The 55,889-nt window shown below is 64.3% G+C and carries 52 protein-coding genes and 1 tRNA gene (1 of these 53 running past the window's edge); 28 read left to right on the plus strand and 25 right to left on the minus strand.

Annotated elements, in window-relative coordinates:
- Window positions 1-211: 211 nt before the first annotated feature.
- Window positions 212-1,807: an ABC transporter substrate-binding protein gene (locus ABIC03_RS21735; protein WP_354060916.1), complete on the minus strand. Its 1,596-nt coding sequence runs from the start codon at window positions 1,805-1,807 to the stop codon at window positions 212-214.
- Between the two features lie 210 nt (window positions 1,808-2,017).
- Here ABIC03_RS21735 and ABIC03_RS21740 point away from each other — a divergent pair, with 210 nt between their 5' ends.
- The 13 genes from ABIC03_RS21740 to ABIC03_RS21800 all read left to right on the plus strand — a co-directional run bounded on the left by ABIC03_RS21740 (window position 2,018) and on the right by ABIC03_RS21800 (window position 16,689).
- Window positions 2,018-3,676, plus strand: a complete 1,659-nt coding sequence (locus ABIC03_RS21740) for an ABC transporter substrate-binding protein (protein WP_354060918.1) — start codon at window positions 2,018-2,020, stop codon at window positions 3,674-3,676.
- A 194-nt stretch (window positions 3,677-3,870) separates the two neighbouring features.
- Complete coding sequence (locus ABIC03_RS21745; protein WP_247362906.1) at window positions 3,871-4,824, plus strand: ABC transporter permease; 954 nt, start codon at window positions 3,871-3,873, stop codon at window positions 4,822-4,824.
- 2 nt (window positions 4,825-4,826) lie between these two features.
- A complete protein-coding gene (locus ABIC03_RS21750; RefSeq protein ID WP_354060920.1) occupies window positions 4,827-5,729 on the plus strand; it encodes an ABC transporter permease in 903 nt (300 codons plus the stop codon).
- Window positions 5,730-5,731: 2 nt separating this feature from the next.
- Window positions 5,732-6,793, plus strand: coding sequence for an ABC transporter ATP-binding protein (locus ABIC03_RS21755; protein ID WP_354060922.1), 1,062 nt, complete (start codon window positions 5,732-5,734; stop codon window positions 6,791-6,793).
- The gene (locus ABIC03_RS21760) at window positions 6,790-6,987 is read left to right on the plus strand and encodes a hypothetical protein (RefSeq protein ID WP_354060924.1); all 198 of its coding nucleotides are present in this window, start codon (window positions 6,790-6,792) and stop codon (window positions 6,985-6,987) included. The genes ABIC03_RS21755 and ABIC03_RS21760 overlap by 4 nt, the downstream gene beginning before the upstream one ends.
- Window positions 6,984-8,399: an amidase gene (locus ABIC03_RS21765; RefSeq protein WP_354060926.1), complete on the plus strand. Its 1,416-nt coding sequence runs from the start codon at window positions 6,984-6,986 to the stop codon at window positions 8,397-8,399. Before ABIC03_RS21760 ends, ABIC03_RS21765 begins: the two co-directional genes overlap by 4 nt.
- Entirely contained in the window at window positions 8,396-9,373 is a 978-nt protein-coding gene (locus ABIC03_RS21770) for an ABC transporter ATP-binding protein (protein WP_354060928.1), read from the plus strand. The genes ABIC03_RS21765 and ABIC03_RS21770 overlap by 4 nt, the downstream gene beginning before the upstream one ends.
- A gap of 90 nt (window positions 9,374-9,463) precedes the next feature.
- A complete protein-coding gene (locus ABIC03_RS21775) occupies window positions 9,464-9,733 on the plus strand; it encodes a GlsB/YeaQ/YmgE family stress response membrane protein (RefSeq protein ID WP_275170797.1) in 270 nt (89 codons plus the stop codon).
- Between the two features lie 260 nt (window positions 9,734-9,993).
- Window positions 9,994-11,739: a type I secretion system permease/ATPase gene (locus ABIC03_RS21780; RefSeq protein ID WP_354060930.1), complete on the plus strand. Its 1,746-nt coding sequence runs from the start codon at window positions 9,994-9,996 to the stop codon at window positions 11,737-11,739.
- Window positions 11,736-13,070, plus strand: coding sequence for an HlyD family type I secretion periplasmic adaptor subunit (locus ABIC03_RS21785; RefSeq protein WP_354060932.1), 1,335 nt, complete (start codon window positions 11,736-11,738; stop codon window positions 13,068-13,070). Before ABIC03_RS21780 ends, ABIC03_RS21785 begins: the two co-directional genes overlap by 4 nt.
- A gap of 177 nt (window positions 13,071-13,247) precedes the next feature.
- The gene (locus ABIC03_RS21790; protein ID WP_354060934.1) at window positions 13,248-14,726 is read left to right on the plus strand and encodes an AMP nucleosidase; all 1,479 of its coding nucleotides are present in this window, start codon (window positions 13,248-13,250) and stop codon (window positions 14,724-14,726) included.
- 77 nt (window positions 14,727-14,803) lie between these two features.
- Window positions 14,804-15,079 (plus strand): DUF1488 family protein, encoded by a 276-nt coding sequence (locus ABIC03_RS21795; protein ID WP_026233404.1) that lies wholly within the window; start codon window positions 14,804-14,806, stop codon window positions 15,077-15,079.
- 239 nt (window positions 15,080-15,318) lie between these two features.
- Window positions 15,319-16,689: a putative hexosyltransferase gene (locus ABIC03_RS21800; RefSeq protein WP_354060936.1), complete on the plus strand. Its 1,371-nt coding sequence runs from the start codon at window positions 15,319-15,321 to the stop codon at window positions 16,687-16,689.
- A gap of 21 nt (window positions 16,690-16,710) precedes the next feature.
- Here ABIC03_RS21800 and ABIC03_RS21805 read toward each other — a convergent pair whose 3' ends face one another.
- Together ABIC03_RS21805 and ABIC03_RS21810 are read right to left on the minus strand one after the other, a co-directional pair.
- Window positions 16,711-17,799: a Zn-dependent alcohol dehydrogenase gene (locus tag ABIC03_RS21805; protein WP_354060938.1), complete on the minus strand. Its 1,089-nt coding sequence runs from the start codon at window positions 17,797-17,799 to the stop codon at window positions 16,711-16,713.
- Window positions 17,800-17,843: 44 nt separating this feature from the next.
- The gene (locus ABIC03_RS21810) at window positions 17,844-19,628 is read right to left on the minus strand and encodes an acyl-CoA dehydrogenase family protein (protein WP_354060940.1); all 1,785 of its coding nucleotides are present in this window, start codon (window positions 19,626-19,628) and stop codon (window positions 17,844-17,846) included.
- 231 nt (window positions 19,629-19,859) lie between these two features.
- Here ABIC03_RS21810 and ABIC03_RS21815 point away from each other — a divergent pair, with 231 nt between their 5' ends.
- Together ABIC03_RS21815 and ABIC03_RS21820 are read left to right on the plus strand one after the other, a co-directional pair.
- Complete coding sequence (locus tag ABIC03_RS21815) at window positions 19,860-20,561, plus strand: SDR family NAD(P)-dependent oxidoreductase (RefSeq protein ID WP_354060942.1); 702 nt, start codon at window positions 19,860-19,862, stop codon at window positions 20,559-20,561.
- Window positions 20,562-20,673: 112 nt separating this feature from the next.
- Window positions 20,674-21,504: an enoyl-CoA hydratase gene (locus ABIC03_RS21820; RefSeq protein WP_354060944.1), complete on the plus strand. Its 831-nt coding sequence runs from the start codon at window positions 20,674-20,676 to the stop codon at window positions 21,502-21,504.
- A gap of 52 nt (window positions 21,505-21,556) precedes the next feature.
- On the opposite strand, the gene ABIC03_RS21825 is transcribed toward ABIC03_RS21820, so the two are convergent.
- Both ABIC03_RS21825 and ABIC03_RS21830 read right to left on the minus strand, forming a co-directional pair.
- Window positions 21,557-22,180 (minus strand): GNAT family N-acetyltransferase, encoded by a 624-nt coding sequence (locus ABIC03_RS21825; RefSeq protein WP_354060946.1) that lies wholly within the window; start codon window positions 22,178-22,180, stop codon window positions 21,557-21,559.
- An 80-nt stretch (window positions 22,181-22,260) separates the two neighbouring features.
- Window positions 22,261-22,464, minus strand: coding sequence for a DUF1127 domain-containing protein (locus tag ABIC03_RS21830; RefSeq protein ID WP_007599575.1), 204 nt, complete (start codon window positions 22,462-22,464; stop codon window positions 22,261-22,263).
- 110 nt (window positions 22,465-22,574) lie between these two features.
- On the opposite strand from ABIC03_RS21830, the gene ABIC03_RS21835 reads away from it, so the two are divergent.
- Window positions 22,575-23,474, plus strand: coding sequence for a transcriptional regulator GcvA (locus tag ABIC03_RS21835; RefSeq protein WP_354060948.1), 900 nt, complete (start codon window positions 22,575-22,577; stop codon window positions 23,472-23,474).
- Window positions 23,475-23,510: 36 nt separating this feature from the next.
- Here ABIC03_RS21835 and ABIC03_RS21840 read toward each other — a convergent pair whose 3' ends face one another.
- From ABIC03_RS21840 to ABIC03_RS21850, 3 genes are read right to left on the minus strand one after another with little or no spacing between them, the layout of a single operon-like run.
- On the minus strand, window positions 23,511-23,924 hold the full coding sequence (locus ABIC03_RS21840) for a Rieske (2Fe-2S) protein (protein ID WP_354060950.1): 414 nt from the start codon (window positions 23,922-23,924) through the stop codon (window positions 23,511-23,513).
- Window positions 23,924-25,033: an amidohydrolase family protein gene (locus ABIC03_RS21845; protein WP_354060952.1), complete on the minus strand. Its 1,110-nt coding sequence runs from the start codon at window positions 25,031-25,033 to the stop codon at window positions 23,924-23,926. The genes ABIC03_RS21840 and ABIC03_RS21845 overlap by 1 nt, the downstream gene beginning before the upstream one ends.
- Window positions 25,034-25,055: 22 nt before the next feature.
- A complete protein-coding gene (locus ABIC03_RS21850; protein WP_354060954.1) occupies window positions 25,056-26,114 on the minus strand; it encodes an amidohydrolase family protein in 1,059 nt (352 codons plus the stop codon).
- 165 nt (window positions 26,115-26,279) lie between these two features.
- Between ABIC03_RS21850 and ABIC03_RS21855 the strand changes: the two genes are divergently transcribed.
- Window positions 26,280-26,762, plus strand: a complete 483-nt coding sequence (locus tag ABIC03_RS21855) for a CinA family protein (protein ID WP_354060956.1) — start codon at window positions 26,280-26,282, stop codon at window positions 26,760-26,762.
- Window positions 26,763-26,819: 57 nt separating this feature from the next.
- Here the strand turns inward: ABIC03_RS21855 and ABIC03_RS21860 are convergent, their stop codons facing one another.
- The 8 genes from ABIC03_RS21860 to ABIC03_RS21895 all read right to left on the minus strand — a co-directional run bounded on the left by ABIC03_RS21860 (window position 26,820) and on the right by ABIC03_RS21895 (window position 34,589).
- Entirely contained in the window at window positions 26,820-27,173 is a 354-nt protein-coding gene (locus tag ABIC03_RS21860; protein WP_354060958.1) for a nuclear transport factor 2 family protein, read from the minus strand.
- A 10-nt stretch (window positions 27,174-27,183) separates the two neighbouring features.
- A complete protein-coding gene (locus ABIC03_RS21865; RefSeq protein WP_354060960.1) occupies window positions 27,184-28,656 on the minus strand; it encodes an amidase in 1,473 nt (490 codons plus the stop codon).
- 238 nt (window positions 28,657-28,894) lie between these two features.
- Window positions 28,895-29,866: an iron exporter MbfA gene (gene mbfA / locus ABIC03_RS21870; RefSeq protein WP_354060962.1), complete on the minus strand. Its 972-nt coding sequence runs from the start codon at window positions 29,864-29,866 to the stop codon at window positions 28,895-28,897.
- 62 nt (window positions 29,867-29,928) lie between these two features.
- The gene (locus tag ABIC03_RS21875) at window positions 29,929-31,080 is read right to left on the minus strand and encodes an alpha/beta hydrolase (protein ID WP_354060964.1); all 1,152 of its coding nucleotides are present in this window, start codon (window positions 31,078-31,080) and stop codon (window positions 29,929-29,931) included.
- A gap of 37 nt (window positions 31,081-31,117) precedes the next feature.
- Window positions 31,118-31,984, minus strand: a complete 867-nt coding sequence (locus ABIC03_RS21880; protein ID WP_354060966.1) for an MBL fold metallo-hydrolase — start codon at window positions 31,982-31,984, stop codon at window positions 31,118-31,120.
- 15 nt (window positions 31,985-31,999) lie between these two features.
- Entirely contained in the window at window positions 32,000-32,611 is a 612-nt protein-coding gene (locus ABIC03_RS21885; RefSeq protein WP_354060968.1) for a glutathione S-transferase family protein, read from the minus strand.
- Between the two features lie 157 nt (window positions 32,612-32,768).
- On the minus strand, window positions 32,769-33,611 hold the full coding sequence (locus ABIC03_RS21890) for a fumarylacetoacetate hydrolase family protein (RefSeq protein ID WP_007599594.1): 843 nt from the start codon (window positions 33,609-33,611) through the stop codon (window positions 32,769-32,771).
- A gap of 129 nt (window positions 33,612-33,740) precedes the next feature.
- On the minus strand, window positions 33,741-34,589 hold the full coding sequence (locus ABIC03_RS21895) for an MBL fold metallo-hydrolase (RefSeq protein WP_354060970.1): 849 nt from the start codon (window positions 34,587-34,589) through the stop codon (window positions 33,741-33,743).
- 123 nt (window positions 34,590-34,712) lie between these two features.
- On the opposite strand from ABIC03_RS21895, the gene ABIC03_RS21900 reads away from it, so the two are divergent.
- A complete protein-coding gene (locus ABIC03_RS21900) occupies window positions 34,713-35,189 on the plus strand; it encodes a DUF3775 domain-containing protein (protein ID WP_354060972.1) in 477 nt (158 codons plus the stop codon).
- 12 nt (window positions 35,190-35,201) lie between these two features.
- Here ABIC03_RS21900 and ABIC03_RS21905 read toward each other — a convergent pair whose 3' ends face one another.
- From ABIC03_RS21905 to ABIC03_RS21915, 3 genes are all read right to left on the minus strand, one after another.
- Window positions 35,202-36,191, minus strand: a complete 990-nt coding sequence (locus tag ABIC03_RS21905; RefSeq protein WP_354060974.1) for an NADPH:quinone reductase — start codon at window positions 36,189-36,191, stop codon at window positions 35,202-35,204.
- The gene (locus tag ABIC03_RS21910; protein WP_027570121.1) at window positions 36,188-36,970 is read right to left on the minus strand and encodes an SDR family oxidoreductase; all 783 of its coding nucleotides are present in this window, start codon (window positions 36,968-36,970) and stop codon (window positions 36,188-36,190) included. Before ABIC03_RS21910 ends, ABIC03_RS21905 begins: the two co-directional genes overlap by 4 nt.
- Window positions 36,971-37,116: 146 nt before the next feature.
- The gene (locus tag ABIC03_RS21915; RefSeq protein WP_354060976.1) at window positions 37,117-37,629 is read right to left on the minus strand and encodes a CvpA family protein; all 513 of its coding nucleotides are present in this window, start codon (window positions 37,627-37,629) and stop codon (window positions 37,117-37,119) included.
- A 104-nt stretch (window positions 37,630-37,733) separates the two neighbouring features.
- Between ABIC03_RS21915 and ABIC03_RS21920 the strand changes: the two genes are divergently transcribed.
- Complete coding sequence (locus ABIC03_RS21920) at window positions 37,734-38,495, plus strand: SDR family oxidoreductase (RefSeq protein ID WP_354060978.1); 762 nt, start codon at window positions 37,734-37,736, stop codon at window positions 38,493-38,495.
- A gap of 151 nt (window positions 38,496-38,646) precedes the next feature.
- On the opposite strand, the gene ABIC03_RS21925 is transcribed toward ABIC03_RS21920, so the two are convergent.
- Together ABIC03_RS21925 and ABIC03_RS21930 are read right to left on the minus strand one after the other, a co-directional pair.
- Window positions 38,647-40,245, minus strand: a complete 1,599-nt coding sequence (locus tag ABIC03_RS21925) for a GMC family oxidoreductase (RefSeq protein ID WP_354060980.1) — start codon at window positions 40,243-40,245, stop codon at window positions 38,647-38,649.
- A 97-nt stretch (window positions 40,246-40,342) separates the two neighbouring features.
- A complete protein-coding gene (locus ABIC03_RS21930) occupies window positions 40,343-41,800 on the minus strand; it encodes a coniferyl aldehyde dehydrogenase (RefSeq protein ID WP_354060982.1) in 1,458 nt (485 codons plus the stop codon).
- Window positions 41,801-42,112: 312 nt separating this feature from the next.
- On the opposite strand from ABIC03_RS21930, the gene ABIC03_RS21935 reads away from it, so the two are divergent.
- Window positions 42,113-42,189, plus strand: a tRNA-Met gene (locus ABIC03_RS21935).
- A 70-nt stretch (window positions 42,190-42,259) separates the two neighbouring features.
- Here the strand turns inward: ABIC03_RS21935 and ABIC03_RS21940 are convergent.
- Window positions 42,260-43,297 carry a thermonuclease family protein gene (locus ABIC03_RS21940; protein WP_275170834.1) on the minus strand — a complete coding sequence of 346 codons (1,038 nt, stop codon included), beginning with the start codon at window positions 43,295-43,297 and terminating at the stop codon, window positions 42,260-42,262.
- 160 nt (window positions 43,298-43,457) lie between these two features.
- Window positions 43,458-43,949, minus strand: coding sequence for a hypothetical protein (locus tag ABIC03_RS21945; RefSeq protein WP_354060985.1), 492 nt, complete (start codon window positions 43,947-43,949; stop codon window positions 43,458-43,460).
- Window positions 43,950-44,212: 263 nt separating this feature from the next.
- On the opposite strand from ABIC03_RS21945, the gene ABIC03_RS21950 reads away from it, so the two are divergent.
- From ABIC03_RS21950 to ABIC03_RS21965, 4 genes are all read left to right on the plus strand, one after another.
- Window positions 44,213-47,269, plus strand: coding sequence for an ATP-binding protein (locus tag ABIC03_RS21950; RefSeq protein WP_354060987.1), 3,057 nt, complete (start codon window positions 44,213-44,215; stop codon window positions 47,267-47,269).
- 307 nt (window positions 47,270-47,576) lie between these two features.
- Complete coding sequence (locus ABIC03_RS21955) at window positions 47,577-48,794, plus strand: OpgC domain-containing protein (RefSeq protein WP_354060989.1); 1,218 nt, start codon at window positions 47,577-47,579, stop codon at window positions 48,792-48,794.
- A 44-nt stretch (window positions 48,795-48,838) separates the two neighbouring features.
- On the plus strand, window positions 48,839-49,327 hold the full coding sequence (locus tag ABIC03_RS21960; RefSeq protein WP_275170838.1) for a DUF2059 domain-containing protein: 489 nt from the start codon (window positions 48,839-48,841) through the stop codon (window positions 49,325-49,327).
- 157 nt (window positions 49,328-49,484) lie between these two features.
- Entirely contained in the window at window positions 49,485-51,098 is a 1,614-nt protein-coding gene (locus ABIC03_RS21965; RefSeq protein WP_354060991.1) for an acyl-CoA synthetase, read from the plus strand.
- Window positions 51,099-51,149: 51 nt separating this feature from the next.
- On the opposite strand, the gene ABIC03_RS21970 is transcribed toward ABIC03_RS21965, so the two are convergent.
- The gene (locus tag ABIC03_RS21970) at window positions 51,150-52,352 is read right to left on the minus strand and encodes an MFS transporter (RefSeq protein ID WP_354060993.1); all 1,203 of its coding nucleotides are present in this window, start codon (window positions 52,350-52,352) and stop codon (window positions 51,150-51,152) included.
- 226 nt (window positions 52,353-52,578) lie between these two features.
- Here ABIC03_RS21970 and ABIC03_RS21975 point away from each other — a divergent pair, with 226 nt between their 5' ends.
- The 4 genes from ABIC03_RS21975 to ABIC03_RS21990 all read left to right on the plus strand — a co-directional run bounded on the left by ABIC03_RS21975 (window position 52,579) and on the right by ABIC03_RS21990 (window position 55,678).
- Window positions 52,579-52,839 (plus strand): hypothetical protein, encoded by a 261-nt coding sequence (locus ABIC03_RS21975; protein ID WP_354060995.1) that lies wholly within the window; start codon window positions 52,579-52,581, stop codon window positions 52,837-52,839.
- A 155-nt stretch (window positions 52,840-52,994) separates the two neighbouring features.
- The gene (locus tag ABIC03_RS21980; RefSeq protein ID WP_354060997.1) at window positions 52,995-53,669 is read left to right on the plus strand and encodes an FABP family protein; all 675 of its coding nucleotides are present in this window, start codon (window positions 52,995-52,997) and stop codon (window positions 53,667-53,669) included.
- A gap of 19 nt (window positions 53,670-53,688) precedes the next feature.
- Window positions 53,689-54,396, plus strand: a complete 708-nt coding sequence (locus tag ABIC03_RS21985; protein ID WP_354060999.1) for a RibD family protein — start codon at window positions 53,689-53,691, stop codon at window positions 54,394-54,396.
- A gap of 10 nt (window positions 54,397-54,406) precedes the next feature.
- Complete coding sequence (locus ABIC03_RS21990; RefSeq protein ID WP_354061001.1) at window positions 54,407-55,678, plus strand: flavin monoamine oxidase family protein; 1,272 nt, start codon at window positions 54,407-54,409, stop codon at window positions 55,676-55,678.
- Between the two features lie 56 nt (window positions 55,679-55,734).
- Here the strand turns inward: ABIC03_RS21990 and ABIC03_RS21995 are convergent, their stop codons facing one another.
- Window positions 55,735-55,889 carry the 3' portion of a hypothetical protein gene (locus tag ABIC03_RS21995; protein WP_354061003.1) on the minus strand. The gene runs 166 nt beyond the window's last position, so 155 of the gene's 321 nt are visible here — the last part of the coding sequence; its start codon lies beyond the right edge, outside the window; it ends in the stop codon at window positions 55,735-55,737.

Here is a 55,889-nt window from a genome sequence, read left to right on the forward strand (position 1 = left end):
GGCGGGGTGGTTGGGGGGTTGTTTCTTTGTGGGGGGGGTTTTTATTTTTTAAAACCCGGGGTGTGCGCCGGGCCTTTGGCCGATTGGGCACTCTGGCCGGGCACGACAGCGGTGTTCGAACTCGCAGGCCGTCGCCTCAATAAGAGGTGTCGTCCTGGCTTTCGCCAGGACGAGGGTGGTGTTTGCGGAAGTTGAGTGCCGGCCTCGGCCCTCACTCCGCCCCGATCGTCGTGAGATCCTGGAACCAGTGCTGCGCCTGCACGAACTGCTTGACCTTGGGCGACAGCGCGTGCGGGTTGGTGTCGTGCACCACCCACACCAGCGTGGCGTCGTCGACGATCAGCGCGTGCGCCTGCGCCAGCAGCTCGTCCTGCTTGGTGCTGTTGAAGGTCTGCTTGGCCTCGTCGATCAGCGCGTCAACCTTCGGGTTCTTGTAGCCGCCCCAGTTGACGCCGACCGGCGCGATCTGGCTCGAATGGAAGAAGCGGACGATGGCGTAGAGCGGGTCGGAGGTGACATAGGCGATGTTGTTGGCGGTGATGCCGGCGTTCATCTCGTCGGCCGCGCCCTTGCGCCAGTGCGTATAGAGTGTCTCGAGCTCGACGACCTTGAAATCGATGTCGATGCCGATCTCCTTGAAGCTCTGCTGCAAGAATTCGTTCATCGGCAGCGACAGCATCTGGCCGGTGCCGCCCTGTGCGATGATGAAGGTCGCCTTCAGCGGCTTCGCCTTGGAGTAACCGGCTTCCTCGACCAGCTTCTTCGCCGCGGCGACGTCGTATTTCAGCTCGAAGCTCGGCTTGCCGAACCACGGGCTCGACGGATCGACCTGGCCCTTGGCGGGTTTTGCAAGCCCATTCATCAGTCCAACGACTGCCTCACGATCGATGGCGAGGTTCAGCGCCTTGCGCAGGCGGATGTCGGTCCAGGGCGAACCCGGCAGCACGCTCAGATGATAATTCCAGACATGCGGCGTGACGTTATCGACGAGTTTCATGCCGGCGGCCTTGAGCTGCGGCACGGCATCCGGCGCCGGCGTCTCGATCAGATCGACTTGCCCGGCGAGCAGCGCATTTGTGCGCGTCAGCGCTTCCGGCATCGGCACCAGCACGAGCTTGTCGACTTTGGGAATGCGCTTCTTGTTCCAATAATCCGGATTCTTGGTGAGCTCGGCGAGTTCGCGCGGCACCAGCTTTGTCAGTTTGAACGGGCCGGTCCCTGAGGGCTGGCTGGCGAACTTGTCCCAATCCTTGCCGAGCTTTTCGTATTGCGTCGGGCTCGACACCAGGAACCACAACATCTGATAGGGAAAGAAGGAATCGACCGTCTTGGTGGTGATCTCCACCGTGGAGTCGTCGATCTTGGCGTAGCTCGCGACCGAAGGCAGGCGGGTCTTGACCTGGGCGCTCTGGCGCTTGTCGAATTGCGGCGCCTTGTCGTTGAGCACCTTGTCCAGATTCCAGATCACGGCATCGGCGTTGAACTCGCTGCCGTCGTGAAACTTCACGCCCTTGCGCAAGGTGAAGCGCCATTTGGTCTTGTTCTCGTCATCGACTTTCCACTCTGTGGCCAGTCCCGGCACCAGCTTTCCCGGGCGGTCGGCGACGTCCATCTCCCAAGCCACGAGCGGATCGTAGATGGTGTAGGCCGTGAACTGGTAGGCGCCGGCGCCGCGATCGGGCTGGCCGGTGGTCAGCGGGATGTCCGCCATCGAGATGCCGTAGCGCAGCACCGTTTCGGCGCCCGCCGGAATCGCGGACAGCGCCAGTGCAAGCACGGCGAAACAGGTCGATAGTCGGATACGCATAGGCCAAAGCTCCAGGGAAGACTTCAAGGATAATCGGAGCCAAACCTGCAATCTTGATGCCAGAATAGGCAGCGAGGCGCTTTTGCCGAGGCTCATCACAAGGACTTGTCGTCGCAGGGGCAATTTGCAGAAAAAGTTTCCCCATTGGCATAGCCATTGCATACGTTTGCATCAAAATTAGTCATCGAAGCCGGAAAAAGGATTGAGGCAATGCTGATCAATAAAAACAAGACCCGCGCGGCGCTGATCGCGTTGCTGGCGCTCGGCAGCGCGGCTGCGTGGCCGCGCGTCGCAAGTGCCGACACCGTGCTGCGCATCGCCATGACCGCTGCCGATATTCCGCGCACGCTGGGTCAGCCCGATCAGGGTTTTGAAGGCAACCGCTTCACCGGCCTCACCATGTACGACGCGCTCACCGGCTGGGATCTGTCCTCGGCCGACAAGGCGAGCGTGGTGATCCCCGGCCTTGCCACCGAGTGGAAGGTCGACGATGCCGACAAGACAAAATGGACTTTCAAGCTGCGGCCGGGTGTCACCTTCCATGACGGTTCGCCGTTCAACGCAGACGCGGTGGTGTGGAATGTCGAGAAGGTGCTGAAGCAGGACGCGCCGCAATTCGACGCCAGCCAGGTCGGCGTCACGGCCTCGCGCATGCCGACGCTGGCGTCCGCGAAGAAGATCGACGACATGACGGTCGAGCTCACCACCAAGGAGCCCGACAGCTTCCTGCCGATCAACCTCACCAACCTTTTCATGGCGAGCCCGGCGAAGTGGCAGGCCTTCTACGACAAGGCGGAGGGCGCCGACACCAAAGCCAAATCGCAGGCTGCCTGGACCGCGTTCGCCAAGGACGCTTCGGGCACCGGCCCGTGGAAGATGGCAGGCTTCACCCCGCGCGAACGGCTCGAGCTGGTCAAGAATGCGAGCTACTGGAACAAGGACCGCGTGCCCAAGGTCGACAAGATGGTGCTCTTGCCGATGCCGGAAGCAAATGCGCGCACCGCAGCGCTGCTTTCCGGGCAGGTTGATTGGGTCGAAGCCCCGGCGCCGGACGCGTTGCCCGAGCTCAAGCAGCGCGGCTTCAAGCTCTACGCCAACGAGCAGCCGCATGTCTGGCCGTGGCAGTTCTCGCGCGTCGAGGGCTCGCCCTGGAACGACATCCGCGTCCGCAAGGCCGCGAACCTCTGCGTCGATCGCGAGGGCCTCAAGGACGGCCTGCTCGCGGGGCTGATGGTGCCGGCGACCGGCACCTTCGAGCCTGGACACCCCTGGCGCGGAAAGCCGACCTTCGAGATCAAGTACGACAAGGCTGCTGCGCAGAAGCTGATGCAGGAGGCAGGCTTCGGCCCGAACAAGAAGTTGACGGTGAAAACCCAGACCTCGGCCTCCGGCTCGGGCCAGATGCAGCCGCTGCCGATGAACGAATATCTCCAGCAGGCACTCGCCGAATGCTATTTCGACGTGCAGCTCGACGTCATCGAGTGGAATACGCTGTTCACCAATTGGCGCCGCGGTGCCAAGGATCCCAGCGCCAACGGCTCGAACGCGACCAACGTCACCTACGCGGCGATGGATCCGTTCTTCGCGCTGGTGCGCTTCCTGCAATCGGGCATGGCCCCGCCGGTCTCGAACAATTGGGGTTTCATCAACAACCCCAAGTTCGACGAACTGGTGAAGAAGGCGCGGCAGACCTTCGATCCCGGTGCCCGTGACGCCGCGCTCGCCGAACTGCACGCGGCCTCCGTCGACGATGCAGCCTTCCTCTACGTCGCCCACGACGTCGGCCCCCGCGCCATCAGCCCGAAGGTGACAGGCGTCGTGCAGCCAAAGAGCTGGTTCATCGACTTCTCGCTGGTGTCGATGCAGTAGTTCGCGCCACACGCACGCTGCACCCTCTCCCCTTGTGGGAGAGGGTGGCTTCGCCTCGGCGAAGCCGGGTGAGGGGTCTCTCTCCGCGAATGCGGACCTCTCAACTGACGCAGTATCATTCGCGGAAACAACCCCTCATCCGGCGCTTCGCGCCACCTTCTCCCGCAAGGCGAGAAGGGAAGAAAAGAAACAACGTGCTCGCCTATATCGCCAGACGCATCGTCTACGTCGTCCCGATCGTCATCAGCGTCGCGCTGGTATGTTTTCTGCTCGTGCACATTACGCCGGGCGATCCGCTGGTGGCCGTGCTGCCGGCCGACGCCTCGCAGGAGCTCGCCGCGCAGCTCCGTACCGCCTACGGTTTCGACCGCCCGCTGCCGGTGCAGTTCGGGCTTTGGCTGCTCCGTGCGCTTCATGGCGATCTCGGCAATTCCATTGCGACCGGGCGCCCGGTGCTGGCCGAGGTCATGCGCGCGGTCAGCAACACCGTCACGCTGGCGATTGCGGCGGCCATCATCGGCTTCACCATGGGCGTCCTGCTCGGACTGATCGCCGGCTATTTCCGGGAGACCTGGATCGACAAGCTGGCGACGTCCTTTGCCATCGCCGGCGTTTCGGTGCCGCATTACTGGCTTGGCATGGTGCTCGTCATCATCTTCTCGGTTCAGCTGAACTGGCTGCCCGCCGTCGGCGCCGGACCCGGCGGCTCGGCCGCCTGGGCTTGGGACTGGGCGCATTTGCAGTATCTCGTGCTGCCGGCGATCACGACCTCCGTGATTCCGATGGGCATCGTCACCCGCACGGTGCGCGCGCTGACCGGCGACATTCTCAGCCAGGATTTCGTCGAGGCGCTGCGTGCAAAAGGCCTGCATGAGCGCGGCGTATTCCGTCACGTCATCAAGAACGCCGCGCCCACCGCGCTCGCGGTGATGGGACTTCAACTCGGGTACATGCTCGGCGGCTCGATCCTGATCGAGACCGTGTTCTCCTGGCCGGGCTCGGGCTTTCTGCTCAATTCCGCGATCTTCCAGCGCGACCTGCCGCTGCTCCAGGGCACGATCCTGATCCTGGCGCTGTTCTTCGTCTTCCTCAATCTGCTGGTCGACATCGCGCAAGCCGCGATCGACCCACGCATCAAGCGGGGCTAGCGATGAGCGAGCTTCCGTTGTCTGTCACCAGCGATGCGGCGCTTCAGTCCGCTCCCGCGACGAAGGCGCGCGGCTATTGGGCGACCGTCGGCCGCCGTATCCGGCGCGACAAGGTCAGCATGGTCTGCGCGCTGGTGCTGCTGCTGATCTTCCTGTCCGCGATCGTTGCGCCGTGGCTCGGTCTGGAAGATCCCTACAAGGGCTCGATGATCCGCCGCCTTCGGCACATCGGCACAACCGGCTACCCGCTCGGCACCGACGAGCTTGGCCGCGACATGCTGGCGCGACTGATCTATGGCGGCCGGCTGTCGCTCCTCATCGGCATCTTGCCTGTGATCCTCGCCTTTTGCATCGGCACCTCGCTCGGCCTCGTTGCCGGCTATGTCGGCGGCAAGCTCAACACCGCGATCATGCGTACGATCGACGTGTTCTACGCCTTTCCGTCCGTGTTGCTGGCGATCGCGATCTCCGGCGCGCTGGGCGCGGGCATCCTCAATTCCATCGTGTCGTTGACCGTCGTGTTCGTGCCGCAGATCACCCGCGTCGCCGAAAGCGTCACGACAGGCGTGCGCAACATGGACTTCGTCGACGCCGCGCGTGCCTCCGGTGCCGGTCCATTCACGATCATGCGCGTGCATATTCTGGGCAATGTGCTCGGTTCGATCTTTGTCTATGCCACCAGCCTGATCTCGGTCTCGATGATCCTTGCGGCGGGCCTGTCCTTCCTCGGCCTCGGTACCAAGCCGCCTGAGCCGGAATGGGGTTTGATGCTGAACACCTTGCGCACCGCGATCTACGTCAACCCCTGGGTCGCCGCGCTCCCCGGCGCGATGATCTTCGCGGTCTCGATCTGCTTCAACCTGCTCTCGGACGGCCTGCGCAGCGCCATGGACATCAGGAACTAGCCATGAGCGAAACCAACGTCTCCGTCGCGATGCTGGAGCCGGTCGAGGACCGCGGCGGCGTCGCGCAGCCGCTGCTTCAGGTCAACGGCCTGACCAAGCATTTCCCGGTTCGTGGCGGCCTGTTCGCCGCAAAGCGCACCGTGCGTGCGGTTGATAATGTCTCGTTCACCGTCGCCAAGGGCGAGACCGTCGGCATCGTCGGCGAGTCCGGTTGCGGCAAGTCGACCACCGCGCGGCTGCTCATGCATCTGATGCCGCGCGACACCGGCGACATCATCTATGACGGCATGAGCGTCGGCCAGTCGCTCTCCTTGCGCGAGCTGCGCCGCGGCATGCAGATGGTGTTCCAGGATTCCTACGCCTCGCTCAATCCGCGCCTGACCATCGAGGAATCGATCGCCTTCGGCCCAAAGGTGCATGGTATGGCCGACGGCGCCGCGCGCGCGCTGGCGCGCGAGCTGCTGGGCAAAGTGGGCCTGGTTCCTGCAAATTTCGCCAACCGCTACCCCCATGAGATCTCGGGGGGCCAGCGCCAGCGCGTCAACATCGCGCGTGCGCTGGCGCTGTCGCCGCGGCTGGTGATCCTCGATGAAGCGGTCTCCGCGCTCGACAAATCGGTCGAGGCGCAGGTGCTCAATTTGCTTGCCGATCTCAAGAGCGAGTTCGGGCTGACCTATCTCTTCATCAGCCATGATCTCAACGTCGTGCGCTACATCAGTGATCGCGTGCTGGTGATGTATCTCGGCGAGGTCGTCGAGCTCGGCCCGGTCGACCGGGTCTGGGACCAGCCGGCGCATCCCTATACGCGCGCACTTCTTGCTGCGATGCCGTCCTCGGATCCGGACCGCCGCACCGAGACGCCGCCGATCACGGGCGATCCGCCCAATCCGATCGATCCGCCCTCGGGCTGCCGCTTCCACACCCGTTGCCCGTTTGCGGAGCCGCTCTGCGCAAATGCGACACCAAAACTCACCGCGCTCGATAGAATGGGCCACGAGGCCGCGTGCTACATGGCGATCCCGGGTTCAGGCCATAGCCGCGCGCCGAAGGAGGAAACCGCATGACGAGACCGACGACAAAAGAGATCAAGGCGACGGCACAGGTCGCCGGTGTTCCCGTCGACGACGAGGTTGCGACGCGCATCTCCAACTCCATCGGACCGGCCTTCGAGGGCTTTGCGGCCATTGCCGGCACGTTGCCGTTCGATCTCGAGCCCGCGCTCTATCCGATCGCGCAGACTGCGAAGCTGTTGAAATGAGCACCGAGCCCGAATTGAGGACGCTTTCCGAGGTTGCGCGCGCGATCGCGATGAAGCAGGTGTCCTCGCACGAGGTGACGCGTGCGCTGCTGCATCGTATCGCGCAGTGGCAGCCGCATCTCAACGCCTTCATGTCGATTGAGGCAGAGGCGGCGCTGAAGGCCGCCGATGCTGCCGACGCAGAACTCGCCAAGGGCGAAGTCCGCGGTCCGCTGCACGGCGTGCCGCTCGCGCACAAGGACATGTACTACGACGCCGGCCACGTCGCGACCTGCGGCTCGCTGATCCGCCGCGATTTCGTTCCGACCGTCACCTCCACCGCCTTGCAGCGGCTGAAGGACGCTGGCCAGGTTCGGCTCGGCACGTTGCATCTCGCCGAATTCGCCTATGGCCCGACCGGCCATAACGCCCATTACGGCCCGGTTCGCAATCCCTGGAACGTGGCGCACATCACCGGCGGCTCGTCGTCGGGCTCGGGCTCGGCGGTCGCGGCGCGACTGACCTATGCCGCGCTCGGCTCCGACACCGGCGGCTCGATCCGCATGCCCGCGCATTTCTGCGGCGTGACGGGATTGAAGACCACCGTTGGCCGGGTCAGCCGCGCCGGCGCGATGCCGCTGTCGCAGTCGCTCGACACGGTCGGGCCGCTCGCCCGCACCGCCGAGGATTGCGCGCTGCTGCTGGCGCTGATGGCCGGCCCTGATCCCGAGGATTCGACCACGAGCCGTGAGCCGCTGTCCGACTATGTCGGCGCGACCAAGGGCTCGCTGAAGGGCCTCAAGATCGGCGTCCCCTCGTCCTTCTATGTCGACGATCTCGACGGCGAGGTCGCGCGCGTGCTGGACGAGACCATCGCGGTGCTCAAGCGTGAGGGCGCCGACATCGTCACGGTCGAGCTGCCCGACCAGCGGCAATTGTCCTCGGCAAGCCAGCTCGTGCTTGCAGCCGAAGCCGCCGCCTTCCACAAGCGCTGGATGATCGAGCGGCCGCAGGATTACGGCCCACAGGTGTTGATGCGGCTTCAGAACGGGCTCGCGGTCCCCGCCATCACCTACCTCGAGGCGATGCGCTGGCGCGGACCTGCGCTCGCCGCGCACAACGCTGCGACATCAGGTGTCGACGCGATTATCGCGCCGGCGTCCCCGGTGCCGGCGCCGACGATCGAGGAGAGCGACGTCGGCGGCGGGCCGAACGCGCCGGCGCTGTTGCAGCGGCTGACGCTGTTCACCCGCCCGGTGAATTATCTCGGCCTGCCGTCGCTCACGGTGCCCTCGGGCTTCACCAAGAGCGGACTTCCGATCGGCATGCAGTTGATCGGCCGCTCGTTCGATGAGGCGACCTTGCTCACCATCGGTGCCGCATTCCAGCGGGCCACCGACTACCACGACAGGCTGCCGAAGCTTCCGTCATGACCAAGCTCGTCGAGATCTCAGGCCTCAACATCCGCTTCACCGGCGAGCGCACGGTCTATGCCGTGAACGATCTCAGCCTCTCGCTCGGCGACGGCGAGGTGCTGGGCCTGCTCGGAGAGTCCGGCTCGGGCAAGAGCGTGACCTTGCGTGCGCTGATGCGGCTGTTGCCGAAGAAGCGCACGCAGATCACGGGCAAGGTCAACGTCATGGGCCGCGACGTGCTGGCCATGAACGACGAGCAGCTGTCGTCGTTCCGCGGCCAGACGGTGTCGATGATCTTTCAGGAGCCTGCGCTTGCGCTCGATCCGGTCTACACCATCGGGACGCAGATCGCCGAAAGCGTCGTGCGTCACGAATGCAAGTCTTACGCGGAGGGCAGAGCGCGCGCACTCGAAATGCTCGAGGTCGTGCGCATTCCTTCCGCAAAACGCCGGCTCGATGCCTATCCGCATGAGATGTCCGGCGGCATGCGTCAGCGCGCGATGATCGCGCTGGCGCTCGCGTGTCGGCCCAAGATATTGCTCGCGGACGAGCCGACCACGGCGCTCGATGCCACCGTGCAGATCCAGATCCTGCTGCTGTTGCGCGAGCTGCAGCGCGAGTTCGGCATGTCCGTCATCTTCGTCACCCACGACATCGGCGTCGCCATCGAGATCTGCGACCGGGTCGCGGTGATGTATGCCGGCCAGATCGTGGAGCAGGGCACGCTTCGCGACATCGTCCGTTCGCCGGTGCATCCCTATGCCAAGGGCCTGCTCGCCTCGACCGTCCACGGGGCCAAGCGGGGACAGCGGCTCGAGACCATCCCCGGCGCCCCGCCGTCGCTTGGCGAGAGGCCGCACAACTGCTCCTTTGCGCCCCGCTGCGCCGTAGCCCAGCCGCGCTGTCTGGAGCAACTGCCAGGGAATGTGGAGGTCGGGCCGGGCCGGGCGGCACGGTGCGTGCTGGCGGAGCCGGTCACCGCGCTGTCGTGATATTTGGACCGCAAGCGGGGAACAGCATTCACACCTCGTTCATCCCGGTTCCGCTTCCATGGAACCGTTCACGGAGAGGGGATCTCACTTATGTACATTTCCAATGAAGGCCTGCTTGTCATCCTGTTCGTCGGCCTCGTCGCTGGTTGGCTGGCCGGCAAGGTGGTGCGCGGAACCGGGTTCGGCATCATCGGCGACATCGTGGTCGGCATCGCCGGCGCGCTGGTGGCAAGCTTCCTGTTTCCGAAGCTCGGCATTCGCATCGGCACCGGGCTGATATCCGAGATCGTCTATTCCGCGATCGGCGCGGTCATTCTGCTGCTGGTGGTACGGCTGGTCCGCGGCGGCGGCCGGTTTTAATGGCGCCCGAGTTCGATTGATCGAACTTTTGACCTCTCCCCGCCCGGGGAGAGGTGACATGTCTGCAAGAAAAAGCCGCAAGATCGTGAGATTCCGGACTTGCGTGCAAGGCCGGTCGGGGGTGATGTGGGCCATGGGGGTCCCGGGTATTCGACTGCGTTGGGCGACGAGCGCAAACGCGATGTTAATCCGGGTCAATTACTCCTGAATTTGCCTTTGAAATCAGGGGCTTTGGCCCCTACCCGAAAGAGATCAGACTGATGGCAGCCGTTCCCGGCGTCCGCCGCTCAGAGCTCGGTGATGCGCTGCGCGCCTGTCGCACGGCCTTTATCGGCGTCGGCTTGATGAGCTGCATGATCAACCTGCTCTATCTGACCGGGTCGATCTTCATGCTGGAGGTCTACGACCGGGTGCTGCCGAGCCGCAGCATTCCGACCCTGGTCGGCCTGATCGTCCTCGCCAGTTTCCTCTACATGGCGCAGGGCGTGCTGGACATGATCCGCAACCGGATCTTGGGCCGGGTCGGCACCGCGCTGGACGAAGCCTTGAACAAGCGGGTGTTCGACACCATCGTGCGCCTGCCGCTGCTGGTCGGCAGCCGCAACGAGGGGCTTCAGCCGCTGCGCGATCTCGACAATGTCCGCTCCTTCCTCGGCGGCATGGGCCCGAGCGCGTTTTTCGACCTGCCCTGGCTGCCGCTGTATCTCGCCATCTGTTTCGCCTTCCACGTCATGATCGGCGTCACGGCGCTCGTCGGCGCGGTCATCCTGGTCGGGTTGACGCTGGTCACCGAGTTCATGTCCCGCCAGCCGGCGCGCGAGGCGATGGGGCTTGCCGCCCAGCGCAACGATCTCGCCCAGGCCAGCCGCCGCAACGCGGAAGTCATGGTGTCGATGGGCATGGCGGGGCGGATGAACGCGCGCTGGAGCGAGGCCAACGAAAAATATCTCGACGGCAACCAGCGTGCGAGCGACGTCGCCGGCGGTCTCGGCGCAGTCGCAAAAGTGCTGCGCATGATGCTGCAATCGGCCGTGCTCGCGGTTGGTGCCTATCTCGTCATCCACCAGGAGGCGACCGCCGGCATCATCATCGCCGGCTCGATCCTCTCGGCCCGTGCGCTCGCGCCGGTCGACCTCGCGATCGCGCACTGGAAATCCTTTGTCGCGGCACGCCAGAGCTGGCACCGCCTGACCCGCCTTCTGGAGCAGATGCCGGCGCAGACGATGCCGACCCAGTTGCAGGCGCCCACCAGCCGCCTCTCGGTCGAAGGCATCGCCATGGTGCCCCCGGGCGACCAGCGCCTCATCGTGCAGGACGTCACCTTTGCGCTCGAAGCCGGCAACGGCCTTGGCGTGATCGGACCGAGCGGCTCCGGCAAGTCGTCGCTGATTCGTGCGCTGGTCGGCGTCTGGCAACCGGTCCGCGGCAAGGTGCGGCTCGACGGCGCGGCGCTCGACCAATGGTCGTCGGACATGCTCGGGCGCCACATCGGCTATCTGCCGCAGGACGTCGAATTGTTCGGCGGCACCATCGCGCAGAACATCAGCCGTTTCGACCCGGAGGCCACCTCTGACGGCATCATCGCGGCCGCCAAGGAAGCCGGCGTGCACGAGATGATCATCAAGATGCGCGAGGGCTACAACACGCAGGTCGGCGAGCAGGGCACGGCGCTCTCCGCGGGCCAGGCGCAGCGGGTGGCGCTGGCGCGCGCGCTCTATGGCAACCCGTTCCTGATCGTGCTCGACGAGCCCAATTCCAATCTCGATACCGAAGGCGACGAAGCGCTGACCCGCGCCATCCGCGCGTCGCGCGAGCGCGGCGCCATCGTCATCGTGGTGGCGCACCGCCCGATCGGAGTCGAAGCGGTCGACCAGATCCTGGTGCTGCGCGACGGTCGCATGCAGGCCTTCGGGCCCAAGGAACAGGTGCTCGCCCAGGTGCTCCAGCCGCGCGTGACGCCGCCAGCCCCGATCAAGATCGTCAGCGAAGGCGGAGCCAAGGCATGAGCACGATGGCGCTCGGCGGCGCGAAGCCTGCCGCGAAGCGGACCGTACGGCAGTCGATCCGGTTCCACCTGATGCTCGGGCTTGGGATCGTGCTGGTCCTCCTGATCGGCCTCGGCGGCTGGGGGTCGACAGTGCAGATCTCCGGCGCGCTGATCGCGCCGGGCCAGATCGTGGTCGAGTCCAACGTCAAGAAAGTGCAGCATCCGACCGGCGGCGTCGTTGGCGAGCTGCGCGCGCGCGATGGCGACGTGGTCAAGGCCGGCGACATCGTGGTGCGGCTCGATGACACTGTCACCAAGGCCAACCTCGCCATCGTCACCAAGAATCTCGACGCCGCGCAGGCGCGCACGGCGCGGCTTCAGGCCGAGCAGCGTGGTCTCGACAAGGTCGAATTCCCACAATCGCTTCTCGATCGCGGCAACGAAAACGACATCAAGACTTTGCTCGATGCCGAAACCAAGCTGTTTGACGTGCGCGTCAACGGCCGCGCTGGCCAGAAGGCGCAGCTTCGCGAGCGCATCCAGCAACTCAACGAGGAGATCCAGGGCCTCTCCGCGCAGGAGAGAGCCAAAGACAGGGAAATCTCGCTGGTGCAGCAGGAACTCGTCGGTGTCCGGGATCTCTATGACAAGCACCTGGTGCAGATCTCCCGCCTGACCACGCTCGAACGCGATACTGCCCGCCTCAACGGCGAGCGCGCGCAATACATCGCCTCGCGCGCGCAGGCCAAGGGCAAGATCACCGAGACTGAGCTCCAGATCATCCAGGTCGACAAGGACATGGTCAGCGAGGTCTCCAAGGATCTGCGCGAGACCAACGACAAGATCGGCGAAATGATCGAGCGCAAGGTCGCCGCCGAGGACCAGCTTCGCCGCGTCGACATCCGCGCGCCGCAGGACGGCATGGTGCTGCAATCGACCGTGCATACCGTTGGTGGCGTCATCACCGCCGGCGACGCCCTCATGCTGATCGTGCCGCAGGCCGACGATCTCCAGGTCGAGGCCAAGGTCAATCCGGTCGATATCGACAAGCTCCAGATCGGCCAGAAGACGCTGCTGCGCCTGTCCGCCTTCAACCAGCGCACCACGCCGGAGCTCAACGGCGTCGTCAGCCGCGTCTCGCCCGACGTCACCACCGATCAGCGCACCGGCCAGAGCTACTACACCATCCGCGTCTCGCTGTCCGCACAGGAGGTCGCCAAGCTCGGTGACTCCAGGCTGATTCCCGGCATGCCGGCGGAAGCCTTCGTTCAGACCGGCGACCGCACCATGCTGTCCTATCTGATGAAGCCGCTGCACGACCAGTTCATGCGCGCGTTCCGGGAGAAGTGACGCGCGACGGCGCGTCCTCGCCTCTTTCGTCATTGCGAGCGTAGCGAAGCAATCCAGGTTGCCTCCGCGGCCAGATTTCTGGATCGCTTCGCTACGCTCGCAATGACGGGCGGCTTCTTTCTTGCTTTAGTTTTCTTGCTATAGTTCGATTCAGCCCCAGCAACCCGGCGTCGAACAATGCAGTCCATCCAATCCCCACCCTCGGTCGTCACCGAATCCTTCTCCAACGCCGGCCTCGCCGTCGCCCGCCTCGAAGAGATCTACGAGCGCAACACGAAGTTCCTGCGTGACCGGTTCGAAGCTTACGTCAACGGCGAGGCAATCACGACGCGGGTGCGGGCCTTCTATCCCTTCGTCCGTGTCACCACCGCGACGCATGCGCGGCTGGATTCGCGTCTCGCCTACGGCTTCGTCGCGCGACCCGGTGTGCACGAGACCAGCGTCACGCGTCCGGATCTGTTCCGGACCTATCTGACCGAGCAGATCGGGCTGTTGATCCAGAACCACGGCGTCCCGGTCGAAATCGGCGAGTCCAGCGAACCGATCCCCGTTCACTTCGCCTATCGCCGCGACATCAACATCGAAGCCGCCATCACCACCAGCGAGAACTCGCCCGTCACACGATCGCTGCGCGATGCGTTCGACGTGCCTGATCTGGCCACCATGGACGATGCTATCGCCGACGGCACTTTCGAGCTTCAGCCCGGCGCGCCCGAACCGCTGTCCCTGTTTCGGGCGGCCCGCGTCGACTACTCACTGCGCCGGCTCTACCACTACACGGGCACCGACCCCGAATTTTTCCAGAACTTCGTGATCTTCACCAACTACCAGTTCTACGTCGACGCCTTCGCGCAGCTCTGTCAGCAGCGGCTTCAGGCTGGCGAGGCCGGCCTCGACGCTTTCGTTGCTCCAGGCAACGTGATCACGCGCAGCGGCGGCGCGACGACAGGCGTTGCGCCCGCGCGCGCGCCGCAAATGCCAGCCTTCCATCTGGTCGCGCCCGGCTATCGCGGCATCACCCTGATCAACATTGGCACCGGTCCGTCCAACGCGCGTAACGTCACCGACCATGTTGCCGTGCTGCGGCCCCATGCCTGGCTGATGCTCGGCCATTGCGCGGGCCTGCGCAACACGCAGCGGCTCGGCGACTACGTGCTCGCCCATGGCTACGTGCGCGAGGATCATGTGCTCGATCGTGAGTTGCCGCTATGGGTGCCGATCCCGGCGCTCGCGGAGATGCAGGTCGCGCTCGAGGAGGCGGTCGAGGACGTCACCGGGCTCGAAGGGTTCGAGCTCAAGCGCCTGATGCGGACCGGCACCGTCGCGAGCGTCGACAACCGCAATTGGGAGATCAGCGGGCCCGATGTCATTCGTCGCTTGTCGCATTCGCGCGCGGTTGCGCTCGACATGGAATCGGCCGCGATTGCCGCCAACGGCTACCGCTTTCGCGTCCCCTACGGCACGCTGCTGTGCGTCTCGGACAAGCCTCTGCACGGAGAGATCAAACTCGCAGGCATGGCCAGCGAATTCTACCGCCGCCGTGTCGGCCAGCATCTCGAGATCGGCCTGAAGGCGCTGGAACGGCTCAAGCAGCAGGAATCCGAGCGGCTGCATTCGCGAAAGCTCCGCAGTTTTGCCGAAGTTGCGTTCCAGTAGGCGAAGGCTTGCCTTTGCTGCTGACAAGCAGCGGGATTTTCGGCATTTTCGGCGCGGGGGGCGACCGGGACGACTTAATGCCACTCATGCGCGACAGGATCATTGGCCATGATCTCGAACGGCTTGCCTTTCGCTTCACCATGCTGAACGACGGCGAGGTCGTGCAGTGCCAGATCAGCGACGCCGCGATGGACGAGCTTGCGGGCATGCAGGGCACCGAAAGCAGCGCGCGGCAGGCCCAGTTCTTGTCGCTGCGCGAGACCATCGAGCGGCTTGCGTCAGACCTCTACGACGAGGCGCCGCGGGTCAGGGGACATGTGGTGCGGATCTTTACGCGACATTTGCAGCGGTAATTCCGCTCCAGGCTTCGTCGTCATGCCCGGAGCAGTTCGTCAGTTGGTCAAGATCCAGTCTTGCCGGGCTTACCTTCCCGCTGGCGGCCTTTCGATGATCGTCAATTCCTCTAAAGCATTCGCTAACCAAGCAACCTTTTCGCGGCAATCTTAAGACCTGCGAAACCAGACGTTATACGACTATGAATTGATGGCCCGTAGAGGTTAGGTCACGAAAATGGAGCCTCACGAGTGCTCGCGTGACAAAAGAGATTGTTGGAAACGACGCGATCCGCGGGCATGACGTCAACCCGGGCAAGACGCTGCCAAAGAGTTGGCGGCTTGCAATTGCCGTAGCGATCGGATGCGGACTCCTGGGCCTTGCGCTCCGCTACGTCGCCCGGAAGCACGCGACCGACGACGCCATTCAGCATCTGATCCCCTGGTATGTCTTCGCGCGCGATCACGGTGTCGCCGGGCTGGCCGAAGCCTTTACCAACTACACGCCGTTCTACAGCTACCTCCTGCTGATTGCCGCCCGATTTGATTGGCTAGGCGAGCCACTTTCCCTCGTGAAAGCGATCTCGGTAGTATTCGAATTGGGCTGCGCGATCGCCCTGGCCCAGATCGTCTGGAGAGCGACAAGGCTGCCATTGCGCGCCTCCCTGGCCTTCTGCGCTGTTTGGCTTGCACCGACGGTGATCTTCAACGGCGCAATGTGGGCGGAGAGTGATTCGATCTGGACCTTCTTCACCCTGGTTTCCGTCGCGCTGTTCATGCGAGACCGAAACGGCGTTGCGTCATTTGCGATGGCCTTTTCGATGAAGGCTCAGGGCGTGTTCCTGGGACCCTTCGTGCTCGGCATGGTTCTGCGCCGCAGGATCCACCTGGCATGGCTCGCCACCGTTCCCGGGATCTATGTGGTTCTCGCCATTCCGGCTCTCGTCGCCGGCAGATCCTTGGCCTCCGTGCTCGCGGTCTATTTGGACCAGGCTCACACATTCAATCGCCTCACCATGAACGCGGCCAACATCTGGGTGTTGGCCGGGGGAATGCCGTACACGATCGGGGTCGCCGTCGGTATGGTGCTCGCGGCGGGGAGCGGGCTCGCCTTGTCGATCTTCATCGCGCGCTCTCAACGGACGGGGCCGGAGTTTATTCTCCTCGCAGCGTGTGTATCGCTGATGCTCATGCCGTATCTGCTCCCGAAGATGCACGAGCGGTATTTCTACGCGTTCGAGCTTGCGTCGATCGCGCTGGCCTGCCTCAATCCGCGCTATGTGGCCTTCGCGGTGATTGCTCAGGTCAGCGGCGTGCTTTCCTATCTCGCGTTCGAAAGCGGAATCGTCCTGGGCGTGCTGCCGGCGGCACTCTGCAACAGCCTTCTCGTATACTATCTCGTGCTTGATCTTTGGCACGGCGAGCGTGGATTTCGCTTTCCGAGGCTTGCCTGGCTCGGCTTCATCGCGTCGACCGCGGGATTGTTCGCTTATCTGGTCATCCAAGGGCCCGGTTTGAACATATCGCCCGTGTACCTGCTCACCACGGGTCTCGTCACAGCTGCGGCGCTGCTGCTCCTGAAAGAGTCGCGTTGCGACCTGGCCGGCCCGGACCAGTTGCCTCAATCCTGAGCGTCCCGCTTCATCCGGCCATCAGCTGTCAAACATGATCACGCTGCGCAGCGTCTTGCCGGCCTTCATGGCGGCAAAGCCTTCGTTGATCTCGGAGAGCTTCAGCTTGGCCGAGATCCAGTCCTCCAGGTGCAGCCGGCCGCGCAGGTAGAATTCCACCAGCCGCGGCATGTCGACGCGAAAATGGTTCGAGCCCATCGATGAGCCCTGGATCCTGCGCTCGCGCAGGAAGTCGAAGCCATGCAGCTCGATCTTCTGGCCGAACGGAATCATCCCGACGATGGTAGCCGTGCCGCCCGAGGCGAGCATGCCGAAGGCTTGCTCGGCGGTCTCCTTGCGGCCGAGCACCTCGAAGGAATGATGCACGCCGCCATTGGTGAGATCGCGCACCTGCTTCACGACGTCGCCGTCTGCGGGGTTGATGATGTCGGTCGCGCCCAGCTTGGTCGCGAGCTGGAGCTTGGCCGGATTGGTGTCGATAGCGATGATGCGGCCGGCGCCTGCGATCTGAGCGCCGTTGATCGTAGCCATGCCAACACCGCCGCACCCGATCACGGCCACGGTCTCGCCGGCCGTCACCTTAGCCGTGTTCACGACCGCGCCGTAGCCGGTGATGACGCCGCAGCCGATCAGCGCAGCGAGATCGAGCGGCATCTCCTTGCGGATTTTGACGATCGCGTTCTCGTGCACCAGCATCTGCTCGGCGAAGGACGAGAGGTTGAGAAACTGATGCAGCTTCTCGGAGCGGGTCCATTGCATCCGATTGGAAGCCCCCGGCAGCAGTTTTACCGTGGTGTCGGTGCAGAGCACCGTCCGGCCCGTGGTGCAATTGTCGCAGGTGCCGCAGAACACCGAAAGACAGGTGACGACATGATCACCGGGCTTCACATAAGTTACGTCGGAGCCGACCTGCTCGACGACACCGGCCGATTCGTGGCCGAGGACCGCAGGCAGCGGATGCGGATACAGGCCTTCCATGAAGTGCAGATCGGAGTGGCAGAGACCTGCGACCGACGTCCGGATCAGGACCTCGCGCGGGCCGGGCTTCGGCAGGCTGACATCCTCGATGACCAGGGGCTTGTTGACTTCATGGAGGACGGCGGCCTTCATCGAGCACTCCCTATCGCTTTTTTTGCTTTGAACGCGGGTGCAGCCTACGCTGCCAGAACCAGTTCGCCAACCTCGCTCATGCCGGCATCACGCTCGCCGAGCAGCAGCGCCGCGATCTTCTGCTGTACTGCATTTTCCGTCAGCCGGAACGGGTCGCTCGGCGACACCCGGTGATCAATGACCAGCCGCGACAACAATAGTCTTCGCGCATCGCCACGCATGTCGTGAATACGATGTGCCTCCCAGGCGAGCGCGACGGCGCTGGCGACATGATAGAGCAGGCTGGTGGCGCGGCGCGCATCGGCCTCATTGTCGGCCTTTCCTGCGACCTCGCGTGCGAAGCCGACCGCGCGATCGGTGAGAGTGTGCAGCCGGTCGCGCCAGGCCTGCGGCACCGAGAGGCTGTCATCTAGCCGGGCGTGCAGATCGGCGGCGAGCGCGGATTCGGCGCCGTGGCGGCCGACCGCGCGCCTCAACGCATCAATCGCGACGATGTTGCCGGTGCCTTCCCAGACCGAGCCGAGATGCGCGTCGCGCAGCAGGCGGGCGGTCGCGAACTCCTCGATATAGCCGATGCCGCCGCGCATCTCGAGCGCATCACCGCACACTTTTCTCGCATCGCGCGTGGCGCGGAATTTCAGCGTGGGGGTCAGGATGCGCAGCAGCGCGGCCGCGTCCTGGCTGCCGGCCTCGGCGCGGTCGAGCGCGTCGGCGGTGAGAAAGCTCATCGACAACGCCTGCTCGACCGGCAGCATGATCTTCAGCATCTGGCGCCGGCCCAGCGGCAGATCGATGATGCGGTTGCCGAACACCACGCGGTTCTTCGCGACCGTCATCGCGTCATGGTAGGCCCGCCGCATCAGCGCGGTGGATTTGACGCCATTTGAAAGCCGCGACGAGTTCACCATTTCGGCCATCTGCACGAAGCCGCGGTCGAGCTTCCCGACCGCGTAGGCGATCGCGCCTTCGAGCTTGATTTCACCCGAGGCCATCGAGCGCGTGCCGAGCTTGTCCTTCAGACGCACGATCCGGTAGTGGTTCTGCGAACCGTCGTCGAGGAAGCGCGGCATCAGGAACAGGCCGACTCCGCGCGTGCCGGGGCCGGCGCCTTCGGGGCGCGCCAGCAGCATCACGACTTTTGCGTCGGCGTTGGAGCAGAACCATTTTTCGCCGGTGAGGCGCCAATGGTCGCCGTCCTGCACGGCCGTCGTGGTCAGCGTGCCGACGTCGGAGCCGCCTTCCTTCTCGGTCATGAACTGGCCGCCTTGCGTCAGCTTGCTCATGTCGGTCTGGGTCAGACCATCGAGATATTTCGCCTTCAGCGCTTCGCTGCCGAAACTCGCGAGCAGCTTGGCGCAGCCATCGGTGACGTTGATCGGGCAGCCCATGCCGAATTCGGTCTGGTTGAACAGGAAGGTGAACGCGTGCTTGGCGACGACGGGATATTTGTCCGGCCAGCCCATGATGCCCTTGCGGATCGAGAGCGCGTGGATGCCGAACTCGCCGAAGGCTGCCTTCTCCAACTCGCGATAGGCCGGGTGATATTCGATCCGCTGCACGTCGCGGCCGAACTTGTCGCGCTGATGCAGTACCGGCATATGCCTGTCGGCAAGCCGCGCGCAGTCGTCGAGATGTCCGCCGGCGAGTTCGCCGAGGCGATCGAGATGCGGCTCGATGTGGCGGAATAGCGTCTCCGGCAGATGAATGCTCAGGAGATCGGTGAGGGCCGGATCGGCGCGGTAAAAATTCATGCCGGTGGTATCGGGAGCCAGCAGTCCGGATGGTGCGGCCGCGACCTGTTTTGCCTGCGCGGGGGCCGGCTTGTGCATGATCGTCCTCTTCGTTTCCGCCTTGCGGTCATTTTGCGCTGATTTGGCGCTTGCCGCTTGAGATGATGTCGATCATGCTCCAGTCGCGAAAGCGGATAAAGCCGCAAATTGTCAGGGAGGCATGATCGCCGCGTGGGAGCAATTCGCTCTGCGGAATTGTGATCGTCCCGGGTGGTTGTCCGCGCGGACCGTGCATAGATCAGCGGCTTCCCGTCTTCGAGAGATCACGTCATGGAACACCCGAAATACAAGATCGCCCTCATCGTCGGCGCCGGCGAAGGCCTGAGCGCCTCGCTGGCGCGGCTGTTGTCCGCCCAGGGCATCCGCGTGGCGCTGGCCGCGCGAAAAATCGAGAAGCTCGGCGCGCTCTGCAGCGAGACGGGCGCCAAGGCCTATGCCTGCAATGCCACCGACCCTGATGAGGTCGAACGCCTGTTCGGCCTGGTCGAGCGCGAGATCGGCACGCCCGATTTGGTCGTCTATAACGCCAGCGGCCGCGCGCGCGGGCCGTTCGTCGATCTCGTTCCGGCCGACGTGGCGCAGGCTATTGCGGTCAGCGCCTATGGCGGCTTCCTGGTGGCGCAGCAAGCGGCTAGGCGCATGCTGCCGAACCAGCACGGCGCGATCCTGTTCACCGGCGCTTCGGCTAGCGTCAAGGGCTATGCACAGTCCGCACCGTTCGCGATGGGCAAGTTTGCACTGCGCGGGCTGGCGCAGAGCATGGCGCGCGAATTGTCGCCGCAAGGCATCCATGTCGCACATTTCGTGATCGATGGCGGCATCAGGAGCGCAGCGCGCACGGAAGCGCCGGAGAAGCCGGATTCGATGCTCGATCCCGATGCCATCGCGGCGAGCTACTGGAACGTGCTGCAGCAGCCGCGCAGCGCCTGGAGCTGGGAGCTGGAGCTGCGGCCCTGGGTGGAGAAGTTTTGAAGGCAAGCTGCCGTAGGGTGGGCAAAGGCGCATAGCGCCGTGCCCACCATCAACGACGAAACAGCAATTGGTGGGCACGCTTCGCTTTGCCCACCCTACAAGGGCGGGAATCATGACCACGGACACCATCATCGATACCGGCACCAGTGATCTTCTCTGCGTGATCCGCGATCGCGTCGCATTGATCACGCTGAACCGGCCGGAGGCGCGCAACTCGCTGTCAGACGCGCTGACCCCGGCGCTGCGCACGATGATTCGCACCTGCGGCGAGAACCCCGATGTCGGCGCGCTGCTGATCACCGGCGCGGGCGAAGCGTTCTGCGCCGGCGGCAACGTCAAGGGCATGGGCGCGCATCGCGACCCCAAGAAGCTGGAGATGTCGCTGGAAGATCGCATCGCCGATCTCCAGGAGCGGCAGCGCCTGCTCACCGGCGCGCTGGTGTCGGTGCGCAAGCCGACCATCGCGGCGCTGCCGGGGCCGGCGGTCGGGGCGGGGCTCGCCATCGCCATGGCGTGCGACATCCGCATCGCCGCGCAATCGGCCTTCGTCGCCACCGGCTATGCGCGCATTGCGCTCAGCGGTGATTATGGCATCGCGTGGCTGTTGACGCGCCTCGTCGGCACCGCGCGGGCGCGCGAGCTGCTGTTTACCGGCGATCGGGTCGATGCTGCAAGGTGCGAGGCCATCGGCCTCGTCAACCGCGTGGTGCCCGATGACGAATTGCAGGCGGAGGCCTTCGCCCTGGCAAAGTCCTTGGCTGGAGGTCCGCGCCTCGCGCTGCGCTACATGAAGGATAATCTCGACGAGGCTCTGCTGTTCGACTTCGAAACCGCGCGCGACCACGAAGCCGAACGCCTGGTCCGCCTGACTACGACCGCCGATCACAAGGAAGCGGTGCAGGCGTTCATCGAGAAGCGCAAGGCGGTGTTCACGGGGAAGTAGCGGCGAAAAAAATGCCCGGCTCTGGTTTTGGCCAGGCCGGGCTCGAGTGGTGTCAGGCCGAGGCTGAGGGGCTATCGGCCTGACGGGAAAGAGCGACGAGACGCCAACTCGCGCACGGAATATCCTTCGGTGCGACGGAGATCCCCTTGTCGAAGCGCACCAGCTTCCAATCGTCAGGATGTTTGACGAAGGCGAAGCCCGATTTGCGCGCGAGCGAGATCATAGACGCGTTGGAGCGTAGCGTGTCGCCGAACATGTGGTCGGCGCCGAGCGCGGCGGCGCGGCATTCGAGATTCTTCATCAGCACGGTGGCGATGCCGTGGCCCTGCCAGCGGTCCGCAACCGACAGGCCGAATTCAAGCGTCTCAGTTTCGGCATGCAGTGCGTAGCGCGCTTCGGCGACGATGGTCTCGAAGCCGTCGACCATCATGGTCGCCACCACGGTAAAACGTTCGCGCTCGCCGATCTGGAGGAATTCGTGGAGCAGGCCCTGCGGCAGTTCGCTGATCGCACCGAAGAAGCGGTTGTAGCGGGAGCGCGTCGAGAGCGAGCGAAAATAGTGCTGGAGCTCCTCGGTGTCGCGCGGCTCGACGAAGCGCACGCGCAGCGCCTCGCCGTGTCGCGTGCGCAGCGTGTCCGAATACTGCTTCAAATCTTCCAGGCGAAGGCTGCTCATGACACCGCGCCCCCAAGGGGACCAAAGGGAAAAGGGACCGCCGGCGCCCCACAGTCAGGCGGCGCCGGCCTGGCGGCCAATCAGGCCCGCCAGAAGGGTTTGTCGGCCTCGTAGGCCACATCGCTCCAGGACAGCCCGACGTCCTGAAGGTCACGCGCGGACCAGTTGGTGAGCTCACGCCGGGTCCGGTAGCGCTCGTGCCAGACGTGAAGGGTCTCGCCGATCTGATGGATCAAGCCGGGCGCATGATGATTTGTCATCGAATTCTGGGTCAAAGTAGACATTGTCAGCTCCTGGAGCTAAGTTGACCGCTAATATCTGCTTCCTGATGCACTGCGACAAACGACAATTTGTACTCTTTCGCATGAAATAACGTCATGTATCCTGCTGCCAGATGACTGCCAGATTGCCCTCCCTGAACGGATTGCGGGCCTTTGAGGCCGCCGCGCGCCATCTCAGCTTCACGCTGGCGGCGTCCGAGCTGAACGTGACCCAGACCGCGATCAGCCATCAGATCCGCAGGCTCGAGGAGGAGCTCGGTATCCGCCTGTTCGTCCGGCAGAACCGCGCGCTGGCGCTGACGGCCGAGGCGCGCGACTATTTGCCGGGCGTCCGCGCCGCCTTCAACGACCTCCGGCTTGCCACCGATCGGCTGCTGCGCAAGGACGACGACAAGGTGCTGACGGTTTCGACGCTGGCCTCGCTTGCCGCCAAATGGCTGCTGCCGCGGCTGACCGATTTCCAGGAGCACCATCCGGGCATCGACGTTCGCATCACCACCTCGACCGGCCTCGTCGACTTCCAGCGCGACAATGTCGACGCCGCGATCCGCTACGGGCGCGGCCAGTGGCCGGGCTTGCGCGCCGACTGGCTGATGGCGGACGAGCTGTTTCCGGTCTGCAGCCCGTCTCTCCTCCGTGGCGACAAGCCGTTGCGCTGTCCGGAGGACCTCAAGAGCCACATGCTGCTGCACACCTCCAATGCCAACAGCGACGACTGGCGGCTGTGGTTGACCGCGGCAGGTCAGCCGGCCGACATCGCCAGGCAGCCCGGCATCACCTTCGACATGATCTTCATGACAATCCAGGCCGCGATCGACGGCATCGGCGTGGCGATGGGGCGGACCTCCTACGTCCAGGACGACATCGCCAAGGGCCGGCTCGTGGTTCCCTTCAAGATCGCGCTGCCGGCCGATGCCGGCTTCTACCTGGTCGCGCCGGAGGGCCGCCGCGGGGCGCCGAAGCTCGCCGCATTCCGCGATTGGATGATCACTGCAACGCAGAATAAAGCCTGAGATCGTGCCGGCGCATGTCCGGCCACCTGCTTCTCGCTACAACTCCACCACGACGTAATCGCTCTCGACCTTCACCGCGACAGTCTCGGCGACATACGGCCCCTTCACAACGCTCGCACCCGGCTCGACATGAGCCGGATAGGCCTTCACGCGGAAGCGGCGGGGGTCGCAATAGGACTGGCCGGTGCGGATGTCGAACTCCCAGCCATGCCATGGGCAGCGAATGATTTCGCCGAGCTTGGTGTATTCGATCTCGCCCGGATCCGTCGATTGCGCGAGCCCGATGAGCGGCCCCTCGCACAGCGCCGCGCCCTGATGCGGGCAGCGGTTCATCAGGCCGAAATATTCACCCTTGATGTTGAAGATTGCGATCGGCCGTCCGTCGATCTCCAGAAATTTTCGCGTGCCGGGCGGAAGCTCGTCGACCGCGGCAATCACATGCCGCGCCATCAACTGATCCCGTACAGCTTCTTCGCATTGCCGAGATAGAACGCCTCGCGGTTGTCGTCGCTGACGCCCGCGGGCAGCACGCGCGACGGCTCGTCGTAATCCCAGTGCGGATAGTCGGTCGCGAACAGCAGCCGGTCCCAGCCGATCCACTTGATGACGTCGAACAGATCCTCGCGCCGCTCCGGATCCTCCATCGGCTGCGTCGTCCACCACACCTGCTCGCGGATATATTCGGACGGCGGCCGTTTGACGTGCGGCACCTCGCTCCGCAGCCGCTGCCAGACCTTGTCAAGTCGCCACGCCAGCGACGGCGCCCAGCCGAAGCCGGCCTCGATCATCACCATCTTCAACTTCGGGAAGCGCTCGAACACGCCCTCCAGCACGAGGCTCGCGAGCGCCGATTGCTGGCACTGCGAATGGCCGACCATCTCCTCGATGTAATAGGAAGGCCAGCCCGACGGCGTGATCGGGTTGCCGCCGAAGCCGAAGGCGTGGACGCCGACGGGAAGGCCGGCCTCTTCCGCGGCCTGATAGATCGGCCAGTAGCGGCGCTGGCCGAGCGGCTCGACATTGCGGCTGAGCAGCAGCACCTGCACGAAATTCTTGTCGCCGGCGCGCTCGCGGATTTCCGCGGCGGCCGACAGCCCGTCCTCATTGCCGACGACGATGGACGCCTTCAGCCGCTTGTCCTTGCTGGTCCATTTGTCGATCTGCCAGTCGTTGATCGCCGAGCACAAGGCGGCCGAGAGCTCGTGATTGCGGATGCCCTGTCCGGTGTTGAGGGGATTGAGCACGCCGAGCTGCACGTTGTGGGGATCGAGCAGCTGCTTCTGCATGAAGGACAGCGATGAGCCCTGCGGCCCGCCTTCCGGCGGATAGGCGTCGCGGCGCGAGGCGTTGGGCTGGGCCTTCGGATAGGGCGGACCTTCCATCATGCCCTGATAGGCATGGACGCCATAGATTTCGAGATGATGCTGCCAGCGTTTGGCGAGGTAAGGATAGAGTTCGGCGCGGGTCGCGCGTGCCGGATGGATGTCGCAGTCCGCGATCGCGGTTTTGACGGCGAGTGGGGAAGCGGCTTCGGAGCTTTCGCGGAACTGAATATTCATCGCCTTGCCTCCTTGGCAGCGGCTAAGTCAGGCGGGGATAGGTCGCATGCGGATTATCGATCATGATCTTGCGCACGAGATCGGGGGTGAGACCTGCGGGCAGCGCCTCCTGGCCGTCGAACTGCCAGTGCGGATAGTCGGTGGAGAATAGGACTAATTCGTCCGACTGCATATGATCAAACAGGCGAATTAATGTCGCCTCATCCGGCGGCGCGTCGAATGGCTGCAACGAGAAGCGGATGTTGCTGCGCACAATCTCCAGCGGCGCGCGATCAACCCACGGCGTCTCCATCCGCACGCCCCGCCAGAACTTGTGAAGGCGCCAGAGAAAGGGCGAGATCCAGGACACGCCTGATTCCAGCATCACCATCTTCAGCCGCGGATATTTGGCGAATACGCCCTCGACGATCAGGCTGGTGAGCTGGGTCTGGAACGCCTGGGCCTGACCGGCATAATCCTCGATGTGGTAGGAACCCCAGCCCACGGCGGTCGGCGGGTTGTGATAGGCGGAACCGGCGTGAATGCCGATCGGCAGGTCCAGCCGTTCTGCTGCCTCGTAGATCGGCCATAGCGCGCGCTTGCCGAGCGGCGTATCGCCCATCACCAGCATCAGCACCTGCACGAAGCGTCGATCCGCCGCACAGCGCTCGATCTCGGCGACGGCCTTCTCGACGCTTTGGGTGGGGATCACGATGGAGCCGCGCAGCCGCTGATCGCGATCGAGCCATTCTTTCGTGAGCCACTCGTTCAGTGCGCGGCAGAAGGCGGCCTGCAGATCCTCGGAAAACACCATCTGCACGCCGTAGAGCGGATTGCAGATGGCATGCGAGAGCTGAAAGGGATCGAGCACATGGCGCTGCATGTCCGCAAGGCTCTCGCCCGGCTTGCCGCTTCCGGGGCGCCAGTCGGGCCGCGCCGTGATCGGCGAGTTTTGCGGGTAGGATTGCGAGATGAGATCGACCATGCCGCGCGTCGTCACCTGATCGCGCCAATAGTCGTTCAGGTACGGCAGCAGGCTGGTCAGATGCGGCACGGCCGGATGCACATCGCAATCCACCCCGCCGGCGATCAGGGACGCCATGACGTGTCCTTCGCGTTTCCTCGTCGCGCCTTCTCGGGCAGTGCTTGGCCGCTCCGCCTTTGGCCGCCATTCAAGCAGGCCTGCCCGTTGGCTGCAACTCGGCCAAGGGCGCTGTCATATGCTAGAAAGGCCGAGCTCGGTTGCGAAGGAATAAGGGGTCAACGAATGAAAGAGCTCGTCGGCATTGCGGAACAGGTGGCAGCGAAGCTGATCCCGCGCAAACAGACCATTGCCGTGGCGGAATCCTCGACCGGCGGCCTGATCTCGGCCACCCTTCTCGCGGTGCCCGGCGCGTCCGCTTATTTCCTCGGCGGTGCCGTGGTCTACACCCGCGATGCCAGGCGCGTGCTGATGGATATTTCAGACGAAGGAATGAAGGGCTTTCGTTCCTCGTCGGAGCCCTACGCGCAACTGCTGGCCGAGCGGATGCGCGGCCGTTTCAACTGCGATTGGGGCCTGTCCGAGACCGGCGCGTCCGGTCCGACCGGCAATCGCTACGGCGATGCAGCGGGCCATAGCTGCATGGCGGTCGCCGGGCCCGCAGTTGAGGTGATGACGCTGGAGACGGGCAGCAACGACCGCTTGGCCAATATGCAGACCTTTGCGGCGACAGCGCTGAAATTGCTGCTGAAGAATCTGGAGCGGTGAGCTCGCGGCCTCCCGAATATCTGGCTGTCCCGGAGAAGGTGTGGTGTGACGCGCTCTTTACCGCGACACGTGCGCCGACACAGCCAGCCACGTCTCGCCTCTCTTCGCCCAGCAATCGGTATAGCGCCCGGTGGCCTGCTGGCCGTCCGCATTGGTGTAGCTCGTCGCCGCGTGGATGATGGCGAAATCGCTCATGATGCGGATGATGACGTCGTGCTCCCTGAGATTCCGGATCGCAATCGGCCGCGCCGTCTGCTTCAGGAAGGCCTCGCGATCGACCAGCGTCTTGTCGGGATTGGAGCAGTAGAACTCCCGCGCCAAAATTTCGTCGAAGCGCTTGACGTCGCAATTCTGCACGGAGGCGACATAGTCGCGGTTGAGCGCGGTGAGCTGTTCGAGGTCGTTGCTCATGAGATTTCCCTCAGTCATTGAACAAGGGCGGCGGCACGAACCCGCCGAATTCGCGTTCGATCAGCTCGGCGAGCTTCAGCGGCGTGCGGTCCTCGAGGAAGGGCCCGATGATTTGCACACCGACCGGCAGGCCGGCCTTCGATAGACCGAGCGGAACAGCCGTTGCCGGCAGGCCGGTCAGCGTGGCGATGCCGGGCCACGCAAGCTGGTCCGGATAGGCAAAGTCCTTGCCATCAATATTGATCCGGCGCTCTTCCTGCTCCGGCGAATGATCATGCGGATAGGCCGGGGTCGGCATGATCGGGCAGATCACCGCATCGAATGTCCTGAACAGGTGTCGCCATTGCGCGCGCAGGCCGGCCCGAGCGCCTTCGTCGAACACCCAGGCCTGATGTGTGCTGGTCATGCCGCGCAGCCGCTCGGCAGCAAGGCTCTTGTCCTCAGGCGAGAGCTGCGCTGCTCCGGCACGCGCGCCGGCGAGAATGTCCGGCGGAAGGAAGGCGCCGAGAAAACCCATCAGCATGCGCATGTAGAGGCGAGAGGCATCCGTGAAGTCGGGAAACAGCGGGCTTTCGCGCGTGATGCTCGCACCTGCGCGCGACAATTGGTCCGCCAGCTTCTCGATGGCGCCGCGAATGTCGGCATTCGCAGGCAGCAACGGATGGCTTTCGATCACCAGCACGCGAAAATCCTTCAGCGCGCGGTGTCGCGCCTCCGGCAGCGCGAGCTTGTATCCTACGCCCAGGTCCAGAGGATCGGGGCCTGAAATCACGTCCAGGAGCAGGGGCAGATCGACTGCGCTGCGCGCCATCGGACCGATCACCGCCATATCGCGCTCCATCGGGATGGCAGGAAATGGCGGCGGCGTATGGCCGCGTGTTGGACAGAGATTGTAGGTCGGCTTGTGCGCATAGACCCCGCAATGGAAGGCGGGCACGCGCAACGAGCCGCCGATGTCCGACCCTAGCGAGAGTGGTCCGTAGCCTGCCGCGAGCGCCGCAGACGAGCCGCCCGACGAGCCACCCGGCGTGCGGCCGAGATCGAACGGATTGTTGGTCGTGCCGTAGATCTCGTTGTAGCTCTGCCAATCCGCCAAACCCACGGGCACGTTGGTCTTGCCGAGGATGACGCCACCGGCACCCCTCACCCGGGCGATCGACAGCGCGTCCTCCGCCGGCTTGAAGTCTTTCTGCGGCGTCCAGCCCCAGGTCGTGGGCAGGCCGGCGACGTTGTAGGATTCCTTCACCGTGATGGGGAGGCCGAGCAGCGGCTTCCGCTCGCCGCGCGCCAACGCGGCGTCCGCCTCGCGTGCGGCGTCGAGCGCGCGGTCGAAATCCCGGACGCAGATCGCGTTGACCTTGCCGTCGTGCCGTTCGATTCGGTCGATCGCATCCTGCGTGAGCTCGACCGCTGAGACCTTCTTCGCGGTCAACGCGGCCGACAGCGCGACTGCGCTCTTGAAGCTCCATTCGGATTTCGCCATGGCGCATCTCCTGTTCTTATTGTCGAACGATGATGCGCAGTTTGGCCGAATCCTGCAACCGCCGTTTGATCGCGATTGACATGTGAGCGAGACGGAACGCAGTGAGCCAAGCACCCACTCGCAGTCATCGCCCGGCTTGACCGGGCGATCCAGTATTCCACCGGCGCCGATCGGACACGGAGAGGTCGCGGCGTACTGGATGCTGCGCCCTCGCGGGGCATGACACCGAGTGAGGCTGTTACGCCGCTCCGATCAATATCCCCACGGCGAGCACGATCGCGCCACCAAGCACGATCTGGAATACGGCCTGGAGGAACGGCGTGTCCATGTAGCGCGCGCGGATAAAGGCGATCGCCCACAATTCGAAGAACACGACGATTCCGGCGATTCCGGTCGCGATCCAGAAGGCGTTGGCCCAGCTATCGGGCACGAGATACGGCAAGGTGTGTCCAAGCCCGCCGAGCGTCGTCATCAAGCCGCAGGTGAGACCGCGCAGCCAGGGCGAACCGCGACCGGTCAGCGAGCCGTCGTCGGACAGCGCCTCCGCAAAACCCATGCTGATGCCGGCACCGATCGAGGCGGCGAGGCCGACCAGAAAGGTTTGCCAATTCTGATGCGTCGCGAAGGCAGCCGCAAACAGCGGCGCCAGCGTCGAGACGGAGCCGTCCATCAGGCCGGCGAGACCCGGCTGCACATATTGCAGCACGAACATGCGCCGGTTGGTGCGGTCTTCCTCGGCGCGCACGTCGGAGCTCAGGATCTGGTCCGTCAGCTTTGCGGCCACCTCTTCGTGGCCTTTCTCGGCTTCGGCCAGATCGCCGAGCAGGCGGCGCACGCCGACATCCTGCGCCTGTTCGGCGGCCTTCACGTAAAAGCGCTCAGCCTGCAATTCCATTGTCTCGACTTCCCTGCGGACGGTGTCGAGCGGCAGGTTTTTCGTGAGCCAGACCGGACGGCGGCGCAGAAAGCCTTTGACGTCCTCGCGGCGGATCGGGGGCAAATGCGGACCGAAGCGCTGCTCGTAGATTTCCAGCAGCATGTGACGATGGCCGCGCTCTTCCTCGGCCATCTGCTCGAAGATCTTGGCGGAGTCCGGATAGCGCTCCTTCAAGTCTTCGGCGAAGCTCATATAGATGCGGCTGTCCTCCTCCTCGGAGGAGATCGCGACCGCAAGCACCTCGCGCTCGGTCAGATCGGCAAAATTCTTCACGGCGGCCCCGTCTCATTAGTTTAGAATAATTCTAAACTATATAAGGCGGCGGGGTTCCAGGGTCAAATCACGCCGCGGCTCCTCGCCAGGAAATCGAGCAGTAGCCGACTTACCTCGGCCGGCTGCTCCTGCTGCACCCAGTGACCGGCGCCATCGACAAGGTGGCAGCCGAGCAGCTTCGTGCAGGCCCGCGCCTGCATGGCCTCGAACACCCCCGGACGCTGATAAGTGCCCCAATCCTGCTTGCCCGAGATGAAGCAGGAGGGGACATCGATGGTGCGGCCGGCGAGCAATTGGAGCTGGCTGTTGAATGCGCCCGATGTGCCGCAGCGGTACCATTGCAGGCCGCCCTGGAATCCGGTGCGGCCATATTCGGCGCTGTAGTAGGCGAGCTCGCGGTCGGGCAGCCATTGGTTGGCGGCGATCGCGGCCGGCGAGGGCATCTCTTTCGCGACCGTCTCGGCCATGGTCTCGTTCAGGTCCATCACATAATAGGTCGGCAGCTTCGCCAGCTCGTTTGCCGACCAGGATTTCAGCGGACATGGCTTGTTGTCGGTCCAGTCCGCACTCTTGTGATGATAGTAGGCGCGCAGGAAATCATGCACGCCTTGCGGCGCGCGGTGGATGTCCGCGTTGGCCGGGCGTGTGGCATAGTACCACTGATAATGCTTGCGCGGACGCGGCAAGGCGGCGAGCTCGCGATGCACGGGGTCTTCAGCCGGTGCCTTTGCGGGCGCGTCGATCGTGTTGAACGGCAGCGGCGGCGCTCCGCCGAACGGTGCGCTCATCATCGCCACCGAACGAAACACGTCGGGCCGCATCAGCGCGCACCAGGCCGCGACCGGGCTGCCGAAATCATGTCCGACCACATCGACCTGCCTGTAGCCGAACGCCGACACCAGCCCGAGCGCATCCCGCACCAGGTTGAAGAGCGAAAAGGGCGCGAGGTCGCCGTCGTAATCCGCGCTCCATCCCGTCGTCCGGCCATAACCGCGCTGGTCCGGCGCGATCACGTGGTAGCCGGCCGAGCGGAGCGCCGGCATCACCTTGCGCCAGGAGAAGGCGAGCTCCGGAAAGCCGTGCAGCAGCAGGATGCAGGGCCGCCCCTTGGTCTCGAAGCCGGCCTCCAGCACATGGATGCGCAGGCCGTTGATGTCGTCGACATAGCGTGAGCGGATGCCAGCGGGGAGGGGGATGTCGGGGAGCGCTGTCATCGTGTCTCTCCACTTGGGTGGAATCTACGGGATCTCGCTACACCGCCGCGCAAACGAACCCGCTGCCCTTGCGCCGGATCTTCCCCACCGACGGCGAGGGGAAATGCGCGGTGCAGCACAGCGTGTCGGTGTCGCAATAGCGTTCCAGGAAGCTGCGGCGCGTCGTTGCCGCCTTGGCCTGATCGAGGTCGAACTTGACCGACAGCTCCGGATAGAGCGTCTGGATGGGCGAGTGCATGAGGTCGCCGGAGAACACGGCATCGTCCTTGCCGTGGCCCATCGTGATGGCGATGTGGCCCGGTGTGTGGCCCGGCGTCGGCAGGATGCGGACGTGATCGCCGATCTGGTGATCGTTGCCGACAAGCTCGTGGCGTTTGGCTTCGACCACCGGCAGTACGCTGTCGGCGAAGGGCGGCACCTCCGCCTTCGCGTTCTGCTCGGTCCAGTGATCGAATTCCTGCTGGGCGAAGACGTAGCGCGCCTTGGGGAAGGTCGGCACCCAGCGGCCGTTCTCCAGCCGCGTGTTCCAGCCGACATGATCGACATGCAGATGCGTGCACATCACGAAATTGATGTCGTCGACGGAGAAACCTGCGGCGGCGAGACCGCGCATATAGGCATCATCAGTCTTCATATTCCATTTCGGCCGCGGCCGCGGCTTGTCGTTGCCGATGCAGCTGTCGACCAAAATGGTGTGATGCGGCGTCTTGATCACATAGGACTGGAAACACAGGATCAGCGTATCCTGGTCGTCGATCGCCTTGGTTTCTCGCATCCACGCGCGGTTCTCGGCCAGCACCTCCGGCGTCAGACCAGGGATGAGCTCCAGTGCCGGGAGGAACGTCGTCTCCTGCTCGATGATCCGATGGATGGTGAGATCGCCGACCGAGTATTTCAGGCTCATAAGAACTCCTGCGCTTTACGCGGCCGGCGGCACCGAGATCTTCACGGAGGGCCGCTCGAGCATCTTTTGGTGGAAGGCGTCGAGCTTCGGATAGGCCTTGCGCCAGCCGCAATCGGCGAAGCGGAAGTCGGCATAGCCGAGCACGCAAACGAGGCCGATCTGCGAGATATCGAACGGGCCGTTGAGCACTTCAGGCATGTTCTCGAAGCGAGCCATGCCGGTCCAGGCCCGATTCCAATGGTCGTCCGACCAAGCCTGCCATTGCAGGCCCTGCGGCCGCACCATCTTCTCGTAGCGGCACAGCAGCATGGAATCGAGCATGCCGTTGATCAGGGAATGATTGGTCTTGGCCTTCCAGCGCCGCGGACCGTAGTCGGGGATCAGGCTGCCGCCGGCCATCTCGTTGAGGTATTCGACGATGACGTAAGAGTCCAGGATGACATCGCCGTCATTGGTGATCAGCACCGGCAGCTTCTTCAGCGGCGTGATGCGCGAATAGTCCTCGTTGGCCGTGCCGGGCGCGACGGCTGCCGGCGTGAACTCGATCTTGTCGATCAGCCCGAGCTCGATCGCGGCGATGCGCACCTTGCGGGCAAAGGGCGAGGCGGGGGAGAAGGTGAGCTTCATGGGACAATTCCCTGCGATCGGTCTTGAGCAAACGGTATCTCCTCCGTCATGGCCGGGCTTGACCCGGCCATCCGCGCGCTTCCGCGTGGTTAGACTGTGAGACGTGGATGCCCGGGATAAGCCCGGGCATGACGACGAGTGTTGCGCTGGCCGCGGCTTACGCCGCGACGATCTCCTGGCGCTGCTCGCCGAGGCCCTCGATGCCGAGCGTGATGACGTCGCCGACATTGAGGAAGGTCGGCGGCTTCATGCCGAGGCCGACGCCGGGCGGGGTGCCTGTCGTGATGATGTCGCCCGGCAGCAGCGTCATGAACTGCGAGACATAGGAGATGCACTTGGCCATCGAGAAGATCATGGTCTTGGTCGAGCCGGTCTGACGGCGCTGACCGTTGACGTCGAGCCACATCGGCAGGTTCTGCACGTCCTTGATCTCGTCCTTGGTGGCGAGCCAGGGGCCGAGCGGGCCGAACGTGTCGTGCGACTTGCCCTTGGTCCACTGACCCAGGCGCTCGATCTGGAAGGCGCGCTCGGAGACGTCGTTGCAGACGCAGTAGCCGGCGACGTGGTTGAGCGCGTCGGCTTCCGAGACGTATTTTGCGCGCGTGCCGATGATCGCGGCGATCTCGACCTCCCAGTCGAGCTTGGTCGAGCCGCGCGGCTTCTCGACGGCGTCGTTCGGGCCGGACAGCGAGGTGTTGGCCTTCATGAAAATGATCGGCTCGCTCGGGATCTCCGCGCCGGTCTCCTTGGCGTGGTCGCTGTAGTTGAGGCCGATCGCCACGAATTTCGACATGCCGGTGACGGGGGCGCCGAACCGCGGCTTGCCGGAGACGGCGGGCAGCGAGGCGGGATCGAGCGCCGCCAGCTTCTTCAGGCTCTCGGGCGAATAGGCCTCGCCGGTCAGGTCCTTCACATGCGCCGACAGGTCGCGCAACTGGCCGGATTTGTCGATCAGGCCGGGCTTTTCCGCACCCTTCTCGCCATAACGAACAAGCTTCATTCTCGTTTCTCCCTGGAATGGACCGATCGGTTGAACAGCTTCATGGAACAGGGCGGCGGGAAATTCAACCGCTCAAAGAGGGGCGCATTGCAGCCCTCTTGATTCGGGAGGTTCGTCCGGGGCACGAGACTAGGCCAGCGCCTCGAACCTGAATGCGTCCCCGTCCCGCCTGATGTGCCCGGCCGAAAAATGCCCGCCGATCACCAGCGTCGGGGTGTCGGCAAACCGGCCGAACAATTCGCGCCGCGTCGCGGCAGATTGGCTCTGATCGGAATCCGCGGTTGAGGACCAGCCGGGATGCGCCATCTGGCAAGGATGATGGGCGACGTCGCCCGTCAGCAATCCTTGCTCGCCGTCCGACCGGATCAGAATGCTCATATGCCCGGGGCTGTGACCGGGGGTCGGGATCATGCTGATCTCGTCGCTGAGCCGGTGGTCGCTCGCGACCAACTCGGCCCGGTCGGCATCGACGATCGGCTTCACGGAATCGCCAAATACGGCTTGCTTGTCCGGCTCGGTGGAATGGTCGCGCCAATGCTCATACTCGGTCTTGCCGAAGACATAGCGCGCGTTGGGGAAGGTCGGCACCCATTTGCCGTCGACCAGCTTCGTGTTCCAGCCGACATGATCGACGTGAAGGTGCGTGCACAGCACAGTATCGATACTCTCCGGCGGAAAGCCCGCCGCAATCATCGTCTCCAGGAACGGCGTGGTGCGATCGTTCCAGGTCGGGACGTTGCGGCCCTGCTTGTCGTTGCCAAGCCCGGTATCGACCACGATGCGGCGCGTCGGCGTCTCCACCACCAGCGAATGGATCGACATTTTCAGCCAGCCCTCTTCGGTGGCGAAATGCGGGATCAGCCAAGGCAGCTTCTGGATTTCCGCATTGCTCGCCAAGGGCAGAATGAAGCGGGTCGAGCCGACCGTCTCCAATTCCACGACCTCAGTGATTTTGACCCTGCCGACCTTCCACTGCATCCGGCGCATCCTCATGTTCTTGCTTTGGCGGGGAACATGCGCAGTTTCGCCGTCAGGCGCAATGGATCATCTGACGCGGTGCGGCGTTATCGCGGGAACCCAGGAAAAGACAAAGGGCCAGCCATGCCAGAGCTTGCGATTTCCGCGGAGAAGGTCGCCTTCATCATCGAAAAGGCGCGTGAATTCGACGTCAAGCAGGCGGATTCCGATCCGGATTCCGGCTCGAATGCGACGGATGACGATTCGGTCGACGTCCTCGAGGATGACGGCTCCGATCCGGTGGTCAACGAACTCGGAAGTTTCATCGTGGCCATGAACGAGGACGAGCAGATCGATCTCGTCACGCTGACCTGGCTCGGTCGCGGCGACGGCACAATCGACGATTGGGACGATTTGCGTGCACGCGCCGTGGAGGCGCGCGCCGAGTATCGCAGTCCCCGGCGCGAGACGGCGCATTATCTGCTCGGCGAACCGATGCTGGGCGATCTGCTCGCCGACGGGCTCGATGAATTCGGCGTCGACTGGACCGAAGGAAACCCAGTCGCCGATTCATCCAGTCCGAGCCAGCGGGACGAAGACGAGATCACCAAGCAGCGGTGATCCCGGCCGATATCAGCGCGCGCAGTCAACGACCACGGTGCCGAGCTTGTCGCCTTTCTCGACGGCGACATGGGCTTGCGCCGTCTCCGACAACGCAAACTGCGCCGCGACATTGTGGATTCGCGGGCCCGCTGCCAGCCATTTCGAGATGTCGGCTTGCGCCGCCGCAAGCAGCGCCGGCGGCAGCGCGAACAAGACGAGCGAGCGGAGCGTGATACACTTCTCCATCAGCTCGCGCATCGGTACGGTCGGCGTGCGGTTGCCGTTCGTGGCGTAGACCGCGATTGTCGAATTCATGGCCATCAACTTCAGGGTCGTCGCGATGTTGCCGCCGAAATCGACATCGACCAATTGGTCGACCCCGCGTCCGCCGGTGAAGGCCATCGCCTTGGCAACGACATCTTCGTCCCTGTAATTGACGACGAGATCGGCACCAGCTTGTCGCGCCTGCTCGCCTTTCATCGCCGAGCTGACGGTCGCGATCACCTGCGCGCCGCCCCATTTCGCGAGTTGCACGGCGTAATGCCCGACCGCACCCGCGCCGCCGGTGACCAGCACCGACTTGCCGACGATCGGTCCGTCCGCAAACAGGGAGCACCACGCCGTCATTGCGGGAATGCCCAGCGTCGCGCCTTCCGCAAAAGAGAGATTGTCCGGCAGCGGCGTCACCAGATGCTCGGCAAGCGCGATATGTTCGGCTGCGGTGCCAAAGGCGCGGCCGTTGCGCTGGCCGTTGAACAGCCAGACCCTGTCGCCGATCTTGAACCGCGTCGCGCCATCGCCGATCTGGTCGATAAAGCCCGCGCCATCGCTGTTCGGAATGACGCGCGAAAATTCCTTCGCGCGATAGCTGCCCCCGCGCCGGCCGACATCGGCCGGATTGACGCCGGAGGCTTCCAGGCGAATACGAACTTCGCCTGGGCCTGCGACCGGCGTCGCCATCTCACCATAAGTGAGGACGTCCGCCGCCGGTCCTGTCTCCTCGTACCAGACCGCCCTCACAGCGTTCCCGGGAAGGCACCGCCATCGAGCAGAAGGTTCTGCCCGGTGATGAAGCCGGCCCTGCTGCCGCACAGGAAGGCGCAGGCGTAGCCGAACTCGTCGGGATCGCCGAAGCGGCCTGCGGGATTGAGCTTGGCGCGCTCGGCCAGAACCTGGTCCGGCGTGATGCCGCGCTTCTCGGATTCCCCCTTCGCGGTGCTGCGCAGGCGATCGGTCTCGAACGGGCCCGGCAGCAGGCCGTTGATGGTGACGTTGTTGATCACGGTCTTGCGCGACAGGCCGGCGATGAAGCCGGTGAGGCCGGCGCGCGCGCCGTTGGAGAGACCGAGAATGTCGATCGGCGCCTTCACCGCGGCCGAGGTGATGTTGACGATGCGGCCGAACTTGCGCGCCATCATGCCGTCGACCGTCGACTTGATCAGCTCGATCGGGGTCAGCATGTTGGCGTCGATCGCCTTGATCCAGTCGTCGCGGGTCCAGTTGCGGAAATCGCCGGGCGGCGGTCCGCCGGCATTGTTGATCAGGATGTCAGGCTCCGGGCAGGCCTTGAGCACGGCTTCGCGGCCCGCCGGCGTCGTGATGTCGCCGACGATCTCGGTAACCGTCACATCAGGATAGGCCTTGCGGATGTCGTCGGCCGTCTTCTTCAGGGCCTCGGCGCCGCGCGCGGTCAGCGTGACGTGTACGCCGGCCTCGGCCAGCGAGATGGCGCAGGCGCGTCCGAGGCCTTTGCTGGATGCGCAGACGATGGCGCGGCGGCCTTTGATCCCAAGATCCACAGTTTCACTCCCGTAATGTCAGGTAGGTTTTTAGAGCCGCTATTCTAGCCAACCTTGGCGCCGCTGATAAGGGACGGGCTCGCATCAAAATGCATGCGCACTTGCGCGGCGATGCAAATGTGCGGGCATGATCCCGAGACAATGAGCTAGATGCGCCGCTCCTGCTTGAGGCGGTCGATGGCGGAGGCCGCCTCCGGCGGCAGCGACTTGAAACCCATCTGCCCGACCGTCGAGAACAGCGGCCGCAGGTGCGAACCGGCTAGGAACGGCGGCTGGCGGTTGGCTGGCACGATCTGGTCGAACACCAGCACCAAGGTGGTGGCGACGAGGCCAACCCTGATCGCGCCGAGGGCGGCGCCGCCGAGCCGGTCGCCGATGCCGGCCTGCCGTATCGTGTCGCTCAGGGCCAGCCGGCCGAGATGTCCAAACAGCATGCCGACCACCACGAAGATGCCGAAGAACCAGATCCAGTTCTGCAGCAGCGGCGCATTCGGATTGCCCGCGACCTGCGGGACGATCAGCGGCATCAGCGCGACGGCGATGGGGGCGGCGAGGAGATAGGCGAGGATCGTCATGGCGCTGCCGAGCAGGCCGGTCCTGAAACCGAAGCCGATCGCGATTGCGAACGCCGCATAGACGGCGAGATCGAAACTGTTCATGCGCGGGAGCCTGCCATGGAACGAGTGAACGCAGAACCGATCATTCCGGTTTCAGATCGTTAAAATCGTCTGTATTGATGGCGGCAAAGCCCAAGGAAAGCGTCATGTCAGACCTATTCGATGTCAGTCAGGAAACCATCCTCGTCACAGGTGCGAGCCAGGGGCTGGGGCGGCAATTTGCCCGGGTGTTGGCGGCGCACGGCGCGGCCGTCGCGCTCGCGGCTCGGCAGACCGACAAGCTGAAGAGCCTGGAAGAGGAGATCCGCGGCAAGGGCGGCCGTGCCGCCGCCGTCGCGCTCGACGTCACCGACACCGCATCGATCGCCAGGGCCGTCGATGCCGCGGAAGCCGCACTCGGCCCGGTCACAGTGCTGATCAACAATGCCGGCATCGCCATCGAAAAGCTCGCGACCGAGCAGACCGAGGCCGATTGGGACGCGGTGATCGGCGCCAATCTCAAGGGCGCCTATTTTCTCGCGACGGAGATCGCGCGCCGGATGATCGCGCGCAAGCAGGACGGCAACATCGTCAACATCGCGTCCGTGCTCGGCACCGGCGTGCTGAAGGCGGTGTCGCCTTACGCGATCTCCAAGGCCGGCATCATCCAGGCAACCAAAGCGATGGCGCTGGAGCTCGCAGGGCAGAACATCCGCATCAACGCGCTCGCGCCCGGCTACATCGACACCGAGATGAACCATGCGTTCTGGTCGACGCCGTCAGGCGAGCGCCTGACCAAGCGCATTCCCCAGCGCCGCATCGGCGCCGAGTCCGATCTCGACGGCGCGATCCTGCTGCTGGCCTCGAAGGCCTCGCGGTACATGACGGGCAGCGTGGTGACGGTTGACGGCGGGTTCTTGTTGAATTGAGCACACCGCTGTCGTCCCGGCGAAGGCCGGGACCCATAACCACAGGGGTGGGTTTGGCGAAGACTCGTAGTTGCCAATCTCGTGCCACGACTACTCCCGGGGCTAATGGGTCCCGGCCTTCGCCGGGACGACGATGGAGCGAGAGTGTGCTTCAATTCGCGCGCATCTCCGCCCTGATCATATCGGCCGCCTTCTCCCCGATCATGATGATCGGCGCATTGGTGTTGCCGCCGATCAGCGTCGGCATGATCGAGGCGTCGACGACGCGCAGGCCCTCGACGCCGTGTACCTTCAGCGCCGGATCGACCACGGCCATCGCGTCGGTGCCCATCTTGCAGGTGCCGACGGGGTGATAGACTGTGTCGACACGCGCGCGCAGGATGGTGCGGATATCGTCGTCCGTTCTCACATCGGACGTGAACATGTCCTTCTTCTGCAACGCGCGCATCGCGGGCGTCTCCATCAGCCGCCGCGTGGTCTTGAAGCCCGCGACCATCGTCTCGAGATCCTCCGCCTCGCCCAAGAAATTCGGATCGATCATCGGTGCTGCCAGCGGATCGGCGCTTTTCAGCCAGACGCTGCCACGGCTCTTCGGTCGCAACAGGCAGACATGGCATGAGAAGCCCGCCTCCTTGTGCTTCTTGCGGCCGTGGTCGTCGAGCATCGCGATGATGAAGTGCAGCTGGATGTCGGGCACATCGAGATCGGCCCGGGTCTTCAGGAAGCCGCCACACTCGGCGAAGTTGGTGGTCATCAGTCCGCGCCGCTCCCGGCGGTACCGCTGGATGGCGCGGAGCAGGGATGGCAGCCGGCCGATCGAGGAATGGACGAAGTGCGGGTAGTCGGAGGCGTAGACGAACACGAAATCCGGATGATCCTGCAGATTGCGTCCGACGCCCGGCAAATGACGCACGACGCCGATCCCGTGCCCGGCAAGCGCCTCGCCGTCGCCTATGCCCGACAGCATCAGCAATTGCGGTGACTGGAAGGCGCCGGAGGCGAGGATCACCTCGCGGCGGGCGCGCAGCTGCTTTGTCTGCTTGCCCTGGACATATTCGATGCCGACCGCGCGCCCACCTTCGAACAGGATGCGCGTGGCATGCGCCTGCGTCTCGACACGCAGATTCGCGCGCTTGCCCATGTGCGGATTCACATAGGCGCGCGCCGCGCTCCAGCGCTCGCCATTATGCTGCGTCACCTGGTAGCTGCCGAGCCCTTCGTGGTCCTCCGCATTGAAGTCCTCGCGGATGCGAAACTGCGCCTCGCGGGCGGCCTGATGGAAGATGTCGTGGATCGGATTGTCCGCGCGCAGCCTGTTGACATGCAGCGGGCCGCCCTTGCCATGATACGCGCCGTCAAAATCAGCGTTGTTCTCCGAGCGCTTGAAATAGGGCAGCACGTCCGCGTACGACCAGCCGGCATTGCCGAGCGAGGCCCAGTGGTCGTAGTCCCATTTGTTGCCGCGGATATAGACCATGGCATTGATCGCCGAGGACCCGCCGAGCCCCTTGCCGCGCGGTTGATAGCCGATACGGCCGTTCAATCCCTTCTGCGGCACAGTATCGAAGCCCCAGTTCGCTGCCTTGTATGGCAAAGCGAGCCCGAACGGCGTGGTGATCCGCCAATTGTCGTTCCGTCCGCCGGCATCGAGCAGCGCCACGGATGTCCCCGCATCCTCCGACAGCCGCCCCGCCACCGCGCAGCCGCCGGAGCCCGCGCCCACGACGACGAAATCGAATGTGTCCGTCACTGATGTTTCCCCCGTTATCGTCATTCCGGGCGATGCGGAGCATCGAACCCGGAATCTCGAGATTCCGGGTTCGCTTCGCGCCCCGGAACGACCGCCCCTACGACATGAACCGCATCAACTTCTCCAGCCGCGCGATCTTGCCGCCGTAGGGCGGATAGAGGTCGGCGAGGCGGTTGAATTTCGAGCGATAGAACACCGGCTTCAACTTGCTGAACGTGCGAAAGCCCCATTCGCCGTGATAGGCGCCGCTGCCGGATGCGCCGACGCCGCCCATCGGCTGGTGGATTTGCGCGAAGTGAAACAGGCAGTCGTTGATGGTGACGCCGCCGGAGACGGTGCGCGCCAGCACCTCGTCGCGCGCAATGCGGTCCTTGCCGAACCAGTACAGCGCCAGCGGCCGGTCGCGGGCGTTGACGAAGGCGATGGCGTCGGCCGGTTCGCGATAGCCGAGCACCGGCAGCACCGGTCCAAAAATCTCCTCCTGCATGGCCGCCATGTCTGCGGTCGCGCCTGCGATCAGCGTCGGCGGGAATTTGCGGTGCGCCTTCCAGTTCGGATCGTCCGGCTTCGCCGGCTGCAGGATCTTTGCGCCGCGACTTGCCGCATCCGCGACGAGATTTTCCAGCCGGGCATAGTGCCGGTCGGAGATCACGGAGGTGTAGTCCTTGTTGGAGGGGTCGGTGCCGAACATGCGTCGCATCTGCGCGCGGACTTTTTCGGCAAAGGCCTGCAACGCGCGCTCGGGCACCAGCACATAGTCCGGCGCGATGCAGGTCTGCCCGGCATTGAGCAGCTTGCCGTAGGCGATGCGTTCGGCGGCCTCTTCGAGGTCGGCCGAGGCGTCGATGATAACAGGCGACTTGCCGCCGAGCTCGAGCGTGACCGGCGTCAGATTGCGCCCCGCGGCCTCCGCCACCAGCCGCCCGACCCGGGTCGAGCCGGTGAACACCAGATGATCGAACGGCAAGCTCGCGAAGGCCTTTGCGATCTCGTCTTCGACGCCGGTGACGAGCACTTCCGCAGCATCGAACCGCTCGGCGACCGTCTCCTTCAGCAGCGCTGAGAAATGCGGCACGAGCTCGCTCGGCTTGATGATGACGCGGTTGCCGGCGGCGAGCGCGCCGATGGCGGGCGCGAGCGTCAGCTGCAGCGGATAATTCCAGGGCGCGATGATGCCGACGACGCCGAGCGGCTGCGGCATCAGCCGGTTGCGCGCGGGCAGGAATTGCAGCGTCGTCGAAACGCGCTGCGGCGCCATCCAGCTCTTGAGGTGCTTGGTGGCATGGCGGATCTCGGAGAACACCATCATGGTCTCGGCGATATTGGTCTCGACCGCGCAGCGGTGGCCGAAATCTGCCGAGATCGCCTGCCGGAAGCGCTCCTCGTTGTCGGCGACGACAGTGCGCAGCCGCGCCAGCCGGTCGAGCCGCCCGGCGAGGCCAGGCGCCGGCTCGGCCCGCGACCGCGCAATCATGGCACGGAAGGTTTCCTCAACGGCCCGAAGCGGGGCGCTCGGCGGGGGGCGGTCCGAGGGACGGTCCAAGGCGTGGTCCATGGCGTTCTCCCTCTTTAAGTGGCGTTTCCGCCTGGTTTTGTGGCCGCAAGCTGGCCCCTTGTGGAACTTCTGGCAAGGGCGGGCCGAACAGGCCGTAACTTCGTCCACCGCGCTGTCATAAAGTCGAAAAAAACGTCCGCGCAGCCCTTTCCAAAGCCACCCCGGGTTGGTACATACCGCCCGCACCCAACGGGCTTTGCCCGGGGTTGCCTTCCAAGGAAGCCTTCGGGACGGACGAAGCAAGCCACGCGAACAGCGCCGGCCCTTCATTCACCGTCCCCGGCACTTTCACGAAGGCAAAGCAACGGTTAACGCGGGGTGGAGCAGCCCGGTAGCTCGTCAGGCTCATAACCTGAAGGTCATAGGTTCAAATCCTATCCCCGCAACCAAGTTCGGACCTTACCGGTCCCGATCCGAAAATGGCCCGCGTTGAGCGGGCCATTTTTGTTTCTGGTGTCCTCAAAACTCTTTAATCGCCTTCCCGTCCGCCCCGACCAGCATCGACGGCGCTTCCCCGAACACCAGGCCCTCGGGCTGAAACTTGATCGTCTTGCCGCCCTCGACGAACTCGGCAAAATTTCGTGGCGTCGCCGAGTGCACGCCGTTGGTGAGGAAATCGCCGATCTCGTAGCAGGTGTCGGGCTTGCCGCCGGAGCCTTCGCCCAAGAATTTCTGGAAATTCTGGCTCGTCACCTTGGCCTTCTTGCGGGCCGACCAGTTGGCGTAGCGGCGGTAGAGCTTTGGCAGCATCACCGGGCCCTTGTCGGTCGCGAGCACGCCGGTCTCGTTTGTCTTGGGCTCGCGCAGGTCGAAGTCGAAGGCGCCAATCGTCCTGGCGAGGTGCTTCCAGACTGGCAGCTTTTTCGCGCGCGCGGTCTTGGCGAGCGCGAGGAAGGCGCGGATCTCGTCATCATTCATCGAGGAGTAGAACGTCGGATAGGCAAAGCCCTGCTCGACCAGCCAATGGTTGACGTCGACCTTGTGGCCGCGGACCGTCACCTCGATGTCGCCGACCAGCCGTCCATACGTGTCGAACACCTCGTTCGGGGCATCGACATGCGTGAACACCCGGCAGGTGAGCGTCGGCTCGGCGCTACTGCCGAGAAAATCATGCAGCGCCTTGCTCGTCGTCGCGCCGAGAAACTGCCGGTAGGGATGCGTGAGCTCGTGATAGGCCTGTCGCCTGGCGTCGGTCAGCCCCGTCTTCTCCGCGGGCGAGAGCGGTGAGGGCTGGTAATGCAGCTCCGGCGCGTCAATGCCCTGGAGGCGAATGGTAAGCTTGCCATTCTTGATCGCCGCCGTGTTGGTGCGGCCCTTGACCTTGGCGTTGTCGAACACATGGGTCGGCTGGAACGGCGCGGTATCGTTCTTGCGAAAGCGGATCGCGTCCGGCGCGACATTCACCACGACCTTTGTGGTGTCGGCGTCCGACCGCCCCTCCGGCCAGAACTGGCCGACATCAATGGTGCCTTCGACCTCCAGCAGTCCAACGGGCATCGGCCGCTCCTCTCATGGTTCAGAAGGCAGCGAATCATCTTCGCACGACAAGCCCATGACGGACGATGCGACAGGCACGACACGCCGGAGGTTCTAACCCGCACGCTTGTAGCGCCCGGGCGGAGATGATCTTCTGAATGAAGCAGAATGTGTCCGAAGCTCAGGATCTGTGCGGGCAGACCATCGTCAGATTGAGCAGCGTCGGCTTGTCCCAACCCTTCTTGTAGTCCCACTCCAGCCGGATCTCGTGCCGGTGCGCGAAAGCGTCGCTGGCCTCGTGGGTGATGATCTTCGTCTTCATCGGAATCGGCGGCTCGGAATTGAAGCATTTCCGGACGCAGGCATCGAGCAGATCGCATCGTGTCAGCGGAATGACGCCCGGCTCATCTCTGGACAGGGGGACTGTGTTCGGCTGGGTGCTGAGGTCGACGCGGGCCCGGCCCTTTTCCTTGTGCCAGTACTTGGCGCTGCCCTGCGGCCAGTTTGATGCCGGGTTCAAAATCAGGTGGTACTGGCCGTATTCCAAGGTCGGCAGGTCGATGTCCTCGGACTCCTTGAGCTTCGCGACGCTCTTCTTCATGTTCGCCAAAGGATAGTAATTGCTATTCATCAAGTCTCGAAATGCCTTGCCGCTATATACCAGTCCGGCCATCGCCTCTTTCCTTCATATGTCTGTTTGTCAAAATCTCTGGTGCGGTGGCCGAAAATACGCGTCACGCTACGGCCGATCACGCTGTTTGTTGTGCGCACTCAACGCTACCACTCAGGAATGTATTTCGTCCAGAGAGCCTCCATCCCGTAACGTCGCCTATGTCGCAAGCCCAATTGCCATGCACTTTCCTATAGGTATTGTTGGGTCGAACGCCTCGCGGGGGTTGGGGTGAGGCTGCCGAGGCAGTGGTTGAAGGCGCTGGAATGCATTGCTTCGCGTGTCAGTCGGCGATTGGTCCGGGCGACCGCTGGTGCTCCAAATGCGGAGCGGCGGTGCGCCAGCCGGTCGACCCCGACAGCGAACGACGCTTTGTGACGATTCTGCGCGCCGACGTCGTCGACTCCACGGGTCTTGTTGCCGAGCTGGAGCCGGAGGCGGCGGTATCGCGCCTCGAACCGGCTCTTGCGGCGATGAGAGGCGCGGTGCGCCAGTTCGGCGGCATCGTTAGCAAGGAGTTGGGTGACGGGTTGGCCGCCGTCTTCGGCGCCCCGATCGCCGACGACAACCACGCCCCCTTAGCCTGCCACGCGGCCATCGAGCTGGTCCGGCGTGTTGGCAGTCTGGGCGATCCAGGACTTCAAGTCCGGGTCGGCCTGCACTCGGGTCATGTGGTGGCCTACATGGTCGCGAGCGAATTTTCCAAGGTCTACGAGATCGGCGGCGCAGCCCAGCACCTCGCGGCTCGGCTGGAGACGGCAGCCGAGGCGAACCAGATCTACGTCTCCGAAGCCTGCCAGGAGCTTGCGGACGGACACGTGCGCTTTGAATTCCTTGGCCGCAAGGCGCTCCGTGGTTTCGGCGAGCCCCTGCCTGTCTACCGGGTCATGGGTGCGAGTGATCTGTCGAGCTGGCGGGTCCGGCGTGCGCGGAGCGTTTCCAGATTCGTCGACCGCACGACGGAGCGGGCCTTGTTATGGCGCGCTGCGGATAGGGTTGCTGCCGGCCGGCAGACGGTTCTGCTGATGGGTGACGCCGGCATTGGCAAGTCTCGGCTTGCGCATGAATTCGCGCAGGATCTCCGGGCTGGCGGCTGGCGGCTGATCGATGTCGAGTGCAGTCCGAATCTCCAGGGTGCGCCGTACAGCGCGCTCAAGCGCCTGTTGCTCTCGATCCTTGATACAGCTGCGAGAGATCAGACCAGGACGGATGATCCGAGAGACGCGTTGCCGGTGGTGCAACAGCGGGCCGTCGACGCGATCCTGGATTTGCCGGTTTCCGATCCGCAATGGGATGAATTGGAGCCTCACGCGCGTGGTCGTGCGATTTCAGACGCAAGCTGTGCGATCGTCGAGAGCGTCGCCCGTCGTCAGCGTACGATCCTTTTGATTGAGGACCTGCACTGGATGGATCGGGCCAGCGATGCGGTCGTCGCGACCCTTTCGGGGCTACAATGCCCTGATCTGCTTGTGCTGCTGACGACGCGGCCCAATGGGATGCCGGTTTGGATCGCGAGCTGCCGCGCGGAAATCGTGGCGATGCGGCCTCTCGATGACGATTCAGGCTTGGCCATGCTCGCGGACATGCTTGGTCCCGCCACGACCAACGAAGACCTGAAGAACCGGATCATCTCTCATACGGCCAACGTTCCGCTGTTCATCGAGGAGGTCTGCCGCAGTCTGAAGGACAGCGGCATGCTTCTTGGCCAGTGGGGCGACCTTTCCCTTGCGCGTCCTGTGGACGAACTCGGCATCCCCAGCAGCATTCAGGGTGTGATCGCGGCGCGGCTGGATCGTGTGTCACGACAGGAACGGTCGCTTCTCCAGATCGCCGCGGCGCTTGGACCCCGGGCCGACCAGGCCACACTGCGAAGAGTAGCGGCCGTGCCGGAAGACGTCCTGCAGGATTGCCTCACCGCGCTCGACCGGGCCGAGCTGCTCGTCAGGATCGACAGTGAGTTGGAGGATTCGCTCGAATTCCGGCACGAGATGGTCAGGCAGGTGACCTACGATTCGATGGTCGAGAAGGTGCGGGAAAGCATCCATGCCAGCATTCTGGCGGCTCTCGAGACCGACGAGGCGTGGACCGACGGTCCGGATACGCTCTGCTATCACGCGGCCCGAGCGAAGGATTGGGGGAAGGCTTTTCAGCATGGCAGGAGCGCGGCTCGAAAATGTCTGGTGCGCTCGGCCTTTGCCGAAGCGGTCGATTATTTCGAGATCGCGATGGGTTCTCTCGACAAGACCCCAGTGACGCACGCGCGCGAAACGGACGCCATTGACCTGCGGATGGAGGCGCGGTTGGCCTTTGCCGGGTCGGGGCGTGTCGCCGAAGCCCTGGATTTGGGGAGCGAGGCCGAACGGCGAGCCGATGTGATTGGCGACATTGAACGCAAGGTCGCGGCCATGACCATGAGAGCGGGTGCCCAGAATTTCTATGGAACGCCGGTCGAAGCTGTCGCGATCGGAGAAGATGTGGTGCATCTGGCGGAAAATTCGGGCAATCCCGCCTGGCGCAATCTCGCGCAATACAGTCTCGGGCAGGCCTATTTTCTTTCCGGCCGCTACGATCGCGCCGAGAAGATGCTGGTTACCACCCGTGCCCATCTCTCGGGGCCGGCAGCAAGTGCCCCGATCGGCACGACCCCACGATCTTTGCTCCTGCTCTGCTGCATGATGAACAGCATCACCCACACCGTGATGGGCGAGCTCGATGCCGCCGAGCAGCTCCAGCAGCAAGCCGTCGCAATCGCGGAGGAAACGGGTCGCCCCTATGACCGTGTCGCCGCTGCCTATAGCGGCGGCTGGCTGATGCTCGGCCGCGGCGAGCCGGCGGCGGCCGCGGCCATTCTCGAGGAGGGTTTCGTCCTGGCGCAGAAGCACGGCATCCGGTTGTTCGTGCCGGTGCTCGCCTGCCACCTCGGGATGGCCTATCTGGAGCAGGGGCTGTTCGACCGGGCGCGCGGCATGCTGACGGAGGCGCGTGAGGAGGCGAAGGCGGTCGGCTATACCTCGGCGGTGCTGCGCAGCTCGATCTACCTGGCGCTCGCCACCCACCGTCTCGGCGACGTCCAGGCCGCGCAGAACATGCTGCGCGAGGCGCGCAACACGGCGCGGCAACAGGGGTTCTCCGGCCTGGAGGCGGAGGCCCTGTTCGGCGAGGCCGTGGTGACGCCGCCGTCGGATGCGGAGGCCAAGGCAGCCATCCTTGGGGCCTTGCGCGCGACCATCGCGATCGCCGCCGAGAGTGGCGCGCTGCCGCTGCAGCACAAGGCCGCGGCGATGCTCAACGAGATGCAGGCGACGGGCGACGAGCTAAGCTGACGGCAGCGGCGGCCGGGCCGCTATCGCGGCCGAAATCTGCCCGACGCGTCGAATAAATCCAGTAGGCTTTGCAAAGACTTAGCTACTGTGCATGGGGTTGTTTTTGGCGTTTTTTGAAGAGGCCCCATGGTGCAGCGCGAATGACGGCACCCTTGTGCGGCCAGCTCCGATGACTATGCCCTTGCACGCGCAGCAAGGTCGGCTACCGTCGGCCCTGGCCGCACGGCCAGGTGACTTTTGATTTCAATTTTTAGCATCCGATTTTCGGCGCCGCGACGGCGCGACGCCCACCGAACGAGGCGGGGCCATGATCACACGGGACCAGTCAGCGCTGCTCGCGCCGGTCGAGCGCGACCTGCGGCTCGATCTCTTTCGCGGCATCGGTCTGTGGATGATCTTCCTCGACCACATCCCGCACGACGTCGTGGCCTGGCTGACCTTGCGCAATTACGGCTTCAGCGACGCCGCCGAATTCTTCGTCTTCATCTCCGGCTATCTGGTCGGCTGGATCTACGGGCCGATCGTCGCGGGCGGCTGGTTCGTCGCCGCGCTGAAGCGGCTGTGGCGGCGCGCGGTCGAGATGTATGTCGCCCACATCATGCTGTTCCTGCTGTTCACGGCGCAGATCGCCCGCACCGCGCGCCGCTTCGACAATCCGATGTACGAGCACGAGTTCAACGTGTTCAATTTCCTGTCGCATCCGGACGAGCTGATCGGGCAGGCGATCCTGCTGAAGTACAAGCCGGTCAATCTCGACGTGCTGCCGCTCTACATCACGCTGGTGTTCGCCTCGCCTTTCATCGTGTGGTGCCTGGTGCGGCGGCCGAACCTGACGCTCGCCGGCTCCGTGGTGCTCTACGTGCTGGCGCGCTGGTTCAACTGGAACATCGCCTCCTATCCGCCGGGCACGACCTGGTACTTCAATCCGTTCTGCTGGCAGCTGATGTTCGTGTTCGCGGCCTGGTGCGGCATCGGCCAGATCGACAAGATCGCGAGATGGGTGTGGTCAAAGGCGGCGATGGCGCTGGCCGCGGCCTGGCTCGCCTTCGCGCTCCTGATCGTGATGACCTGGCACGTCCCTGCGCTCGAAGCCCTGATCCCGAAGTGGATGATCAAGGCGATCTACCCGATCGACAAGACCGACCTCGACATGCTGCGCTTCACGCATTTCCTGGCGCTGGCGATCTGGGTGACTCATCTCATCTCGCGCAAATGGCGGACCCTGCACAGGGCGTGGCTGCGTCCTGTGATCCTCTGCGGTCAGCATTCGCTGCCGATCTTCTGCCTCGGCGTCTTCCTCTCGTTCTCGGCGCACTGGATCCTGACGCAATACACCAAGGGTGTCTGGGAGCAGCTCGCGGTCTCCGTCGTCGGCATCGCCATCATGATCGCAGCCGCGTGGCTGCTCGACCGGGCCGAACGGGTGCCGAACCTGTTCGTGAAGGTAACGGAGGTCGAGGAGGCCGACACCGTCCTGGAAAGCGCGCCTGCGGACAGGTCTGCCGTGGCGCCCGCGGGTCATTGAGTATCGCCGGCCTGCATTCGCGGAGAGATCCAACGGAGAGGTTCATGCCCAGACTTGTGTTGACGATCGCCGGCGCCCTCCTGCTCCTGATCTCTGGTGCATCGGCGCAAGCACCCTCCCCGGAGGCGATGAGCGCGGCGCGCAAGCTCGTGGTCACCTTGAAGATCGCGGATCAGTATCGCGCGCTGTTGCCGCAGCTCCTGCTCAAGCTGAGGCCCGTGGTCGCGCAGGACAGGCCGGAAATCGAGCGCGACTATGACGCGGTGACGGCACCCGGCTCCGAGATTTACACTCCAGCCCTCACTTCGATGATCGACCAGGTCGCCGCTCTCTATGCCCAGAGCTTCAGCATCGATGAGCTGCGCCAGATCGAGACTTTCTATGCCCAGCCGGCCGGGAAGAAGCTTCTGGAGAAGTCGGATGCGCTGGCGCAGGCAAGCGCGCGGATCAGCCAAGACGTCAGCCAGAAGACGGCCGACGAGTTGAAGCAGCGCCTCATCGAGGCGCTGCGCCAGAAAGGGCACAAGCTCTGAGCTCAACTCTTGCGTAATGGCGCCGCGCTCGCTGGCTGATTTGACGTGGCCGGTCGCCCCGACTACGCTTTTGCGAAGACAAGAAGCGCGTGAATGCCATGGCCTGACTGGGTTCAGGCTGGCAATTCACGCAAAGAGAAAATTCAGGGGAACGGAAATGACCCGCGACATCGCAGCCACCATCTCGAAGGCCCGCGAGCATTCCATCGGCGACATCCTGCGGCGCGCGGCGGGCCGCGATCCGGGCAAGCTCGCGGTGAGCTGCGGCAATGTAAGCTGGACATTTGCCGAAATGGACGCGATCTGCAATCGGCTGGGCCGCGGCCTGCTTGGCCTCGGCGTGAAAAAGGGTGACCGCCTCGCCGTGCTCTCGCGCAATTCGCACGCCTTTGCGGCGCTCCGGTTCGCATTGGCCCGGATCGGCGCGGTGCTGGTGCCGATCAACTTCATGCTCAATCCGGACGAGATCAATTTCATCCTGAAAAGCTCCGGCGCAAAGCTGCTCGCGGCCGGCCCTGATTTCGTCGAGCCCGCGCGCGCGGCCAGCGCCAGGGATTGCGCGGTCGAGAAGATGATCTGGCTGCCGGGTGAGGATCCCGCCACGGCGCCGGCGGGCCTCACCACCTTCGACGATCTTCTCAGCGCCGATGGCTCGTACCTGGAGTCGTCGGTCGACAGCCGCGATCTCGCGCAGATCGTCTACACCAGCGGCACGGAGTCGCTGCCCAAGGGCGCGATGCTGACCCATGAAGCGGTGATGTGGCAGTATGTCAGCTGCATCATCGACGGCGGCATGAGCGTGGACGACAAATTCCTGCACGCGCTGCCGCTCTATCATTGCGCGCAGCTCGATGTATTCCTGGGGCCGCAAATCTATCTCGGCGCCTCCGGCGTGATCACGGGCAAGCCTGCGGCCGACAACATTCTGTCATTGATCCAGACGCACAAGATCACGTCGTTCTTCGCGCCGCCGACGATCTGGATCGCGATGCTCCGCTCGCCCAATTTCGACAAGACGGATTTGTCGACCTTGCAGAAGGGTTATTACGGCGCCTCGATCATGCCGGTGGAGGTGCTGCTCGAGCTCCAGCGCCGCCTGCCCAGCGTGAAGTTCTGGAATTTCTACGGCCAGACCGAGATCGCGCCGCTCGCGACCGTGCTGGGTCCTGCGGACCAGCTGCGCAAGGCCGGCTCGGCGGGCAAGCCAGTGCTCAATGTCGAGACCCGCGTGGTCAACACTTCGATGGAGGATGTGAAGGTCGGAGAGGTGGGCGAGATCGTGCACCGCTCGCCGCATCTGCTCTCCGGCTATTACAACGATCCTGTCAAGACGGCGGCTGCGTTCTCCGGCGGCTGGTTTCACTCCGGCGATCTCGCCACCGTCGATGAAGAGGGTCACATCACCGTGGTCGATCGCGTCAAGGACATGATCAAGACCGGTGGCGAGAACGTCGCGAGCCGCGAGGTCGAGGAGATGGTCTATCGCATCCCCGCAGTGTCCGAGGTTGCGGTGGTAGGCCTGCCCGATCCGCGCTGGATCGAGGCAGTGACTGCGATCGTCGTGGTCAAGAGCGGCGAGAAGCTCGACGAGGACACGGTCATCAAGCATTGCGCCGGCCAGATGGCGCATTTCAAGGTGCCCAAGCGCGTCATATTCGTCGATGCCCTGCCCAAGAACCCGAGCGGCAAGCTGCTCAAGCGCGAGCTGCGCCAACGCTTCGTCGGTGGCGAAACGCTCGACAAGGCGATCCAGAAGAATTTTGGGACTTGACGATTCTCCTTCTCGCTCTCCCGCAAGAACGGGGAGAGCGAGAAGGAAGCCTCAATACTTCTTCACGTGGGCGCCGAACGCGAACCACAGCGCCATGGACGCGAGGCCAAAACCGCCGAGCAGCAGGAAGGTCGGGCCGTAGCCGATCCATTGCGCGATCCAGCCGCCAAGCGCGGGACTGAGGCTCGCGCCGATGCCCTGCACGGTGATCACGGCACCCTGGCCGAGATTGATGCGGCCGGTGCCGTTGAGCGAGCGCGCGACCATGCCGGGGACGGCAACCGTCTGGAGTCCCGTACCGAGGCCGTCGAGCACCTGCATCGGTACGACGCCCCACCATCCCGTGACGAAGAATGCGAGCACGCCGCGGATGGGCAGGAACATGAAGGAGACGAGGATGATAGGCCAGTAGTTGCGCTTGCTCGCCGCCTTCATTGCGATCAGCGACGTGATGACCATGACGCCTTGTGCGATCACTACGGTGGTCGCGACGAAGCTCGGTCCGTTGGCCTGGCCTTCGGCGACCGCCGCCAGGCCATAGAGCGGCACGATGGCGGCATTGCCGAGATGGAATAGCGCGAGCGCCAGTGCCAGCACGAGTAGCGCGCGGTGCTTGAGCAGCATCGTGAACGCGTCCGGCGCGCTGTCCGGATCGTCCTCCTTGCTGCCGCGCGCGGCGCGATCGTCGATGGCCTTGGCTGGGATCATCATCACGCAGGCGATCGCGATGGCGCCGAATATTGCCGCGAGCACGAACACCGAGACGTAGCCGAACTTGTAACCGAGATAGCCCGACAGCGCGGCGCCGACCATGTTGCCGGCATGGTTGAACGCCTGGTTGCGGCCGTTGAGCGCGTTGAAGCCCTTCTGCTTGGCGATGCCGAGCGTGATGCCAGTTACCGCCGGCACGATCGCGGCGCTCGCCAGCGATTGTGCGACCTGCGAGAACGTCACCGCCCAGAAATTCTGCGAGATCAGGATGATCGCGGACGCGAGCACTACGCAGATGCCGGGAATGACGACCCACATGCGCTTGTTGCGCGTGGCGTCGATGAAGCCGCCGATCGGCGTCGTGACCAGCATGCCCGCGACATTGCCGATCGTCATGGCGGTGCCGATCAGCCCGGTCGCCCAGCCGCGCTCCTGGAGGAAGACGCCGACGAAAGGGCCGATGCCCGACTGCATGTCGGCCATGAAGAAGTTGAGAGCAAACAGGGGCCAGATACGAGACGAGGAGGGGGACCGCGATGTCATCGATACCAAAACGGGGTCTCAGCCGGAATACGGCGGGTGGGACATGATCCTTTCAGCCAATCGTTCTGGCGCGGACGAGAGTTTAACGAACGCTGATCGGGTTGGTTCCAGGCCTTGCCGGGGCGGCGGGCCCCATCAGCCGTCATGAACGCCGGCCGCAGGCGGGCTTCCAGCCATATCGTTCTTCATATGCAATCGCCCTGCTCACATCTGGGAGGACATGGTCATGACGTTGTCGTCGGGCTTCGTTGCGCGTCTTGCTGTCGCGGTCCTCTCGATTGGATTGCTGCTGTGCGGCTTCAGCGGCACGGCGAAAGCGCAACCGACCCACCACTCGCGGCTGCGGCGGCCGTCAGCCGGACGCAGCCGCATCATGATGGATCGTGACATGCGCAACGACATCCTCGTGGCTCTCGCAGCGACCGCATTGGCGAACGTCGTGACAACCCTGAACGCGACGTCCATCGTCCGCGACCACCGCCACTAGACGTCTTTGCGACCGGGCCGAACCAAGTCGGTTCGGCTCCGCTTCGCGGATCGGCTGCGCGTGGCGCCTATGTCCATTCCCGATTGTGAGGCTTGAGAACGAGCCACGCCCGCGCTCTCATGCTATTGCTGCCTCGCAACGATGCGAGGACACCCATGCTCCCCCTTCCCGCCGATATCTTCACCGAACCCGAGGACGTCTCGCCCGACGGCCTTGCCAATCTCGGCCCGCTCCGCCCTCTGGCCGGCGTCTGGCAGGCCGACAAGGGGATCGACATCAATCCGAAGGCGGAGGGGCCGGAGCGGCGGACCTTCATCGAGCGCATCCGGATGGATCCGATCGATCCCCAGGCCAACGGGCCGCAGCTGCTCTATGGGCTGCGCTATCACATCCACATCAACACGCCCGAGGAAGACATCACCTTCCACGACCAGGTCGGCTACTGGTTGTGGGAGCCCAAGACCGGGCTGATCATGCAGACGCTGGCGATCCCGCGCGGGCAGGTGCTGCTGGCGTCGGGCAAGGCCGGGCCGGACGACAAAGAGATCTCCGTCACCGCAAAGCGCGGCGACACCGCTTACGGGATCTGCTCGACTGATTTTCTGGAACAAGCGTTCCGCACCGATGCTTACCGCTGCGACATCACCTTCAACGACGAGGGCAGTTGGACCTATCTGATCCAGACCGAGTTGTTCGTGCGCGGCGCGCCGTTCAACCACCGCGACACCAACACGCTCAAACTCGTCGCGCCGCCAAAGCTCAATCCCCTCGCGGTGATCGTGAACGATCGCGCCAAGGGAAATGAGAAGGGCAGTGAGCCGGCAGCCTGAGCGCGGCCTGGAGATGCGCATGAAGCCTTACGTCATCTGTCTGATGCATTCGAGTCTGGACGGCCGCACGCATCCGAGCCGCTGGCGCCCGCAGGGGGCAGGGACGGACTGGTTCGAGAAGATCCATGACGAGCTCGGCGGCGATGCCTGGGTGATCGGCCGCGTCACCGGCTCGGAGTTCGCCAAGGGCAAGCCTTATCCCACGGTAGACGCGAAATTTCCGCGCGAAAACTGGTTCGCGCGACGCGACGCGAAAACCTATGGCGTCGTGCTCGATGCGCAGGGCAAGATCGGCTGGGGCCGCTCCGATATCGGCGGCGATCAGATCGTCGTCGTGCTGACCGAGAGCGTCTCCGATTCGCATCTCGCCGGGCTCCGCGGCGAGGGGGTATCCTATATCTTTGCCGGCAAGTCCGAGATCCATCTCGCGCTGACGGTGGACATTCTCAACCGCGAGCTCGGCGTGAAGCGCCTGCTGGTGGAGGGCGGTGGCGTTGCCAACGGCGCGTTCCTGCGCGCCGGTCTGATCGACGAGTTCAACCTGATCCTCAGTCCCGCGATCGACGGCGCCAAGGGCGCGCCCTTCGTGTTCGATTCCACGGACGCTGACGGGGATCGGCGTGCACCGCTGACCGCGATGACGCTGGAGAGCACGCGGGATCTCGGCGGCGGCGTCCTGCTGCTGCGCTGTCTGATCCGGAACGATCCGCAGGCCGTGGGCAAGTAACAGCACCGAGATGTCCGCAACATCAGAGCATATCGTCATCGTCGGTGCCGGCGCGGCCGGCCTGATGGCGGCGCGCGAGCTGGCGCGCGCCGGGAGGACAGTGACGATCCTGGAGGCGCGCGAGCGCTGCGGCGGCCGCATCCACCCGCTGCCTGCTTCGGAGTTCGGCTACCCCGCTGATGGCGGCGCCGAATTCGTCCACGGCGAGGCGCCGGTCACGCGCGCGTTGCTGCGTGAGGCCGGGATGGTTCTTCAAGAGATCGAAGGCGAGCGGTGGAGCTTTGATGGCGCTGACATCATGCGCGAGGATCGTCACGATCCGCATGAGGCTGAGCTGCACGCCGTGGTTCGGGAATTGAACGACGACCTCACCGTCGCCGAATTCCTGCGCCGGCATTTTGCCGGGGATCAGCATGCGCGGCTGCGCCATTCGATCGAGCGAATGGTCGAGGGCTACGATGCGGCCGACCCCGAGCGCGCCTCCACGCTGGCGCTGCGCGAGGAATGGATGGCTGGCGGGCACTCACCCCAGGCGCGGGTCCAGGGCGGCTATGGAGCCATGATCGACTTCCTGACGGCCCAGTGCCGCAAGCTTGGCGTGATTTTTCGCTTCGGCTGCGTGGTGTCGGCGATTGAGGAGGAGGGCGGCGCGATCGCCGTTCGCTGTGTCGGCGGCGACGTGCATGGCTGTGATCGCGTGATCCTCACTGTTCCGTTGCCGTTGCTGCGCGAGATCGGGCTGCCGGGCCGCGCGCGCGCCAAGGCGGCGGCGGCCGACGACATCGGCTTCGGTAACGTGATCAAGATCCTGCTGCGCTTCAGGCGGCCATGGTGGCGCGAACGCAAGGAAGAGCTCGCGGACATGAGCTTCCTTTTGTCCGACCAGCTCATCCCGGTGTGGTGGACGCAATACCCGGACCGGCATCTCGTGCTTACCGGATGGTTCGGCGGCCCGCGCACGGCAGCGCTGGCGCACCTCGACCCGCAAGCGCTGATCGATGCGGGGCTCGATTCGCTTGCTGCTGTCTTCGCCCTGTCGCGCGAGGACCTCGCGCGCGAGCTCACTGCGGCCGCTGCGACAAACTGGGCGCACGATCCCTACGCGCGCGGCGCCTATTCCTGGGCGACGCCGCGAACACGCGAGGCGCAAACGATCCTAGGTCGGGGCGATGGACCAGTGCTGTTCTCCGGCGAGGCGCTTTATCGCGGAGCCGACATGGGCACGGTCGAGGCCGCGCTGGCGAGCGGTCAGCAGGCGGCGGAGATGATCTTGCGGGGATAGGCTGACGAGCAAAAAGGCCCGCATTTCGCGGGCCTTTCGTGTTGCTGCCTTTCGTCTTACCAGCGGCTGCCGCCGAAGCCGAACGTCACGCTGGGACCGCCGCCGCCGTAATATCCGTACGGTCCGCCGCCGTAATATCCGTGGTGCCGAGGATAATAGCCGTAGCTCCGGTAGTGCGGACGATGAAATCCGTGATGGTGGTGAGGACGCC

The organism is Bradyrhizobium sp. RT6a (genome assembly GCF_040547675.1).
Classification (GTDB): Bacteria; Pseudomonadota; Alphaproteobacteria; order Rhizobiales; family Xanthobacteraceae; genus Bradyrhizobium.

Excerpts from the sequence above, each read along its gene's own strand:
- ABIC03_RS21775 (WP_275170797.1), top strand. The coding sequence starts at position 9,464 with ATGTACATTTCCAATGAAGGCCTGCTTGTCATCCTGTTCGTCGGCCTC.
- ABIC03_RS21815 (WP_354060942.1), top strand. The coding sequence starts at position 19,860 with ATGGAACACCCGAAATACAAGATCGCCCTCATCGTCGGCGCCGGCGAA.
- ABIC03_RS21885 (WP_354060968.1), bottom strand. The coding sequence starts at position 32,611 with ATGAAGCTCACCTTCTCCCCCGCCTCGCCCTTTGCCCGCAAGGTGCGC.
- ABIC03_RS21855 (WP_354060956.1), top strand. The coding sequence starts at position 26,280 with ATGAAAGAGCTCGTCGGCATTGCGGAACAGGTGGCAGCGAAGCTGATC.
- ABIC03_RS21825 (WP_354060946.1), bottom strand. The coding sequence starts at position 22,180 with ATGAGCAGCCTTCGCCTGGAAGATTTGAAGCAGTATTCGGACACGCTG.
- ABIC03_RS21750 (WP_354060920.1), top strand. The coding sequence starts at position 4,827 with ATGAGCGAGCTTCCGTTGTCTGTCACCAGCGATGCGGCGCTTCAGTCC.
- ABIC03_RS21740 (WP_354060918.1), top strand. The coding sequence starts at position 2,018 with ATGCTGATCAATAAAAACAAGACCCGCGCGGCGCTGATCGCGTTGCTG.
- ABIC03_RS21755 (WP_354060922.1), top strand. The coding sequence starts at position 5,732 with ATGAGCGAAACCAACGTCTCCGTCGCGATGCTGGAGCCGGTCGAGGAC.
- ABIC03_RS21890 (WP_007599594.1), bottom strand. The coding sequence starts at position 33,611 with ATGAAGCTTGTTCGTTATGGCGAGAAGGGTGCGGAAAAGCCCGGCCTG.
- ABIC03_RS21940 (WP_275170834.1), bottom strand. The coding sequence starts at position 43,297 with ATGCCCGTTGGACTGCTGGAGGTCGAAGGCACCATTGATGTCGGCCAG.
- ABIC03_RS21980 (WP_354060997.1), top strand. The coding sequence starts at position 52,995 with ATGCTCCCCCTTCCCGCCGATATCTTCACCGAACCCGAGGACGTCTCG.
- ABIC03_RS21860 (WP_354060958.1), bottom strand. The coding sequence starts at position 27,173 with ATGAGCAACGACCTCGAACAGCTCACCGCGCTCAACCGCGACTATGTC.
- ABIC03_RS21895 (WP_354060970.1), bottom strand. The coding sequence starts at position 34,589 with ATGCAGTGGAAGGTCGGCAGGGTCAAAATCACTGAGGTCGTGGAATTG.
- ABIC03_RS21920 (WP_354060978.1), top strand. The coding sequence starts at position 37,734 with ATGTCAGACCTATTCGATGTCAGTCAGGAAACCATCCTCGTCACAGGT.
- ABIC03_RS21900 (WP_354060972.1), top strand. The coding sequence starts at position 34,713 with ATGCCAGAGCTTGCGATTTCCGCGGAGAAGGTCGCCTTCATCATCGAA.
- ABIC03_RS21780 (WP_354060930.1), top strand. The coding sequence starts at position 9,994 with ATGGCAGCCGTTCCCGGCGTCCGCCGCTCAGAGCTCGGTGATGCGCTG.
- ABIC03_RS21880 (WP_354060966.1), bottom strand. The coding sequence starts at position 31,984 with ATGAGCCTGAAATACTCGGTCGGCGATCTCACCATCCATCGGATCATC.
- ABIC03_RS21985 (WP_354060999.1), top strand. The coding sequence starts at position 53,689 with ATGAAGCCTTACGTCATCTGTCTGATGCATTCGAGTCTGGACGGCCGC.
- ABIC03_RS21875 (WP_354060964.1), bottom strand. The coding sequence starts at position 31,080 with ATGACAGCGCTCCCCGACATCCCCCTCCCCGCTGGCATCCGCTCACGC.
- ABIC03_RS21970 (WP_354060993.1), bottom strand. The coding sequence starts at position 52,352 with ATGACATCGCGGTCCCCCTCCTCGTCTCGTATCTGGCCCCTGTTTGCT.
- ABIC03_RS21795 (WP_026233404.1), top strand. The coding sequence starts at position 14,804 with ATGCCACTCATGCGCGACAGGATCATTGGCCATGATCTCGAACGGCTT.
- ABIC03_RS21805 (WP_354060938.1), bottom strand. The coding sequence starts at position 17,799 with ATGAAGGCCGCCGTCCTCCATGAAGTCAACAAGCCCCTGGTCATCGAG.
- ABIC03_RS21915 (WP_354060976.1), bottom strand. The coding sequence starts at position 37,629 with ATGAACAGTTTCGATCTCGCCGTCTATGCGGCGTTCGCAATCGCGATC.
- ABIC03_RS21765 (WP_354060926.1), top strand. The coding sequence starts at position 6,984 with ATGAGCACCGAGCCCGAATTGAGGACGCTTTCCGAGGTTGCGCGCGCG.
- ABIC03_RS21810 (WP_354060940.1), bottom strand. The coding sequence starts at position 19,628 with ATGCACAAGCCGGCCCCCGCGCAGGCAAAACAGGTCGCGGCCGCACCA.
- ABIC03_RS21950 (WP_354060987.1), top strand. The coding sequence starts at position 44,213 with ATGCATTGCTTCGCGTGTCAGTCGGCGATTGGTCCGGGCGACCGCTGG.
- ABIC03_RS21930 (WP_354060982.1), bottom strand. The coding sequence starts at position 41,800 with ATGGACCACGCCTTGGACCGTCCCTCGGACCGCCCCCCGCCGAGCGCC.
- ABIC03_RS21790 (WP_354060934.1), top strand. The coding sequence starts at position 13,248 with ATGCAGTCCATCCAATCCCCACCCTCGGTCGTCACCGAATCCTTCTCC.
- ABIC03_RS21955 (WP_354060989.1), top strand. The coding sequence starts at position 47,577 with ATGATCACACGGGACCAGTCAGCGCTGCTCGCGCCGGTCGAGCGCGAC.
- ABIC03_RS21990 (WP_354061001.1), top strand. The coding sequence starts at position 54,407 with ATGTCCGCAACATCAGAGCATATCGTCATCGTCGGTGCCGGCGCGGCC.
- ABIC03_RS21960 (WP_275170838.1), top strand. The coding sequence starts at position 48,839 with ATGCCCAGACTTGTGTTGACGATCGCCGGCGCCCTCCTGCTCCTGATC.
- ABIC03_RS21735 (WP_354060916.1), bottom strand. The coding sequence starts at position 1,807 with ATGCGTATCCGACTATCGACCTGTTTCGCCGTGCTTGCACTGGCGCTG.
- ABIC03_RS21830 (WP_007599575.1), bottom strand. The coding sequence starts at position 22,464 with ATGTCTACTTTGACCCAGAATTCGATGACAAATCATCATGCGCCCGGC.
- ABIC03_RS21760 (WP_354060924.1), top strand. The coding sequence starts at position 6,790 with ATGACGAGACCGACGACAAAAGAGATCAAGGCGACGGCACAGGTCGCC.
- ABIC03_RS21965 (WP_354060991.1), top strand. The coding sequence starts at position 49,485 with ATGACCCGCGACATCGCAGCCACCATCTCGAAGGCCCGCGAGCATTCC.
- ABIC03_RS21840 (WP_354060950.1), bottom strand. The coding sequence starts at position 23,924 with ATGGCGCGGCATGTGATTGCCGCGGTCGACGAGCTTCCGCCCGGCACG.
- ABIC03_RS21770 (WP_354060928.1), top strand. The coding sequence starts at position 8,396 with ATGACCAAGCTCGTCGAGATCTCAGGCCTCAACATCCGCTTCACCGGC.
- ABIC03_RS21845 (WP_354060952.1), bottom strand. The coding sequence starts at position 25,033 with ATGAATATTCAGTTCCGCGAAAGCTCCGAAGCCGCTTCCCCACTCGCC.
- ABIC03_RS21865 (WP_354060960.1), bottom strand. The coding sequence starts at position 28,656 with ATGGCGAAATCCGAATGGAGCTTCAAGAGCGCAGTCGCGCTGTCGGCC.
- ABIC03_RS21850 (WP_354060954.1), bottom strand. The coding sequence starts at position 26,114 with ATGGCGTCCCTGATCGCCGGCGGGGTGGATTGCGATGTGCATCCGGCC.
- ABIC03_RS21975 (WP_354060995.1), top strand. The coding sequence starts at position 52,579 with ATGACGTTGTCGTCGGGCTTCGTTGCGCGTCTTGCTGTCGCGGTCCTC.
- ABIC03_RS21785 (WP_354060932.1), top strand. The coding sequence starts at position 11,736 with ATGAGCACGATGGCGCTCGGCGGCGCGAAGCCTGCCGCGAAGCGGACC.
- ABIC03_RS21820 (WP_354060944.1), top strand. The coding sequence starts at position 20,674 with ATGACCACGGACACCATCATCGATACCGGCACCAGTGATCTTCTCTGC.
- ABIC03_RS21945 (WP_354060985.1), bottom strand. The coding sequence starts at position 43,949 with ATGGCCGGACTGGTATATAGCGGCAAGGCATTTCGAGACTTGATGAAT.
- ABIC03_RS21835 (WP_354060948.1), top strand. The coding sequence starts at position 22,575 with ATGACTGCCAGATTGCCCTCCCTGAACGGATTGCGGGCCTTTGAGGCC.